Source organism: Streptomyces sp. BJ20 (assembly GCF_022869105.1).
Classification (GTDB): domain Bacteria; phylum Actinomycetota; class Actinomycetes; order Streptomycetales; family Streptomycetaceae; genus Streptomyces; species Streptomyces griseoincarnatus.
This window is the reverse complement of the sequence record NZ_CP094918.1, coordinates 3,699,881-3,756,490: the sequence shown is the minus strand read 5'-3', so window position 1 is coordinate 3,756,490 and position 56,610 is coordinate 3,699,881. Positions and strand designations below refer to the sequence as shown.

General features: G+C 71.2%; 45 protein-coding genes and 9 pseudogenes (1 of these 54 running past the window's edge). 30 read left to right on the top strand and 24 right to left on the bottom strand.

Going from position 1 to position 56,610, the window contains the following annotated elements:
- The 6 genes from MTR79_RS16945 to MTR79_RS16920 form a co-directional block, all read left to right on the top strand.
- Window positions 1-500 carry the 3' end of a hypothetical protein gene (locus MTR79_RS16945; protein ID WP_244791033.1) on the top strand. It extends 556 nt beyond the left edge of the window, so only the last 500 of its 1,056 coding nucleotides appear in the window; its start codon lies beyond the left edge, outside the window; the stop codon is at window positions 498-500.
- A 167-nt stretch (window positions 501-667) separates the two neighbouring features.
- The gene (locus MTR79_RS16940) at window positions 668-1,732 is read left to right on the top strand and encodes an acetylserotonin O-methyltransferase (protein WP_244791031.1); all 1,065 of its coding nucleotides are present in this window, start codon (window positions 668-670) and stop codon (window positions 1,730-1,732) included.
- Window positions 1,733-1,898: 166 nt separating this feature from the next.
- Window positions 1,899-2,945 carry a methyltransferase gene (locus tag MTR79_RS16935; protein ID WP_244791029.1) on the top strand — a complete coding sequence of 349 codons (1,047 nt, stop codon included), beginning with the start codon at window positions 1,899-1,901 and terminating at the stop codon, window positions 2,943-2,945.
- A 145-nt stretch (window positions 2,946-3,090) separates the two neighbouring features.
- Window positions 3,091-4,680: an MFS transporter gene (locus MTR79_RS16930; RefSeq protein ID WP_244791026.1), complete on the top strand. Its 1,590-nt coding sequence runs from the start codon at window positions 3,091-3,093 to the stop codon at window positions 4,678-4,680.
- Between the two features lie 327 nt (window positions 4,681-5,007).
- Complete coding sequence (locus tag MTR79_RS16925; RefSeq protein ID WP_189366816.1) at window positions 5,008-6,630, top strand: BBE domain-containing protein; 1,623 nt, start codon at window positions 5,008-5,010, stop codon at window positions 6,628-6,630.
- A 344-nt stretch (window positions 6,631-6,974) separates the two neighbouring features.
- Entirely contained in the window at window positions 6,975-7,817 is an 843-nt protein-coding gene (locus tag MTR79_RS16920; protein WP_189366815.1) for a methyltransferase domain-containing protein, read from the top strand.
- A gap of 139 nt (window positions 7,818-7,956) precedes the next feature.
- Here the strand turns inward: MTR79_RS16920 and MTR79_RS16915 are convergent, their stop codons facing one another.
- From MTR79_RS16915 to MTR79_RS16905, 3 genes are all read right to left on the bottom strand, one after another.
- Window positions 7,957-8,892, bottom strand: a complete 936-nt coding sequence (locus tag MTR79_RS16915; RefSeq protein ID WP_048460785.1) for an SDR family oxidoreductase — start codon at window positions 8,890-8,892, stop codon at window positions 7,957-7,959.
- Window positions 8,893-9,699: 807 nt separating this feature from the next.
- Window positions 9,700-10,359: a 4'-phosphopantetheinyl transferase superfamily protein gene (locus MTR79_RS16910; protein ID WP_189366824.1), complete on the bottom strand. Its 660-nt coding sequence runs from the start codon at window positions 10,357-10,359 to the stop codon at window positions 9,700-9,702.
- A 349-nt stretch (window positions 10,360-10,708) separates the two neighbouring features.
- Window positions 10,709-11,374: a MerR family transcriptional regulator gene (locus MTR79_RS16905; protein ID WP_189366814.1), complete on the bottom strand. Its 666-nt coding sequence runs from the start codon at window positions 11,372-11,374 to the stop codon at window positions 10,709-10,711.
- 113 nt (window positions 11,375-11,487) lie between these two features.
- Here MTR79_RS16905 and MTR79_RS16900 point away from each other — a divergent pair, with 113 nt between their 5' ends.
- The 5 genes from MTR79_RS16900 (at window position 11,488) to MTR79_RS16880 (ending at window position 17,480) form a co-directional block, all read left to right on the top strand.
- Complete coding sequence (locus tag MTR79_RS16900) at window positions 11,488-11,901, top strand: DUF3291 domain-containing protein (RefSeq protein ID WP_244791024.1); 414 nt, start codon at window positions 11,488-11,490, stop codon at window positions 11,899-11,901.
- Between the two features lie 310 nt (window positions 11,902-12,211).
- Window positions 12,212-12,637 (top strand): nuclear transport factor 2 family protein, encoded by a 426-nt coding sequence (locus tag MTR79_RS16895; protein ID WP_122215734.1) that lies wholly within the window; start codon window positions 12,212-12,214, stop codon window positions 12,635-12,637.
- Between the two features lie 67 nt (window positions 12,638-12,704).
- The gene (locus MTR79_RS16890; RefSeq protein ID WP_244791022.1) at window positions 12,705-15,944 is read left to right on the top strand and encodes a DEAD/DEAH box helicase; all 3,240 of its coding nucleotides are present in this window, start codon (window positions 12,705-12,707) and stop codon (window positions 15,942-15,944) included.
- Window positions 15,941-17,251 (top strand): hypothetical protein, encoded by a 1,311-nt coding sequence (locus tag MTR79_RS16885; RefSeq protein WP_244791020.1) that lies wholly within the window; start codon window positions 15,941-15,943, stop codon window positions 17,249-17,251. Before MTR79_RS16890 ends, MTR79_RS16885 begins: the two co-directional genes overlap by 4 nt.
- A gap of 4 nt (window positions 17,252-17,255) precedes the next feature.
- Window positions 17,256-17,480, top strand: a complete 225-nt coding sequence (locus MTR79_RS16880; RefSeq protein ID WP_244791018.1) for a hypothetical protein — start codon at window positions 17,256-17,258, stop codon at window positions 17,478-17,480.
- A 38-nt stretch (window positions 17,481-17,518) separates the two neighbouring features.
- Here MTR79_RS16880 and MTR79_RS16875 read toward each other — a convergent pair whose 3' ends face one another.
- Window positions 17,519-19,183: a TlrC/CarA/OleB/SrmB family ABC-F type ribosomal protection protein gene (locus MTR79_RS16875; RefSeq protein ID WP_244791016.1), complete on the bottom strand. Its 1,665-nt coding sequence runs from the start codon at window positions 19,181-19,183 to the stop codon at window positions 17,519-17,521.
- A 278-nt stretch (window positions 19,184-19,461) separates the two neighbouring features.
- On the opposite strand from MTR79_RS16875, the gene MTR79_RS16870 reads away from it, so the two are divergent.
- The 3 genes from MTR79_RS16870 (at window position 19,462) to MTR79_RS16860 (ending at window position 21,590) form a co-directional block, all read left to right on the top strand.
- Window positions 19,462-19,707: a hypothetical protein gene (locus MTR79_RS16870; RefSeq protein WP_048460605.1), complete on the top strand. Its 246-nt coding sequence runs from the start codon at window positions 19,462-19,464 to the stop codon at window positions 19,705-19,707.
- On the top strand, window positions 19,707-20,084 hold the full coding sequence (locus tag MTR79_RS16865) for a fic family toxin-antitoxin system, toxin component (protein WP_244791014.1): 378 nt from the start codon (window positions 19,707-19,709) through the stop codon (window positions 20,082-20,084). The genes MTR79_RS16870 and MTR79_RS16865 overlap by 1 nt, the downstream gene beginning before the upstream one ends.
- A gap of 252 nt (window positions 20,085-20,336) precedes the next feature.
- Window positions 20,337-21,590 (top strand): serine hydrolase domain-containing protein, encoded by a 1,254-nt coding sequence (locus tag MTR79_RS16860; RefSeq protein WP_244791012.1) that lies wholly within the window; start codon window positions 20,337-20,339, stop codon window positions 21,588-21,590.
- Window positions 21,591-21,596: 6 nt separating this feature from the next.
- Here MTR79_RS16860 and MTR79_RS16855 read toward each other — a convergent pair.
- Window positions 21,597-21,746, bottom strand: a pseudogene (locus MTR79_RS16855) (IS1380 family transposase); the annotation flags it as partial.
- A 223-nt stretch (window positions 21,747-21,969) separates the two neighbouring features.
- On the opposite strand from MTR79_RS16855, the pseudogene MTR79_RS16850 reads away from it, so the two are divergent.
- Both MTR79_RS16850 and MTR79_RS16845 read left to right on the top strand, forming a co-directional pair.
- A pseudogene (locus tag MTR79_RS16850) lies at window positions 21,970-22,173 on the top strand (IS1380 family transposase); the annotation flags it as partial.
- A gap of 120 nt (window positions 22,174-22,293) precedes the next feature.
- On the top strand, window positions 22,294-23,976 hold the full coding sequence (locus MTR79_RS16845) for a lantibiotic dehydratase family protein (protein ID WP_244791010.1): 1,683 nt from the start codon (window positions 22,294-22,296) through the stop codon (window positions 23,974-23,976).
- Here MTR79_RS16845 and MTR79_RS16840 read toward each other — a convergent pair.
- From MTR79_RS16840 to MTR79_RS16820, 5 genes are all read right to left on the bottom strand, one after another.
- Window positions 23,965-24,690 (bottom strand): dienelactone hydrolase family protein, encoded by a 726-nt coding sequence (locus MTR79_RS16840; protein ID WP_244791008.1) that lies wholly within the window; start codon window positions 24,688-24,690, stop codon window positions 23,965-23,967. The two genes, MTR79_RS16845 and MTR79_RS16840, sit on opposite strands and share 12 nt — an antisense overlap.
- 131 nt (window positions 24,691-24,821) lie before the next feature.
- Window positions 24,822-25,457, bottom strand: a complete 636-nt coding sequence (locus MTR79_RS33615) for a zinc-binding dehydrogenase (RefSeq protein ID WP_280518392.1) — start codon at window positions 25,455-25,457, stop codon at window positions 24,822-24,824.
- Between the two features lie 88 nt (window positions 25,458-25,545).
- A complete protein-coding gene (locus MTR79_RS16830) occupies window positions 25,546-25,920 on the bottom strand; it encodes a hypothetical protein (protein WP_244791004.1) in 375 nt (124 codons plus the stop codon).
- A 78-nt stretch (window positions 25,921-25,998) separates the two neighbouring features.
- On the bottom strand, window positions 25,999-26,745 hold the full coding sequence (locus MTR79_RS16825; protein ID WP_244791002.1) for a VWA domain-containing protein: 747 nt from the start codon (window positions 26,743-26,745) through the stop codon (window positions 25,999-26,001).
- Window positions 26,746-26,910: 165 nt separating this feature from the next.
- Window positions 26,911-28,950: a TerD family protein gene (locus tag MTR79_RS16820; protein WP_244793201.1), complete on the bottom strand. Its 2,040-nt coding sequence runs from the start codon at window positions 28,948-28,950 to the stop codon at window positions 26,911-26,913.
- A gap of 216 nt (window positions 28,951-29,166) precedes the next feature.
- Between MTR79_RS16820 and MTR79_RS16815 the strand changes: the two genes are divergently transcribed.
- On the top strand, window positions 29,167-29,799 hold the full coding sequence (locus tag MTR79_RS16815; protein ID WP_244791000.1) for a DUF6368 family protein: 633 nt from the start codon (window positions 29,167-29,169) through the stop codon (window positions 29,797-29,799).
- Window positions 29,800-29,886: 87 nt separating this feature from the next.
- Here the strand turns inward: MTR79_RS16815 and MTR79_RS16810 are convergent.
- Window positions 29,887-30,082 (bottom strand): annotated as a pseudogene (locus tag MTR79_RS16810) (IS630 family transposase); the annotation flags it as partial.
- A 1-nt stretch (window position 30,083) separates the two neighbouring features.
- Here MTR79_RS16810 and MTR79_RS16805 point away from each other — a divergent pair.
- Window positions 30,084-30,290: pseudogene (locus MTR79_RS16805) on the top strand (transposase); the annotation flags it as partial.
- 10 nt (window positions 30,291-30,300) lie between these two features.
- A pseudogene (locus MTR79_RS16800) lies at window positions 30,301-30,393 on the top strand (DUF4291 domain-containing protein); the annotation flags it as partial.
- 65 nt (window positions 30,394-30,458) lie between these two features.
- Here the strand turns inward: MTR79_RS16800 and MTR79_RS16795 are convergent.
- Both MTR79_RS16795 and MTR79_RS16790 read right to left on the bottom strand, forming a co-directional pair.
- A complete protein-coding gene (locus MTR79_RS16795) occupies window positions 30,459-31,052 on the bottom strand; it encodes a DUF4291 domain-containing protein (protein WP_244790998.1) in 594 nt (197 codons plus the stop codon).
- 195 nt (window positions 31,053-31,247) lie between these two features.
- A complete protein-coding gene (locus tag MTR79_RS16790; RefSeq protein ID WP_244790996.1) occupies window positions 31,248-31,673 on the bottom strand; it encodes a hypothetical protein in 426 nt (141 codons plus the stop codon).
- Window positions 31,674-32,455: 782 nt separating this feature from the next.
- Here MTR79_RS16790 and ectA point away from each other — a divergent pair.
- The 6 genes and pseudogenes from ectA to MTR79_RS16755 form a co-directional block, all read left to right on the top strand.
- On the top strand, window positions 32,456-32,932 hold the full coding sequence (gene ectA / locus MTR79_RS16785; protein WP_244793186.1) for a diaminobutyrate acetyltransferase: 477 nt from the start codon (window positions 32,456-32,458) through the stop codon (window positions 32,930-32,932).
- Window positions 32,933-32,995: 63 nt separating this feature from the next.
- The gene (gene ectB / locus MTR79_RS16780; protein ID WP_244790804.1) at window positions 32,996-34,291 is read left to right on the top strand and encodes a diaminobutyrate--2-oxoglutarate transaminase; all 1,296 of its coding nucleotides are present in this window, start codon (window positions 32,996-32,998) and stop codon (window positions 34,289-34,291) included.
- A gap of 90 nt (window positions 34,292-34,381) precedes the next feature.
- Window positions 34,382-34,780, top strand: coding sequence for an ectoine synthase (locus MTR79_RS16775; RefSeq protein WP_086698782.1), 399 nt, complete (start codon window positions 34,382-34,384; stop codon window positions 34,778-34,780).
- Window positions 34,781-34,837: 57 nt separating this feature from the next.
- Entirely contained in the window at window positions 34,838-35,707 is an 870-nt protein-coding gene (gene thpD / locus MTR79_RS16770; protein WP_244790995.1) for an ectoine hydroxylase, read from the top strand.
- Window positions 35,708-35,735: 28 nt separating this feature from the next.
- Entirely contained in the window at window positions 35,736-36,086 is a 351-nt protein-coding gene (locus tag MTR79_RS16765; RefSeq protein ID WP_244790808.1) for an SAV_915 family protein, read from the top strand.
- A gap of 1,712 nt (window positions 36,087-37,798) precedes the next feature.
- Window positions 37,799-39,613 (top strand): annotated as a pseudogene (locus MTR79_RS16755) (Helicase associated domain protein); the annotation flags it as partial.
- Window positions 39,614-39,695: 82 nt separating this feature from the next.
- On the opposite strand, the gene MTR79_RS16750 reads toward MTR79_RS16755, so the two are convergent.
- The gene (locus MTR79_RS16750; RefSeq protein WP_244790994.1) at window positions 39,696-40,472 is read right to left on the bottom strand and encodes an H-NS histone family protein; all 777 of its coding nucleotides are present in this window, start codon (window positions 40,470-40,472) and stop codon (window positions 39,696-39,698) included.
- Between the two features lie 175 nt (window positions 40,473-40,647).
- Between MTR79_RS16750 and MTR79_RS16745 the strand changes: the two genes are divergently transcribed.
- Entirely contained in the window at window positions 40,648-41,628 is a 981-nt protein-coding gene (locus MTR79_RS16745) for a hypothetical protein (RefSeq protein WP_244790992.1), read from the top strand.
- Window positions 41,629-41,927: 299 nt separating this feature from the next.
- Here MTR79_RS16745 and MTR79_RS16740 read toward each other — a convergent pair.
- Window positions 41,928-42,790, bottom strand: a protein-coding gene (locus MTR79_RS16740; RefSeq protein WP_244793199.1) for an IS5 family transposase whose coding sequence is annotated in 2 segments (ribosomal slippage) — window positions 41,928-42,431 and window positions 42,434-42,790 — 861 coding nt in all. Because the reading frame shifts where the segments join, the coding sequence is not laid out codon by codon here.
- A gap of 54 nt (window positions 42,791-42,844) precedes the next feature.
- Window positions 42,845-42,940 (bottom strand): annotated as a pseudogene (locus tag MTR79_RS16735) (TetR family transcriptional regulator); the annotation flags it as partial.
- A gap of 543 nt (window positions 42,941-43,483) precedes the next feature.
- Between MTR79_RS16735 and MTR79_RS16730 the strand changes: the two are divergent.
- The gene (locus tag MTR79_RS16730; protein WP_114872518.1) at window positions 43,484-44,080 is read left to right on the top strand and encodes a response regulator transcription factor; all 597 of its coding nucleotides are present in this window, start codon (window positions 43,484-43,486) and stop codon (window positions 44,078-44,080) included.
- A 37-nt stretch (window positions 44,081-44,117) separates the two neighbouring features.
- Here the strand turns inward: MTR79_RS16730 and MTR79_RS16725 are convergent, their stop codons facing one another.
- From MTR79_RS16725 to lanKC, 4 genes are all read right to left on the bottom strand, one after another.
- On the bottom strand, window positions 44,118-46,079 hold the full coding sequence (locus MTR79_RS16725; RefSeq protein WP_244790990.1) for an ATP-binding cassette domain-containing protein: 1,962 nt from the start codon (window positions 46,077-46,079) through the stop codon (window positions 44,118-44,120).
- On the bottom strand, window positions 46,076-47,866 hold the full coding sequence (locus MTR79_RS16720; RefSeq protein WP_244790988.1) for an ABC transporter ATP-binding protein: 1,791 nt from the start codon (window positions 47,864-47,866) through the stop codon (window positions 46,076-46,078). The genes MTR79_RS16725 and MTR79_RS16720 overlap by 4 nt, the downstream gene beginning before the upstream one ends.
- Window positions 47,867-48,029: 163 nt before the next feature.
- Window positions 48,030-48,158 carry a SapB/AmfS family lanthipeptide gene (locus MTR79_RS16715; RefSeq protein WP_003972313.1) on the bottom strand — a complete coding sequence of 43 codons (129 nt, stop codon included), beginning with the start codon at window positions 48,156-48,158 and terminating at the stop codon, window positions 48,030-48,032.
- Window positions 48,155-50,812: a class III lanthionine synthetase LanKC gene (lanKC, locus tag MTR79_RS16710; RefSeq protein WP_244790987.1), complete on the bottom strand. Its 2,658-nt coding sequence runs from the start codon at window positions 50,810-50,812 to the stop codon at window positions 48,155-48,157. Before lanKC ends, MTR79_RS16715 begins: the two co-directional genes overlap by 4 nt.
- Window positions 50,813-51,178: 366 nt before the next feature.
- Between lanKC and MTR79_RS16705 the strand changes: the two are divergent.
- Window positions 51,179-51,805: pseudogene (locus tag MTR79_RS16705) on the top strand (CHAT domain-containing protein); the annotation flags it as partial.
- Window positions 51,806-51,851: 46 nt separating this feature from the next.
- Here the strand turns inward: MTR79_RS16705 and MTR79_RS16700 are convergent.
- The 4 genes and pseudogenes from MTR79_RS16700 to MTR79_RS16685 form a co-directional block, all read right to left on the bottom strand.
- Window positions 51,852-52,405: pseudogene (locus MTR79_RS16700) on the bottom strand (transposase).
- A complete protein-coding gene (locus MTR79_RS16695) occupies window positions 52,402-52,941 on the bottom strand; it encodes a winged helix-turn-helix domain-containing protein (RefSeq protein ID WP_244790983.1) in 540 nt (179 codons plus the stop codon). The pseudogene MTR79_RS16700 and the gene MTR79_RS16695 overlap by 4 nt, the downstream one beginning before the upstream one ends.
- A gap of 79 nt (window positions 52,942-53,020) precedes the next feature.
- Entirely contained in the window at window positions 53,021-53,542 is a 522-nt protein-coding gene (locus MTR79_RS16690; RefSeq protein ID WP_244790981.1) for a hypothetical protein, read from the bottom strand.
- Between the two features lie 456 nt (window positions 53,543-53,998).
- Window positions 53,999-54,961 carry an AraC family transcriptional regulator gene (locus tag MTR79_RS16685; protein ID WP_244790979.1) on the bottom strand — a complete coding sequence of 321 codons (963 nt, stop codon included), beginning with the start codon at window positions 54,959-54,961 and terminating at the stop codon, window positions 53,999-54,001.
- Between the two features lie 90 nt (window positions 54,962-55,051).
- Between MTR79_RS16685 and MTR79_RS16680 the strand changes: the two genes are divergently transcribed.
- Together MTR79_RS16680 and MTR79_RS16675 are read left to right on the top strand one after the other, a co-directional pair.
- Complete coding sequence (locus MTR79_RS16680; protein WP_244790978.1) at window positions 55,052-55,888, top strand: NAD(P)H-binding protein; 837 nt, start codon at window positions 55,052-55,054, stop codon at window positions 55,886-55,888.
- A 112-nt stretch (window positions 55,889-56,000) separates the two neighbouring features.
- The gene (locus MTR79_RS16675; protein ID WP_244790976.1) at window positions 56,001-56,600 is read left to right on the top strand and encodes an NAD(P)H-dependent oxidoreductase; all 600 of its coding nucleotides are present in this window, start codon (window positions 56,001-56,003) and stop codon (window positions 56,598-56,600) included.
- Window positions 56,601-56,610 lie beyond the last annotated feature (10 nt).

Here is a 56,610-nt window from a genome sequence, read left to right as displayed (position 1 = left end):
CCCAAGGCGGCACCGTCGCCGTGAACAGTCTCACGGCGGCGGCCGAGGCCGGCGACGAGGAGGCCGCCGCCACGGCGGCCGAAGTGGCCTCCCGGGTCATGCGGGCCTGTCGGGCCGCCCTCCAGTTCGCCGGAGACGCCAACCCCGACCAGTACCGGTCGGAGATCAGGCCCACCCTCATGCCGCCGGTGGCGCCCCCGCAGATGAGCGGGTTGCGCTGGCGGGACCACGAGGCACTGGTGGCCGCGCTGACCGCGTCGGGCGAGGCCTGGTCCTGGCTGGCGGAGCGCCGCCCCGACGCCCTGACCGACTTCCGGACCGCACTCGACGCCACGTACGAGTCGCACAAGGGCGTGTGCGGGAACTTCGTCGGCAGCCAGTCACCGAGTCTTCTCGCGACCAGCAGGTCCCACCGGCCCGCGGTCGGCGTCATCGAGCAGTTCCGCCGGCTGCGGGTGGGCACCCTGCCCGCAGCCCCGCACCCCGACCACCACACGTGACCGTCCGGGCGCGGCCGTTCGGCGGCAAGCACGTCGCGCCCCGCAGCCGCTCCGGACGGACGATCGCGAGCACGTTCCGAACATCCCCTCCCCACGTAACACCGGGCCACCGGTCCACCCGCCGGCAACCGACGGGAACTCACTCACATGCGAGAGGCAGGGCACTCATGACCCAGACCGCATCCACCCAGCACGGCGGGCCCGCCGAGCTCGACATGGACGGCCTGTCCCGGATCCTCTTCGGGCATGCGGCCTTCCAGTACCTGAACGCGGCCTGCGAACTCGGCCTCCCGGATCTGGTGGCCGAGAAGCAGGAGCTCACCCGGGACGAGATCCGCGACGCGCTCTCCCTCCAGGACCGCGCCGTCGACATCCTCCTCCTCGGCTGCACCTCGCTCGGCATCCTCGTCAAGCAGGACGGACGGTACCGACTGGCCGGGGTCATCAAGGACCTCATGGACGAGGGCGACTGGCAGCGCTTCGTCGACACCGTGGCCTTCGAGCAGTACATCGTGTACGAGGGCCAGCTCGACTTCACCGACTCGCTCCGCGAGAACCGCAACGTCGGTCTGCGCCGGGTCCGCGGCTCCGGCCGTGACCTCTACCACCGGCTCGCCGAGAACCCGCACCTGGAGCAGGTCTTCTACCGCTACATGCGCTCCTGGTCCGAACTGGCCAACAAGCACCTGGTCCAGGAGCTCGACCTGTCCGGCCGACAGCACCTGCTGGACTGCGGCGGCGGCGACGCCGTCAACGCCATCGCCCTCGCCCAGGCCAACCCGGACCTCAAGGTCACCGTCTTCGAGATCCCGGCGTCCGGCAGCATCGCCGAGAAGAAGATCGCCCAGGCCGGCGTCGGCGACCAGGTCTCCGTCATCACCGGCGACATGTTCGCCGACCCGCTGCCCACCGGCTGCGACGTGGTGATGTTCGCCCACCAGCTGGTCATCTGGACGCCGGAGGAGAACACCGAACTGCTGCGCCGCGCCTACGACGTCCTTCCCGAAGGCGGTCAACTGGTCATCTTCAACTCCATGTCCAACGACGAGGGGGACGGCCCCGTCGTCGCCGCCCTCGACAGCGTCTACTTCGCCGCGCTGCCCGCCGAGGGCGGCATGATCTACTCCTGGGCGACACACGAGCGGTGCCTGCGCGAGGCCGGGTTCAGCACCGTCAAGCGCATCCCCTTCCCGGGCTGGACCCCGCACGGCGTCATCGTCGCCACCAAGTAGGCCCCGCCGGGGCCACACACGCGGGTGCCATCGGGCCGGCCGCCACGGCGGCCCGGCGGCACCCCGCCCGGCGAGCACCACCGACCGCCACGCGCCCACCACACCAGCGCCACGCGACGCACAAGAAGCCGCACACACAAGAGCAGACGCACCAGAAGGGGACCGCATGCTCCACCCACAACTCCGGGACGACGCGGCGCGGATGCGCATGCTGCTGTACGGCCAGCTTGTCTCCAAGGCGGTGTGCACAGCGGTGGAGCTCGGTCTGCCGGAGGCACTGGCGGGCGGGCGCCGCTCCGCCGAGGACCTCGCCGGCGACGTTGACGCCCACCCCCTCGCCCTGCGCCGGCTGCTCCGCGCACTCGTCCCCTTCGATGTGTTCACCGAGGAGCCCGACGGTACCTTCGCGCTGACCCGCCTCGGTGCCACCCTGCTGCCTGACACCCCCGGCACGGCACGCCCCAGCGCCCTGCTGCTCGCCGGTGAAGTCGGCCGCACCTGGCAGGAGTTCGGGTACTCCGTGCGGACCGGCGACTCGGCGTTCACCCTGCTTCACGAATGCGCCCTCTTCGAGCACCTGGAGCGGCGGCCGGAGCGGCGCGAAGTCTTCGACCGGTCCCAGGAGGCCGGACTGCGACTGGAGCTGGACGAGATCTTCGACGCGGTCTCCTTCGACCGGTACCCCACGATCGTGGACGTCGGGGGCGGCAACGGCCACCTGATGTGCGAACTGCTGCACCGCACCCCGGGCAGCACCGGCAGCGTCATCGATCTGCCCGGCACCGTGCAGCTCGCCGAGAAGCGCATCGTGGAAGGGGGTCTCACCGACCGTTGCACCGCCGTCGTCGGCGACTTCTTCGACAGCGTCACACCCGGCGCGGACCTCTACGTCCTCAGCCACATCCTGCACGACTGGGGTGACGACAGCGCTGTCTCCATCCTGCGTACCTGCGCCGCCGCCATGCCCGCGCACGGTCGTCTCATGGTGATCGACCTGCTCACCGATGCCGCCGCGGACGACCGGGGCGGACGCCACCGGCTCCCCGCCCTCATGGACCTCTACATGCTCTCCCTCTTCGGAGCGGCGGGCGGCCAGGAGCGCACCGGCGCGGAGTTCACCGCGCTGCTCACGGCCGCCGGACTGGAACCGGAGGAGACCAGGGTGCTGCCCAGCGGCATGGGCGTCATCACGGCCCGGCGGCGCAGCACCTGAGCGCCCTCGCACACCGTCCCACCCGGGCCTCGGACCGGTGTGCCGCGCCGCGTCGTCTCGTCGAGGCCGATAACCGCTGCCGGGGCAGCCCTGGGCCGTTCAGACGGGTCCCTCACCCACGTCGTCGCTGGATAGGCACTCCCTCATGACTCACGACCCGACCGCTTCCCCGCCCGCCCGTGCCGGGAAACGCGAATGGACAGCTCTGGGTGTCCTCGCCTTACCGGCGTTGCTCATCAGCCTCGACACCACGGTGCTGCACCTGGCGGTCCCGCATCTCAGCGGGAGCATCGACCCCAGCGGCCTGCAGCTGCTGTGGATCGTCGACATCTACAGCTTCCTGATCGCCGGTCTGCTCATCATCGCGGGCACGCTCGGTGACCGGTTCGGCCGGCGTCGGCTGCTGGTGGCCGGGGCGGCGGGCTTCGGGCTGGCCTCCGTACTCACGGCCTTCTCGACCAGCGCGGAGATGCTGATCGTCAGCCGGGCGCTGCTGGGCATCGCGGGAGCGACCCTGATGCCCTCCTCGATGTCCCTGATCCGCAACATGTTCCTGGACGCACGACAGCGCTCCGTCGCCTTCAGCGTGTGGATCGCCTGCTTCCTGGTGGGAGGAGCGCTCGGCCCCCTCGTCGGCGGAGCGATGCTGGAACACTTCTGGTGGGGATCGGTCTTCCTGCTGAGCGTGCCCGCGATGGTGCTGCTGCTGATCCTGGGGCCGGTACTGCTCCCCGAGTACCGCGACCCGAACCCCGGCAGGATCGACCCCGCGAGCGTGCTGCTGCTGGTGGCATCCCTGCTGACGACGGTGTACGGGCTCAAGGTGCTCACCGGTGAGGGCTTCGGCGTCCTGCCGGTGACGTTGCTCCTCGCCGGGCTCGCACTGGCCGTGGTCTTCGCCGTACGACAACGGCGCCTCACCCACCCCCTGCTGGACCCCGCCCTGTTCCGTGAGCGCACCTTCACCGTCTCCCTCGTCACCATGGGCGTCGCGCTCTTCGTCATGTCGGGATCACAGTTCTTCATCGCGCAGTACCTCCAGATGGTGGTGGGGCTGTCGCCCCTGGAGACGGGACTGGCGTCACTGCCCGGCAGCGTCGGCGGGGTGATGGGTGCCCTGCTGGCTCCGGTGGCACTGCGCTGGATGCGGTCCGCGTACGTGATGACAGCCGGGCTCACCATGGCCGTGATCGGTTTCGCCGTACTGACCCAGGTCGAGACGGAGGGGGGTCTCGTCCCGGTGATGATCGCGGTAGGGATGCTCAACTTCGGCGTCGCGCCGACCATCGCGCTCGGCACCGACATGATGATCGCGTCCGCGCCGCCCGAGAAGGCCGGAGCGGTCTCCGCCATCTCCGAGACCTGCCAGGAACTGGGGCTGGGCATGGGCGTCGCGATCCTCGGCAGCGTCGGGACCGCGGTGTACCGCGCCGAGGTCGCGGACACCCTGCCCGCCGGCGTGGCCTCCCGTGCCCAGGACACCATCGGTTCGGCCGTGGACGAGGCCGGGCGGCTGCCGGACGAGCTCGGCACGACGGTCCTCACCGCGGCCCGGGAGGCGTTCACCGACAGCCTCTTCCACGTCAGCGTCATCTGCACGGTGGTGACCCTGCTGATCGTGGTCACCATCGCCGTGCTGCGCCCGACTCCGGAGGGCGACGGTCACGCCCTGGACGACGCCGACGGGTTGAACGGTCCCGGCGGCACCGAGGTGCCGTCGCGCACGAGTTCCTGAAAGGGACCGTTCCACCGGGCCCGCGCCCACAGCGCCCTGAATCATCCCTTCTTACGGCGTATTTACCGGCGCTATGCCGGCCAATCGGTTCTCCGTGCCGCACCAATGCCCCTGGTTGCAACAGATCCACGCGCTCCGCTTGTGAAAGGAGACCCCGGCGAACAGTGGTCATCCATAAACTTCCTTGAAATGTGCGGCTTCGTCGGGCGGACACGTTTCGACACCCCTGTAAATGACGTAGGCTTCCGATCTGCCGATGTCGGGCCAGTCGGCGAAGGGACACGTTCGAGTTGTGCCCATCTCCCGTACGTAGCAAGGAGTACGTCAATGTCTGAACTGAACCGCCGGGGATTACTCACGCGCGCCGGACTGGTCGGGGCCGGCCTGGTCTCGGCGGACTTCTTAGCAGGCGGCGGCACCGCGGCCGCGGCCGGGAAGAACACCGCGAAGAGCGCGGGAAAGTGCGCCCCGGCGTTCGACACCGTCACCGTGCAGCCCGGGGACCCCCGCTACGACAGCTTCATCCGCGCGCACAACACCCGCTTCAGCAACCGGCCGGATCAGGTCACCATCGCGACCTCCTCGGACCAGGTCGCCGAGGCGCTCGGCCGCGCCGTCGCGGCCGGCCAGGAGGTCGCCGTCCGCTCCGGCGGCCACTGCCTCGAGAACTTCACGACGTACTCCGGCGTCAAGCACCTCATCGACCTCTCGCAGATGCAGGACGTCTACTACGACGAACGCCGGGGTGCGTTCGCCGTGGGTCCTGGCGCGATCGTGGCCCCCACGCAGAACACGCTCTTCAAGGGCTGGGGCGTGACGATACCCTCGGCGGGCTGCTCGGAAGTTGGCCTCGGCGGGCACATACTCGGCGGCGGCTACAACTTCTACTCCCGCATCCACGGCATAGCCGTCGACCACCTCGACGCCGTCGAGGTGGTCGTGGTCGGTGCCGACGGACAGCCCCGCACCATCGTGGCGACCCGTCGCCAGGACGACCCCAACCGCGACCTGTGGTGGGCACACACGGGCGGCGGCGGCGGCAACTTCGGGATCGTCACGCGGTACTGGCTGCGCACGCCCGGAGTGAACTCCAGCGACCCCGCCAAGCTGCTGCCCCGCGGCTCGAACCAAAGGGTCCGCAACGTGCAGTGGTCCTGGAACGACCTGTCGCCGCAGGCGTTCAGAACGCTCGTGCGCAACTTCTCCCGGTGGTACGAGCTCAACAGCGCCCCGGGGGCCAGGGAGGTCCAGGTGTGGGCCTCGTTCTCCGCCTCCCATCAGGCAGCCGGCGTGGTCGGTCTGATGGCCGGTGTCTCCAAGGACGTTCCGGGCGGCGAGGCCCTGCTCGACGGGCTCTTCGAGGCGACTGCCGCCGGAGCCGGCGTCTCTCCCGTGGCCGACTCGCGGTACGAACTGCCGTGGCTCGACCGCGACAACTGGTACTGGGGTCCCCCCGGACGCCAGAAGGACAAGACGGCGGACCTCAAGAAGAGCTACACCGACGAGCAGCTGGACACGATCTACGCCTACCTGACCGACGACCACGGCGATCCCGGCGCACAGGTGAACCTGGCCGCCCTCGGCGGCAGGATCAACTCGGTACGTTCCGACGCGACCGCCTACGTCCACCGGGACTCGATCCTGCGCGTCTACTTCACGCCCGGCGTGTGGCGCGCGGAGGCCCAGGACGCCAAGTACGTCGCGTGGGTGCGGAAGCTGTACCGCGACGTGTACCGCAACACCGGCGGTGTCCCGGCGCCCGACGCCGCCAACTCGGGGGCGTACATCAACTACCCGGACGTCGACCTCGCCGACCCGGAGTGGAACACCTCCGACACCCCCTGGCACGGCCTGTACTACGGAGCGAACTACGCGCGGCTCCAGCGGGTCAAGTCCGCCTACGACCCGCGTGACGTGTTCCACCACGCGCTGTCGATCCGGCCCGCCTGACCCGGCATCGGTGCGGTGTGCCCTGCCGGACGGCACGCGGCCGCCCGACGGGCACACCGCACCTCCCTCCGCCTCGTTCCGTTGGCCGAAAACATCCCGTACTCCGGAAGAGAATGGGCGACCTTTCTCATTTCCGCCGCCGGATCATGCGACGCGCCTTTCCGGTCGGCCGCGAGTTCACGCGGAACGAGTCGGTCCGGCCGCGCGTCCAAGCGTCACAGAAAGCTGACGAATATCCCCGGAAGCTCCCCGTGCCGTACTTCCGCCGAACCTTGCGGCCGCGGCGGCAATCCCGGCCCGAGTGCCCGGGGCCGAACCAGAGCAGAGACGACAGGAAGACAGATATGGCTGCCGAATTATCCGGCGTCGGCGACGTCGCGAGTTTCTACGAGGGTCTCGGCCAGGTTCTCAATATCGCCTGGGGCGAGAATCTGCACTACGGCTACTGGGAGGACGACGCCGACGACAGCACGGTCGAAGCCGCCACGGCCCGGCTCACGGACCTGCTGATCAGTCTGCTCGACCCCGCGCCCGGCGCCGGTGTCCTCGACATCGGCTGCGGTGTCGGCAAGCCCGCTCTCCAGCTCGTCGCGGCCAGGGAAGCGCGTGTCACCGGCATCTCGATCAGCGACGTCGAGGTGAAGCAGGCCACGCAGCGCGCCGCCGAGGCGGGCCGTTCGGACCTGACCGCCTTCCGCAACGCGGACGTACAGGACCTGCCTTTCGACGACGACTCGTTCGACGGAGCCTGGGCGGTGGAATCCCTGCTCCATGTGCCGGACCGGGGCCGCGCGCTCGCCGAGACGGCCAGGGTGCTGCGCCCCGGCGGACGGCTGGTGATCGCCGACACCGTCCAGCGCCCGCCGCTGGACGCCGAGGCCCGCGCCGTTCTCGACGAATTCCGAACCTCCTACCACGTGAGCGCCTACGCCACCGCCGACGAATACCGGGGACTGCTCACCGCGAACGGATTCGTCGACATCGACATCCGTGACATCAGCGACAAGGTGGTCCGGACCGGAATGATCATGGCTGACGCCGTCGAGGCCCGACGCGACGAACTGGCCCGGATCGACGGGCCGGAACCGGTCGACCAGTACATCGGCCTCATGCGCCGCGCGGCGGCCAGCCCGGGCATCGGATACCTGGTGATCGCAGCGACGCGGGACCCGGCATCCACCTCCTGAGCCCGCCCGGCGCGCGCCGGCTGCCCGGCACCCCTCCGTCACAAAGGGATGCCGGGCCATCGGGCTGCCGACCCCGCGCCCCGAGCTCCAGGCCCGAACGGACCGGCTGACCGCTAGTCAGCGCCCGCGAACAGCGCGGTCACCGATACCCGGACGGGTCGGCAGGCTTCCCCGCCTCCTGCACCTCCACCAGATAACGCCAGCAGTCGGGACGCGAGCCGTCGAGGTCGGTGAAGCCGTACTCCTGAGCGAGCTGCCCACTGGAAACCGACTGGCCGTTCCAGCGCCCGACATTCGCGTCACCCGCCAGCGCCGCGACCGCGCGCCCCACGTACGAAGGGCTTTCCGAGATGCAGAAGTGCGGCACCTCGGTCAGCGCGTCGCGCCAGTTCTCCTCCGTGACACCGAGCGTCTCGAGCATCATCTCCGAACGCATCCAGCCCGGAGTGAGCGTCACCGCCGTGCCGCCGTACGGCTCCAGCTCGTGGGCCAGCACGTACCCCATGCGCAGCACGCTGTTCTTGACCAGGTCGTAGAAGTACGAGTTGCGGTAGTGGCTGCCGTTGTACGCGGCCGTCCCATCGGTCATCTCCACCACGAGTCCGCCGGGCCGACGCACCAGCAGGGGCAGGAGGAAGTGGCTGGAGATCGCATGGGTGTCCACACCGAGCCGCATCAGCCGCAGCCCCGCGTCGAGGTCGTGCTCCCACACCTTCTTGTCGAACTCGAACAGCCGCTCACCTCCCCAGACGTCGTTGACCAGTACGTCGAGCCGCCCCTGCTCGGTGTCGACGCGGTCGGCGAGCGCGCGGACCTGCTCGGGCACCAAGTGGTCGGTCGGCACCGCGATCCCGGTTCCGCCCGCCTCCGTGACCAGCTCCGCGGTCTCCTCGATCGTCTCGGACCGGTTGTACTCCGAGCGACGTTCCCGCGTCGTACGGCCGGTGACGTAGACCGTCGCACCCGCCGCGCCCAGCTGGACGGCGATGGCTCGTCCGGCTCCCCGCGTGGCACCCGCGACCAACGCGATCTTCCCCCGAAGGTCCGGAGCCGGCGTGTCGGGCGTGCGTTCCATGAAGGTCCCTCATCTGTTCGTGCGTTCCTGACCCGCGTCCGTCCTCGGCACGGGCTCTTCCACTCCATGATCACGTCTTAACCCGACATCCTCCGTCCTGATTTCCGGCCGTTCTCCGACCGGGGCCCGAAGGGACGAGCAGCTCCCCACAGGAATCGCCGACCGAACACCGGCCCGTCGCGTCACCAGCCGGCACAACTGCTCGGCGTGGGTGAGCTCCTGACGCCGTACCGTCGTACGGAGGGCCGCCTCCAAGAGCAGGCGCGGTTCTGGCACGACGCCCCCGACGACCCGCCGGGGGCGGTGTGCAGTACTTCGTCCAGTCGGGTGCAGTCTCCGCCTGGCGCTGGAGGCGCGCGGGCGTGCGACGGCTTCGGCCGACGGGCGTAGGGGGCCAGGGGAGCGGCGCCGTCTCGCCTGCACCGGTCGCAAGTGTGAGGCAGGGGAGGAACGAGAGCGCGGCGAGGCCGCGCACGATGCTTTGGATCATGCTCAGGTGATGGCGACCCGGCGGGACCAACGTCCTGGAATCGGGCTGTGAGCCTCCGGTCCGGCGGAATGACTCCCATTGCCTGCGGCTACGGCCTCATCCGTGGCCGGCGCAGCCGCACCACGGTCCCGTAGCCGTCGGCACCCCGGCCGCCGGACCCGGTCGACCGCGACTTCACCGTAAGCCGGCCGGACCAACCAGGGGTGGGCCTCATCCATCACAGCGACCACGGGTCGCCATACGTGTCGAATCCGCAGGTCGCCGTTCGCGGAACTCCGCGAAACCTGCGTGCTCTGCGGGCCCGCACGGGATTTTCCTCAGGTGTGCGGGACCGCCACGGCCGTGGCGATCAGGCCCAGGTCCGTCGTCCATCGGCCGTCGAAGTGGTCGAGGCGGTGGCCGCCCACCCGGGGACCGGGGACGAGGAGCGTCGCGCGAAAGTGGCCGTCCTCGGAGAACTCGATGTCGGCCTCTGTGAAGTCAAGCCACTTTCGGGTGAGGGGGAACCACGTCTTGTAGATGGACTCCTTGGCGCTGAAGAGCAACCGGTCCCAGTGCACGTCGGGGCGCCGGTCGGAGAGCCGCCGCAGCCGGTCCGCCTCGGCCGGCAGGGACACCGCCGGCAGTACTCCGTCGGGCAGCGGCTGGTGCACCTCGGCGTCTATGCCGAGCGAGGCCAGATCCGCTGTGCGGACAAGCGCGGCGGCGCAGTAGTCGTCACAGTGGGTCATGCTGCCGACCAGCCCGGCCGGCCAGCGTGGAGCGCCATGCTCCCCCGGGAGGATCGGCTGCGGCGGCACACCGAGCTTCTCCATGGCGCGCCGGGCGCAGGAACGCACGACGGTGAACTCCCGCCGCCGTTTGGCGAGCGCCCGCGTCATGAACGCCGCTTCCTCGGGGAAGAGCGTGAGGCCCGCGTCGTTCTGGCCGTAGGCCTCCACCGATACGACGGCCGAAGGCAGCAGTTGCTCGATCACCTGGGGCAGGATACGCCGCAGGCTCATTGGCGGACGTGACCGCCGACAGGTTCAAAGGGAGCGTGGCCCGCCGTTCCGGCGAGGGCGCGCAGACGGTGGACTCCGCCTCGCCGGTGCGTGTGGGGGCCCTGACGAGGTCGCAAGGCCGACGTACGACACCGCACCGCAACACGTGTCCGCCCGCCCGCGCGGACATCGACAGGAGCCGGCACACGTATGTCGGTGACGTTCACTCAGGCGCGGCCGGGGGAGCGGCTGCTTTCCTGACGCCACGCCCCCGTTCCGCTCCCGCACCCCGCACCCGCGCCCGCACCCGCCGCCGGGGCGGACGGTGCCGGCGGCGCCCGCCTCAGCCGTTGCCGAAGCGCAGCGCCGAGTGGTGCTCCTGCGCGAGCCGCCGCAGGGCCAGCAGCGCGGGCTCCAGCAGCACGGTCAGCAGGACGGCCCGTTCGGCCTGCTGCAGCGGGTCGCCCGCGTCCCGCAGCTGGTCGAGGTCGAGCCTCGCCGCCCGGTCGGCGAGTTCGGCGTAGGGGACGAGGGAGCGCCAGTCGTAGTCCATCCCGAGCGCCCGCATCGTCTCCAGCGTCTCGGCGACCACCTGCGCGGCGGGCGGGTTCGGAGACGTCCTCCAGCCCATCTCGGCGGTCAGCGCGGCCACGTCCTCGGCCACGTCACCCGCGGCGGCCCCGGCGCCGTCCGGTTCCGCGGCGCCGTCCCGGCGCGGCGGTCTGCCGGACCGCTCCACGGGCAACGCGCCGAGCACCAGCCCGAGCAGCAGGTGCACGTCGCCCTGCTGTTCGTCCACCGCGGCCAGGACGTCCCTGGTGGCGCTCACGGAAAGCCCGCGGACCCCGATCAGGGAACGGATCAGCCGCAGCCGGCGCACGTGTTCCTCGTCGTACTCGGCCTGGTTGGCGGCGGTGGGGCGGCCCGCGGGCAGCAGTCCGTCCCGCAGGTAGTACTTGATCGTGGGGATGGAGACCCCGCTGCGGCGGCTCAGCTCGGAGATGCGCATCGGTCCGCTTCCTCGTCCTGTCTTCCGTTGTCCGTCGGATAACGGCTAGTGCCACTGTCTATAACGCACTACGATGGATAGTGCCACTCACCACTCCAGAAGGCGAGACCACGGTGCCCACACTTCCCTGGACCGTCCCGAACCCGCCCCCGCCGCACGGCACGGCGTTCGTCATGGCGTCCCGCTTCGAGGTGCGGACGCTCAAGGACGTGCCCCGCTTCTTCCTCCGCTCCCTGGCCGCCTGGAAGCAGGTCCGCTCGGCCCCCGGCGCCTACGGCGCCTCACTGATCGCACAACCCGCACGGCGCGTCTTCTACACGCTGTCCGCCTGGCAGGACCGCGACGCCCTCTACGCCTACGCCAGGGCCGAACCGCACCGCGGCATCATGACGTCGCTGCGCCCCACGATGCGCACCTCCACCTTCACCTTCTGGGAAGTCGACACCACCGGACTGCCCATCACCTGGGACGACGCCAGGCGTCGCCTGGCGGAACAGGCGCGCACCGACGCGGTGGGCGACGCCTGAGCCGTGGCAAGACCTCCGACCCGGGGGCATCCCCGTCCCCGGGTCGGACGGCTCCCTGCGTTCCTCGTCTGTCACCAGCCGGCGCAACTGCTCGGCGCGGGCGAACTCCTGATGTCCGTACCGCCGTACGCGCGACCGCCATGCCGTACAGCGCGGCCATGGACTCCGCCCCGGCGGGACACCGCCGTGCCGCGCGGGCCGCGGTGGCCTGCCTCACACTTCCGCCCGGCCCTTTGGCAGACCGCCGAGTTCCGTCTAGAGTAGCGTGTAGTCAAATTTGAACAGTCGGATCGCATCATCGGGAGCCTGCGTGACCCTGCCCCAGACCGGCTACACCCCCACCGCCGAGGACCGCGCGGGCCTCGACGCCTGGTTCGAGCAGTACGACGCGCTGTGCACCAAGCGCGACGTCGAACGCATGGCGGACCAGGCGGTGTTCCCGCTCAACCTGATCAGCGACGACTCGGCGGGCAACGGCAGGTCGGCCCAGTGGGACCGCCGCCAGTTCGTCGACACCATGGCCCACGTCATGGGCGACGGCAGCCAGGAGGTCACCTTCCGCAACACCCGCGCCCCGGTGTTCCTCTCCGCCTCCATGGCGGTGGTCTTCACCCACTCCGTCGTCACTGCGGGCGACCAGACCTACGAGACCGACTACGCCGACGTGCTCGTCCGTAAGGACGGCGCCTGGGCCTTCCAGACCATGATCCAGAGCGGCTGGGGCGACAACCTCTGACCGCCCGGCGCAGTCGCGCTCACGCCGGCCGGAATCAAGGGCATCGAGGGAGAGGGTGTCGGAACGCATGGAGTGGATGACACCGCGGCAGGCCGGGCAACTGGCCTGCTGCGCGGCCGTGTTCGAACCGGGGGACCCGGCCCGCACGGGCCGGATCGCCTTCTGGGACCCCGACGGCGGCACCCCGCCCCCGGCGCCGGGCGGCGAGCCCGGAGAGGCGGACCTCGTCGTCCCCGACGGCGACGGCTTCGCCGTCCGGACCGTGCCCGTCCTGCGCCTGACCCCGGCCGGCGCCCTGCCCGCCCTCCTCCACGCCCACCGCGCGACCGCCACCACGGCCACCGGCCCGACCACACCCGCCGAGCCGCCCGTGCCCGCCCTGCCGCCCGCGGCCACCATCCCGCCTGCCGGACGACCGCCCGCGCTCGCTGCGGCCGCCGGCCCGACCACGTGCGCCGAGCCGCTCGCGCACTCCACCGGCCCTGCCGAGCCGCCCGCGCCCGCCCTGCCGCCCGCGGCCACCATCGCGCCCGCCGGACCGCCCGCGCTCGCCGCGGCCGCCGGCCCGACCACGTCCGCCGAGCCGCCCGCGCACTCCACCGACCCTGCCGAGCCGCCCGTCGCGGCCACCACCGACCCCGCCGAGCCGCCCGCGCCCGCCCTGCCGCCCACGGCCACCATCGCGCCCGCCGGACCGCCCCCGCCCGCCGCGGCCGCCGACGCCCCCGCCGCCGACGGCCCCGCCCCCGCATCCACCCCCCACCCCGCCACCGCCTTCTGGGGAGCCGTCACCGCCCTCGCACTGCACCTGACCGCCCGCGAGCGCCTCCTGCCCGGCGTTTCCCCGGCCGGCTACGACACCTGGCGGGCCGGCCCGTTCGACGCCGACGACATCACCCGCATCCGCGCGCTCGCCGACGCCGCCCCCGGCGAGGCCGTCGCCGTCCCCGGCACCGACCCGGACATGCTCGTGCGCGCCTTCCTGGACGCGGTCGCCGACACCCTCCCGCGCACCCCCGCCGCCGAACTCGCCACCGGACGCGCGGCGTTCGCCGCGAGCGCACCCCAGCACGTGCCCCAACTGCGCGCCTGGGCCGAGGAGATCGCCGCCGGACTCGACTCCGGCGTCCGGATGTCCCTGCGCGTCGAACTCACCGACGTCACCGAGGCGGACCCCCGCCCGCCCCGCCCGCGCCTGGTCCCCCGCGCCCACAGCCTCGCCGACCCCACCCTGGCCCTGGACGCCGACGACCTGTTCGCCCGCGCCGACCACGCCCTCGGCCCACGCGCCCAGGCCGACACGGTCCTCGCCGTCCGCCGCGCCCAGGCCGTGTGGCCGCCGCTGGAGCGCCTGCTGCCCGTACCCACCGCCCTCGACCTGACCGACGGGGAACTGCGCGACCTGCTCGGCGGCGCGGCCGGCCGGCTGGCCGGGCACGGCATCGACGTCACCTGGCCCAAGACGTCCACCGGTGCGCTGACCGCCCGCGCGGTGGCCGGCGCCGACCGGACGCCGCCCGCCGACCTGCGCTCCTTCTTCGGCGGCGACGGCACCGTCGACCTGCGCTGGCGCCTCGAACTGGACGGCGACCCCCTCACCGACGACGAGGCGGCCACCGTCGCCGACGGCGGGGCCGTCGTCCGGCTGCGCGGCCGCTGGGTCCTCGTCGACGCCGGCATCGCCCGCAAGGCCCGCGACCGCCGGCTGCCGCCTCTCACCGCCATCGAGGCGCTCGCCGTCGCCCTCACCGGCCACACCGACATCGGCGGCGAACGCGTGCGGGTGGCGCCCAGCGCCTGGCTGGACGCCCTGCGCCGCGCCCTCGCCGACCCCGACGGCGGCGACGGAGCGGTGGACCAGCCCGCCCGCCTGACCGCCACCCTGCGCGACTACCAGCTGCGCGGACTGCGCTGGATGGACCGCATGACCTCCCTCGGCCTCGGCGGCTGCCTCGCCGACGACATGGGCCTGGGCAAGACCATCCAGCTGATCTCGCTGCACCTGCTGCGCCAGGAACGCCCCGAGGACCGTGGCCCCACCCTCGTGGTCTGCCCCGCCTCCCTGCTGGGCAACTGGGAACGCGAGGTGGGCCGCTTCGCGCCGGGCACCCCGGTACGCCGTCACCACGGCCCCGGCCGTACGCTGGACGGCGCCGACGAGGGCTTCGTCCTCACCACGTACGGCACCATGCGCCTGGACGCCGCCCGGCTCGGCGCGCACACCTGGGGCCTGGTCGTCGCCGACGAGGCCCAGCACGTGAAGAACCCCCACTCCTCCACCGCCAAGGCCCTGCGGCAGATCGGCGCCCGCGCCCGTATCGCCCTCACCGGCACCCCGGTGGAGAACAACCTCTCCGAACTCTGGGCGGTCCTCGACTGGACCACCCCCGGGCTCCTGGGCACCCACCGCCGGTTCCGCACCCGCTGGATCGCCCCCGTCGAGGCCGAACGCGTCCTCGCCGCGAACGGTGACGGCGAACAGCACACCGCCCGCCTCCTGTCGGAGCTGGTACGGCCGTTCCTGCTGCGCCGCCGCAAGACCGACCCGGGCATCGCACCCGAACTGCCGCCCAAGACCGAGACGGACCGGCCGGTCGCGCTCACCGCCGAACAGGACACCCTCTACCGCAAGCAGGTGGAGACGGTGATGGGCGAGATCCGCGCCGGCGTGGGCGGCATCGCCCGCAGCGGCCTGGTGCTGAAGCTGCTCACCGGCCTGAAGCAGATCTGCAACCACCCCGCCCAGTTCCTCAAGGAGGACCAGGCCCCGCTCACCGGCCGTTCCGGGAAACTGGAACTGCTCGACGAACTCCTCGCCACCATCACCGCCGAGGGCGGCGCCGCCCTGGTCTTCACCCAGTACGTCACCATGGCCCGCCTCCTCGAACGCCACCTGCGCGACCGCGGCACCCCCGCCGCCCTGCTGCACGGCGGCACCCCGGTGGCCAGGCGTGAGGAACTCGTACGGCGTTTCCAGGACGGCGAGTTCCCCGTCTTCCTGCTGTCGCTGAAGGCGGCCGGCACCGGGCTGAACCTCACCCGCGCCGACCACGTCGTGCACTACGACCGCTGGTGGAACCCGGCGGTCGAGGCGCAGGCCACCGACCGCGCCCACCGCATCGGCCAGACCCGGCCCGTCCAGGTGCACCGGCTGATCGCCGAGGGAACCGTCGAGGACCGCATCGCGGCCCTGCTGGAGGCGAAGAAGGAACTGGCCGACTCAGTCCTCGGCTCCGGCGAGCAGGCCCTGACCGAGCTGAGCAACGACGAGCTGGCCAACCTGGTGGAACTGAGGAGCATGGCATGAGCGAGGCACAGCGCAGCGGCGCACGGGGCTTCCCCGCCTTCGCGGCACGCCGGGGCGGCCGCGCCCGCGGCCTGTCCTTCTGGGCCGCGCAGTGGGCCGGGGCCGTGGAGGACGTCTGGCCGGAGGAGGGCCCCCTGAAGAAGGGCCGCTCCTTCGCCCGCACCGGCCGCATCGGCCCGATCACGGTCAGCTCCGGCCGCGTGGCCGCGGAGGTGTACGGGGGAGAGGAGACGTACACGACGCGGCTGACGCTGACCGTGCTGGACGACGACGCGTGGGACCTGCTCTGGGAGAAGACCGCCGACCGCCCGGCCGAGACCGAGGCGCTGCTGGCCGGCGACCTCCCCGAGGACCTGCTGGAGGCCGTCGAGGACGCCCGGGTGCGCATGCTGCCCGGCTACGGCGACCTCGACGCCGACTGCGACTGCGACGGCCTCGACCACCCCTGCCCGCACGCCACCGCCCTCGCCTACCAGCTGTCCTGGCTGCTGGACGCCGACCCCTGGCTGCTGCTCCTGATCCGCGGCCGCGCCGCCGGGGAGGCGGTGGAGGAACTCAAGTCGGCGCTGCTGCTGCGGGCGTTGGCCGGCGACGAGGAGGAGATAGACCGGGGGGAGACCGAGACAGAGACGGAGCCGGCCGCGACGGCCCCCACGCCGGATCCCGGCACGTATGCCGCCCAGCGCGCGGCCTACGCCCGCCCAGCCGCAACCCTGCCCGCCCTGCCGCCGCTGCCCGAACCGCCCGCCGCGCCCGAGGAGCCGCTGACCGGCATCGAGGCCGACCCGCTGGACCGCCTCGCCGCGGACGCGGCTCTGCGCGCCCGCGAACTCCTCGCCCACGCCCACGGGTTCAACACCGCGCTGCCGGAACCCCTCGACGTCTGGCAGGACACGGTCCGCCTGGCGGCCACCCACCCCGACCCGCGCGTGGCGCAGCGGCTCCGCATCGGCTGCGGCCGTCCCGGCGAGGACCTGGACCGCGCCGCCGCCGCATGGCGCACCGGCGGGCGGGCGGCGCTGGACGTCCTGGAACACCCCTGGACCCCGCCCGAGCAGCAGACCGCCCGCGCCCGCACCGCGCTGGCCGCGGCCTGGGAGGCGGACGAACTCCCCCCGGTCACCGTCGACGGCAACCACTGGACGCTGACCGGCCGGGACCTCCAGCTCCGCCTCGGCCGCGACGGCCGCTGGTACCCCTACCGCCGCCGCGACGACCTGTGGTGGCCCGCCGGCTCCCCGTCCACCGACCCGGCCGATGCCCTCGCCGACCTGACCGGCCTGGCGGGCGACGACGAACTGCTCTGAAACGGTGGGGACGCCGCCCTGCGCCCTCTCCACCTGGGCGGGACAGGACGGGGCGGCGGCCCCCGACGGCGACACGAGGTGGCCGTCCTGCACCTTCTACGGCCTGGCCCCGGCGGACGACGCCGGCTCCTTCCGGGCGGTGGGTTACTGCAGCACGCCCCTAAACCCGCGCGGCGACCAGTACGTACACGGTCTGGTCGAACGCTCGACGCCTCCGCCCGCCAGCTGACCCGGCCGGGCCCTGCCGCACCTGCAGGGGTCCGCTCGTCAGCCCACCCGGACCCGCGGAAACTCCGCCTCCCGCCGCGGCAGTTCCAGCCGTTCGCCCTCGAACCGCGCCCGGAGCGAACGGTCGTGGGTGACCAGCACGATCGCCCCCGGGTATCCGCTCAGCGCCTCCTCCAGTTGCTCGACCAGCGCCGGCGACAGGTGGTTCGTCGGCTCGTCGAGCAGCAGGAGATCGGAGGGTTCCGTGACCAGCCGGGCCAGTTCCACCCGCCGGCGCTGCCCGTAGGACAGTTCGTCCACGCGTGAGCGCAGGTCCGCGGGCCGGAAGAGGCCGAGGGCGAGCAGGGCGTCGGCGTGTTCGTCGGGAGAGCCCACGCGGCCCAGCCCGAACGCCTCGGCCACCGTCAGGCCGGGCGGCCACGGCGTCTCGTCCTGGCGCAGGTGCCCCGCCCGGCCGGGCACCCGCACCGTGCCGCCGTCCGGCCGCAGTTCACCGGCGAGCACCTTCAGCAGCGTGGTCTTCCCCGCCCCGTTGGGACCGGTGACGAGAAGCCTCCCGCCGCGACCGAGGGCGAGCGAACCCAGCCGCAGACGGTCACCCACCCGCACGTCCGACAGCAGCACGGCGGGCGAGTCCGCCGGAACGGCCCCGGCACCCCCCTCCGGGACGGCGCCCGCCGCCGCCATGCGGGGTGCGAAGGCCAGCGGCTCGGGCGGCGGCGCCACCGCCTCGGCGGTCAGCCGCTGGACCCGCTCACGGGCATTGCGGATGCGGGCCATCGCGCCGTGCGCCCGGCCGCGGGCCCGGAAGCCGCCGTGGCCGAAGTTGGCCAGCGGCGCCTTGCGCGGGATGACGCCGAGGCGGGCGGCGTGTCCGGCGGCCAGCCGCTCGTTGCGGGCCAGCTCGGAGCGCCACTGCTCGTACTCCTGGACCCGGCGTCGCCGTTCGGCCGCCTTCGCGGTGCGGTAACCGCCGTAGCCGTCGCCGTAGCGGGTGACCTTCCCCTCCTCGGCCTCCAGGACCGTGGTGGTCAGGCGTTCCAGGAAGACACGGTCGTGGGTGACCGCGAGCACCGTGCCGCGGTGCGCCCGCAGTTGTGCCTCCAGCCACTCGACCGCCCGGTCGTCGAGGTCGTTGGTCGGCTCGTCCAGGAGCAGCAGCTCCGGCCGGCCGGCCAGGACACCGGCGAGGGCGAGCCGGGAGCGCTCACCGCCGGAGAGGGTGCCGAGCGGGCGTGCGCGGCGCAGCCCCGGCAGGCCGAGGTGGTGCAGCGCGATGTCCACCCGATGGTCGGCGTCGTACCCCTCCCGGGCCTCGTAGCGGGCGAGGAGCGCCTCGTACGCGGCGAGCGCCGCCGGGTCGTCGCCGGCCTCGAGCGCCCGCCCGGCCCGGTGCAGCTCCGCCTCCAGGGCGCGCAGGTCCGCGAGGGCCAGGTCGACGGCGTCCTGGACGGTGGCGGCCGGCGGCAGGGGGATGGACTGGGGCAGATACCCGACACCGCCGGCGGCGGCCACGGTCACCTCCCCGCTGTCGGGGCGCTCCTGACCGGCGATCAGCCGCAGCAGCGTGGACTTGCCGGCGCCGTTGTCGCCGATCAGCCCGGCCTTCTCGCCAGGTTTGAGGGTGAAGGAGACGTCGTCCAGAACGGTACGGCCGGGGTAGCCCTTGGTGACGTGGGACAGGGTGAGTTGCGGTGTGTGCACGATGAGTTCCCTCCTGGCCGCACGGGTGGGACCCGGGCCGGATCGGGGCGGACGGCTGCGCGGCGAGGCGCGACGACGGCGGAGCACGGCTCTACGCGGTCGTCGCCGGCAATCTCACAGGGAACCCATGTGGGGGACACTACGCGAGCTCCGGCCCCTTTGCAAGACGATACGTCTCGTTTTACGGGGGAGGGGTGGTGCGGACCCGCGGGAAGTGAACGGACACACCCCTGATCGATCCGTCCCCAGCTCAAGGTAACAGCTGTTACCATCGCTCTATGGCGAAGACACAACTGGGTGCACGCGTGGACGAGGACGTCGCGGAACTCGCGAGGCGGCGCGCCGCCGACCTGGGGTTGAGCGTCGGGGACTACCTCGCCCGACTGGTGCAGGACGACGCCAGCGGCCTGCGCGCCCGAGCCGTGGACGCAGCCGCACGCTTCCTGGCGGAACACCAGGCGATCTTCGACGAAGCCGAAGACGGCCGGCGGCCGGAGGGCTCGCGGGGAACTCGCGCCGCCTGATGAACCTGCACATCGACGTCCCCTGGATCCTGCAGGTGGCCGAAGCCGCCGGCGCTGACGACCCGGCCCCCGACGACTACGGCGTTCCCGTGTCCGCGGTCGCCCGGCACCGGGCCGAACTGTTCGAGCAGCCCGTCTACGACGGCCCCTACGCCAAGGCCGCCGCCCTGGTCCACACTCTGGGCCGCTGCCGCTGGCTGGAGCGCTCCAACCTGGCGGTCGCCGCCGCCACCGGCGTCATGTACCTCGAGGCGGCCGGGATCACCGTCAAGCCGACCCGCGAGAACGCCATGGCCCTCAAGGACCTCCTCCTGGAACCGTCCTGCACCGCCGGAAAGATCGCCGCCCTGCTGCGGACCTGGCCCACCGCAACCTGAACCGGCCCGGTGGCCGCGCCCGCGCCCAGGCCTCGTGGGGACCGCTCGCCGAGGCGTCGGACGGCGGCGCCTCGACGTGCTCGGCGCCGCACCGGGAGGCGTACGCCCTCCGCGGCCTGCAGGCGGACCGGAGACGGCGGGACCGCGACGCTGGGGGCTCTGTAGTCGCCGGATGGCAGGGGGCCAGCACCACCCCCGTCCGGGCAGCCAGCTGGATGGTCCGCGGCGCCGGCCCTCCGTAGCGTTCCGGCCATGGAGATCACGAAGAGTGCGCAGTGGGGCCGGTCCGGGCGGTGGCGTGCAGGGCTGGCCGTGGCAGGGGTCGCCGCAATCGGGACCGCATCGCTTCTCGGGCCGGGCACGGCCGAGGCCGTGGGCGCCGGCGGCGGGGACGCGCGGTCGCGGCTGCAGCGGGACGCGGACGCGGTACGGGACACGGGAGCCACCGGGCTGACGGTGCTCGCCCGGGATGCGGCCGGGCGAGAGACGCAGGCCCGGTCCGGGACCGCGAGCCTGAAGGAGGGGGGCCGGGTGCCCTTCGACGCCTACTACCGCATCGGCAGCGACACCAAGACCTTCACGGCCGTGGCCGCGCTCCAGCTCGTTGGCGAGGGCACGCTGAGCCTGGACGACACCGTCGAGCAGTGGCTGCCCGGGCTGGTCGCCGGCAACGGCAACGACGGCAGCCGCATCACGCTGCGCAACCTGCTCCAGCACACCAGCGGCCTGGCCAATTACACAGACATCGCCTTCGAGGACCCGGCGGAGCTGACACCTGAGCGCTTCCACGCACAGCGGTTCCGCTCGCAGACCCCCGAGGAGCAGGTCGCCGTGGCGATGGAGCGCGCCCCCGGCTGGCTGCCGGACGCGGACGATCCGGGCGCCGAGACACAGTGGGCGTACTCCAACACCAACTACGTGCTGGTCGGGATGGTCATCGAGAAGGCCACTGGCAACTCCTGGGCGCAGGAGGTGCACGACCGGATCATCGAGCCGCTGGGGCTGCGCCGCACGCTGATACCCGACACCTCGCCGTACGTGCCGATGCCGACGGCCGCCGGGTACACGCAGTTCCCCGGCCGGGACGACCTCACCGACACCACGCTGGCCGTGGGCGGCGGCGCGGACGGCGGCATCATCAGCACCACCCGCGACATGAACACGTTCCTGCGAGCCTTGATGGGCGGCCGGCTGCTGCCGCCGGAGCAGCTGGAGCAGATGCGCACCACCGTCCCGGCGCCCGGCTACGCCACCGACGGCAGGACCCGCTACGGGCTCGGCCTCGCCTGGCGCCCGGCCGAGGGCTGCGGGGGCGGGATCTGGTACCACGGCGGCACGTCCTTCGGCACCGCCTCCGAGACCGCCGTCACGCCAGACGGCCGGGTGTCGGCCGCGGCCGCTGTCTTCACCACGCGCTTCGGTGACGAGAAACGCTTCCTCGATCAGGCGGAGGCCGCGGTCCGCCTGCTGGACCGGGCGGTGTGCGGCGACCGGAAGCGCGGATGAGGCATTGCGCCACGGTGCGAACGCCGCCGATGGCGTTTGGTGCAGGCCGGTCTTGCGGACCGTTTCCACCAGCGGCACGACCCCGGCCTGCGGGACCGCCCCACGACCGCCGCCCTCGACGCGGACACGCAGGTGGCACTCGATGCGCTTCCTCACCTGGGAACCGATGCGGCTGTGTAGGCAAGGTCCTGACTGCGGCCGCAGTCGCAGGCTGGTTGCAGCTGGTGACGATGCCGGCAGCACGGTTCACAACGCTCGGCGCCGGAGTCCGGGGTACGTGTACCCGTCAGATCAGCGGCGGGAGCCGCCCGAACTCGGGTTCTGGCTCGCTTTCCGTGAAGCGCGCACCCTCGAGTGACGGCTGACGCCCGACTCGGCCTTGAGCGAGTCTGTCTCGTCACACCCGCGTGTCCGTGTCCGGGGAGTCGGCCGGAAGTTGGTCTCGCAGACCGGTGCGGTCCTGCTGCTGGAGACGGTCCGCAGGGCTGGCCTCGACCGGGCGATATCCGCACCCCTGGAGCCCTGGCGGAAGCCACGAGCCGTTCACGGTCCCGGCAAGGTCACCCTGGACCTCGCGCGGGCAGGACGGTGACCGTCGATTTCGACGAGGTTCTGGTGGCGCGCACCCGGACACCCCCGCGCCGGCCTCCGACCTCCCGCTGCCGCCCGCCAGACCCGGCTCCGGCAACCCGGTCTGCGTCCGGTGCTGCGTCTCGCCCGCTGCGACGGCGTGCGTCCGGCCCGCGACATCGCCGCCGACCTCCCCGGCACCGACGTGGCCCGGACGCTGCAAGACCTGGTGGCCCGCCGCTGGGTGGCCTGGCGACTGGAGGTCCCGGCCGGCACCCACCCCGAACGCGCCCTGCGCGACTGGCTGTCGACCGTCGGCGACCCGGACCTCAGGCGACGCGGCCTGGACGCTTTCGACCTGCTGGAGCGGGGCAGGGCGAAGGTGGCGGCGGCCACCGACGAGAGCACACTCCTCACCGCACTCCAGGACCTCGAGCGCGACTTCACCGCACTCACCGACACGGCCGCGACCCGCGAGAAGTCGGCCTCCACCGCCCCCTGCCGCGCCCTCGTCTACAGCGACACCCGGCGCTCGGCCACGGCGCGCCTCGGTCCGGCCGTCGTGGAGGCACTGTCCCCGCTGCGCCTCCTGATGGACAGCGCGAGCTGGCTCACCGCCCGGCTGGCCGCCGTCGTGGAGACCGGGATCCGCACGGTGCACCACCGCCTCGCCGCCGGCGGCGACCCGGTCGACCTGGCCTCCTTCTGGTTCGCGTGCCTGCCCGTGCTGCACGGCACCGCCCGTACGGCGGCGAGCGAGTTGCAGCGGGAGTTCGCCGAGCGCTGGCAGCGGATCCTCGCGGTCCCGGACGACGCGCGCAGGGTCACTCGGCGGGCCGTGGACATCGAGGAGTCCGTGCGGCGGGAGTTCGAGGGCGGCGGGGGCTGGACGGCGGCCCGCTATCTCAGCCCGGACGTCATCATGGCCGCCGACGGCCCCGAGGCCGCCGCGCGCGGTGACCTCACCCTGGTCCTCGGCGAACTCCACCTGGCCGCCAACACCTTGGGCGCCTCGCTCTTCACCCACCAACACCCGGACGTCGACGAGCTGTTCACCCTGACCGACCAGGACCGTCCCGGCCCTCGACTGATGCCGCTGATCCCCAAGGAGCACCGGGCCCGGCTCTCCGCCCGCGTCCGGCACACGCTGGTACGCCCGGAGGACTACCAGGTCGCCCTCACCGACTTCACGGCCGACCCGGCCCGCCCCCGCGCCGTCCGAAGCGCCGACGCGCTGGTCGAGGAACGGGACGGAGCCCTCGTGGTCCGGCTGCCCGACGGTGCGGTCCTCCCCGCGATCGACCTCTTCTCCCACGTCCTGACCACGCTGTCGATGGACCTCTTCCAGCCGCTGCGGCCGGCCGCCCACACACACCGGGGCACGGTCGACCGCCTGGTCATCGCCCGCGAGGCCTGGCAACTGCCCGCCGCGGAGGCCACGTTCGCCGACGACAAGGACGAGGCCCGGCGCTTCGTGCGGGCCCGCCACTGGCGCACCCGCCTCGGCTTGCCCCGCTTCGTGTTCGTCGTCTCCCCGACGGAGTCCCGTCCGTTCTATGTCGACTTCGACAGCCCGGTCTACGTCACCATCCTGGCCAAGGCCCTGCGCCGACTCGCCCGCAAGGACCCGTCGGCCACGGCGACGTTCACGGAAATGCTCCCGACCCCGGAACAGACCTGGCTCACGGACGACGAGGGTCACCGCTACACATCGGAGTTGAGGTTCGTCGCGTTCGACACGCGGGGGAGTGAGGCGGAGGGGGCGGCCCTGGCTTGCGGTTCGGAAGCGTGGTGGGCGACGGGGTCACTCCGCTGAGGTCAGGCATTCGGTGAGGAGGTCGACGACGTCGTGCCAGGCTCGCTGCGCGTGTTGTGGGTGGTGGCCGACGCCAGGGAGCGCGGCGTGGTCCACCGGCGGGTGGTGGAAGGCGTGCAGGGCGCCGCCGTAGACCACGAGGCGCCAGTCGACGCCTGCGGCCTGCATCTCGGCGGTGAACGCCTCCCGTTGCGCGGGCGGCATGATCGGGTCCTCCGATCCGACCCCGGCCCACACAGGGCAGCGAATGCGCGCCGCCTCGCCCGGCCGGCCTGTGACAAGTCCGTTGACCGTCCCGATCGCGCGCAGGTCGACGCCGGCGCGGCCGAGTTCCAGCGCGATCGCGCCGCCGGTGCCGTAGCCGACGGCGGCGATCCGGTAGGGGTCGGTCCGTGGTTCGGCGCGCAGCGTGTCGAGCGCCGCGTGGCCGATGTCCCGCATCCGGTCGGGATCGGCGAGCAGCGGCAGGCAACGGGCCAGCATCTCCTCGGGGTCGTCCAGGTAGCGCCCGCCGTGAAGGTCGAAGGCCAGCGCCACGTATCCCAGCTCGGCGAGCGCGTCGGCCCGGCGGCGCTCGACGTCACTGAGCCCCATGCCCTCCGGCCCGAGCAGAACCGCGGGCCGGCGATCGGCACCGGCGGGGAGTGCGAGGTGCCCGATCATTGTAAGACCGTCGGCCAGGTACTCGACCGTGCGCGTGGTAATCGTCGTCATGAGACTGGACGGTAGTGATCGTCGGGTCCGGTCGGGCCGCTGTTCTGCCGCCGGCAGAACACCGCGGGTGCTCCTCTGGGGTGCGGCGATGGCTGACGGTCCGCGGGCGGGGCGAGCGGTGCGGGGCGGTGTCACGGCTCGGCGTCGACGACGACCTTGCCGTCGGCCGTACCGCTCTCCACGGACCTGTGGGCGTCCGCCACGTCGGCGAGGGTGTAGCGGGTCCCGTCCAGCAGGGGACGCAGCTTGCCCTCGTCCACCAGCGCAGCGGCTTCGCGCAGGATCTCGCCGTGGTGCTCGCGGCCCCGGCCGGTCAGCATCGGCAGCAGTGTGAAGATGCCCGAGTAGGTGGCTGCCCGGAACGACAGGGGTGCCAGCGCATGGGTGCCCCAGCCCAGCGCGCTCACCACATGACCGGTGCAGGTGCGCACCGCCTCGAAGGAGGCGTCCAGGACCGAGCCGCCCACGGTGTCGAAGACGATGTCGAATCCGGCACCGCCGGTGTGCTCGGCGACGTACCTCTCCACGGGCACCGAGGTGTAGTCGATCGGTACGCCCCCAGGCGCCGCACGAGCGGCGTCCTGGCTGCGGACGCGGTCGCGAACACCTCCGCACCCCTGGCCGCGGCGATCTGGACCGCGACGCTGCCCACGCCGCCGGCGCCCCCGTGCACCAGTACCTTCTGCCCGGCCCGTACGCCGGCCCGGTCCACCAGACCTTCCCACGCCGCTGATCACGGCCAGCGGCAGCGCTGCCGCCTCTCGCATCGACAGCGTGGCGGGCTTGCGGGCCAGCAGGCGGGCGTCGACCGCCGTGGACCAGGGCCGCGCCGACGCTGCGGAAGGGGGCGGACGGTCAGTCGTCGTCGAGCCGCTGAAGGACCTGCGTGAAGTCACCACCATCGAGCAGGCCGGTCAGCACGTGCGTGATGTTGTCGATGCCTGCGTCTCGGACGATGAGGCCGTCGGTGCACCAGAAGTTGCGGCCGTTCAGGGACTCGCCGGTTCGGCAGTCCTTTTCCATGAGGCGCTCGACCTCAGCAAGAGTGAACACGGTTGCGCTCCAGCGTGATGCGTCCGCTGTCAGCCGGACCTCGACATCGACGTTGCGGACGGCGTCCAAGGGCTCGCCCTCGCTGGGCAGGAATGACGCCTCGAACCGTTCTGTTCGGACGCGATACCAGGGACCGTCCCATCCCTGCTCAGCGGCTTCGGCCCCGTTACTGGTCATGCGGGGAGTATGGCGAGCTGTCCCCAAGGGCTCAACCGGTGTGACGTCCTGGCGCCGGTCGCGTGCCGGCATCGCGTTTCACCGCACGATGCCGGCGGTGCGGGCGGCGGCCAGCCAGTCGGGGAACTCCTGCAGCAACTGGTCGAAGAGGTGGTGGTCGGGGATGGCCTGCGGGGTGCGGCCTGCGTGGAAGAAGCCCGCGTTGTCGACGATGCGGCGGGCGGGGACGGCGAGCGTGTCCAGCTTGCGCAGGAAGGTGAATTCGTTGTCGTCGGGGTCGCCGAAGCCGATGAACTGCCAGAACAGAGGGAGGCGGGCGGCTTTGCACAGGTAGCGTTCGGCAGCCGGCCTGCTGGTGGGGCCGCCGTCGGTCTGGAAGATGACCAGGGCGGGGCAGTGGCTGCCGGATTCCAAGTAGTGGTCGATGACCTCGTCCATGGCCCAGTGGTAGTTGGTGCGTCCCATGTGGCCGAGGTTTTCGTGCAGCTTGTTGATGCGTCCGCGGTGTCTGCCGAGGATCAGATCGGTGGTTCCGTCGACGTCGGTGGAGAAGAACACCACCGGAACGGTGTCGTCGTCATCGAGGTGGGCCGACAGTGACAGGACCTGTTCGGCCAAGTGCTGCATGGTGCCGTTCTGGTAGTAGGGCCGCATTGACCCGGAGCGGTCCAGCACGAGGTACACCGCAGCCCGCACGTCCTCCAGTCCGTGACTGCGCACGCTGGCGCCCGCCGTTTTGTACAAGCTGACCAGGTCGGGCGCCTTTTCCTGCACCTTGGTCAGGCTGATGGCCGCAGCGTGCTCCATGCCGTTCGTCGGGATCACTCCTTCTTGGCTGTCCCCCGCTTCTCAGCAGGTGCCGGTGGCTGCCGCGTCGGCTGCGACCGGTGCGGTTCAGACTGTATGACCGGGCTGGGCCGGGTGCGGGCCCGTGCAGGGGGCCGTTGCGGGGCGGGCGCAGGCGGCGTTGCCGCCGCCTGCGCCCGGGTGTCATTCGGCTGCCGTGCGTTCCTTGGACGGTGTCCGGCGTGTTGTAGGGGTGTCCAGGTGAACGACGACGGTGGTGTAGAAGCGGTGCACGGCGTTGTCGACGCTGCGGATGAAGCCGGTCTCGGCGTTGCCGCGGCCGCTTCCCATGCTCTTGAGCAGGGAGAGGCGGAATCCGGTGATTTTGGCGTTGTCCTTGGGTAGCAGGTCCGCCGGTTCGGGGCGCAGACGCTCCAGGGTTCCGCGTGGGCCTGCAGCTTCGCTGTCGACGAGGGTCTCGACATGCAGGTCCGCCGGTGCCTCGGCCAGGCGACGGACAAGTCGCTTGGCCCAGCTCAGGGGGTAGCCCTGTTCAGGGGCCGGGATGTCGATGCCGGTGCGCAGCTTGCCGGTGCACAGGTCGGCGCTGACGGTCAGGACGCCGGGCGTGCCGTCGATACGCAGCTCCGCCTGGAGTCGCCCGTCGAGGCAGAGCTGGTCGGCCAGGCGGTCTCGGCGCTCCTTGGGGTCCGTTCCGCGCTTGGCGCGCTGCACGGGCAGGACCTTCTGCCCGAGTTCGCCGCCCAGCCTGAGGCAGACCTGGCGGATGAGCCGCTCCCAGTTCTCGACCACTTCCAGTGCCCGGGCGTCGCCCTGGCAGAGGGTTTCGTCGTCGATGCCGTTGCGCACGGGGACCCAGGCCGGCCCCATGTTCTGGAAGCCGTGGCAGCCGGAGTTCTCGTGCTGCAGGTAGTGCAGCAGTTCCTGCAAGAGCCAGGCGTGCGCGGCGTTGCCCACCCCCTCGTGCCTGATCAGCATCTGCGCCTGGTGGGCGACTTCCGCCCAGGACAGGTGCCAGAGGGCGACCTTGTGCTTGCGCCGCTTGTCGATCTTGACGTCGACGAGCGGACTGCCCTCCAGCGCCACGTCGTTCGTCAGCGTGATCACGGCCTCGTAACCGCGGCGTGCGGCGATGTCCATGTACGCCTGCACCTGGTCGGCCTTAAGTGCGTTGCCGTTGGTCTTCGTCTCGACCAGCGCGGTCCACAGCTTGCCTGCCCGCTCCACCCGGATCACCCCGTCCGGGCGCCGCGGACTGTCCCCGTGGGGCAGGGAGACCTCCGTGAACGTCTCCATACGGCCCGCCGGAGCCCCGAACCCCGCGGTGAGCCTCCTGCTGAACTCCGGTACCTGCGCCATCACCGACAACAGCACCGAGGTGGCACGCATCTCCCGGTCCCGGTCGCTCTTGAGCACCGAGACAGGGAAAAGCCTGGCCGACTTCCAGGAGTCGTTCTCCGCCAGGGTCTTCTTGACCGTCCTGGGAAGGGTGACCTTCTTCTTCGCGGTGCGAGGACGGGCGGCCGGCTTCCTCGGCCCACCAGCCTCGCCCTCAGGAGGGCGAGGAGCGGGGATGGCCCCCAGCGCCGTCTGCCGGACCGGCGTCCCGGCCGGCGCCGGAGCCGCTGCATCCGCCTGCTCGTCGGCTTCCGCGCCGTCGAGCGTCGCTTCGGTTTCCGTAGCCGCGTCGTCCTCGATGTCGACCCCGAAGTCCGTCGCCAGACCCGCAAGCCCGGTCTCGTAGCCCTGTCCGACGGCACGGAACTTCCACCCCTCGCCCCGCCGGTACAGCTCACCGAAGATGACCGCCGTCACCGAGTCGGCATCATCGACGGCGAACCGCAGGAGGCTCGCACCGGCTGCGTCGGCCAGCGTGATCCGCACATCCTCGAGCTCGCCGAAGCGGGCTTCGCCGTACCTGCTCGCAGCGACGACGATCCGGTCGATCCCGGACGGCACCGCGGTGAGATCGAAGCTGATCCGGTCCTCACTGCCGTCCGCCGTCGGTGTCTTGCCCAGAAGCTGCACACTTCCGTCAGCAGCCACCGGATGGTTGTAGAAGTAGAAGTCGCCGTCGCTGCGCACCTTGCCGTTCGCGTCCAGCAGCAGGACCGACACATCCGCGTCGCCCTCGCCGGTAGGGCTGACCCAGCCCAGACTGACGATGACCGAACCGACACTGTCGCTCAGATCCGCCAGGGCCACATTCGCACCCTTGATCATTTCCTGCACAAAGCCCCCCAGCGGCATACCATGGGCATGCGGAAGATTCCGCCCCATTCATCCTTTGCGCGACACAAGATGACGAGCCGCGCGCAGGAAACTGTAATACGCACCGAGCCCGATCGTGGAGGTTCCGTGAAGCACGGCAACCAGTGCTCTGACCGCATAGGTCCGCCGGGTTGGCGGAGCCGGAGCCGATCGAACTAGGCTCCCAGCGTGTCTGGTCCGACGTCGGTGATCGAGTTGGCGGAGGCGCTCTCTCCGGCTGCGCTGCGGGAGTTCCGCGCGTTGATGGTGGGGCTCTCTTCCCACTTCACCGAGAAGCGGCCCGGGTTCTTCGACGTCAACGTGCCCGCAGAGCGACTGGGCGTCGAGGACGGACGGGAAGAGGACTGGCGAAAACCGGTCCCGCTTCCGCTTCTCGGCAACACCTCCGCAGACGAGGAGCTCTCGGCCCTGGTGGGGTTCAGTCCGCAGCCCGAGGACTGGGGTCGGCCCTTCCTGGTCTACTTGATGGGGCCGGGTGTCGGCGATGAGAACCTCTTCGAGGCTGAGCACGCGGACGAGCCCGAGGCGGAGACCATCCTCAGCTTCAGGCCGACCCATGCCGTCAACGTCAGCGCCCGCGCCAATCGCGAGATCGACCACGTGGCCACGGTCCCGCTGACCGCCGCTGTCATGGACGTCATCGGGGGCGTGGCCAAAGCCGGACTGCTGGACGGACAGGCATCGTTCATCGCTGGCCTTCCAGGAGTGGTGGGGATCGCGGACGACGACTGGATGGCGCTGGGAACGGCGGAGTTCCTGCGGTCCTGGGTCGGGAACCCCGCCTTCCGGCTGGTCAGGTAGCCCTGACAGATTTGCGCCGGGAGGTGGCGCTGTGATCGGGGACGTTCCCATGGTTGCCTGATCACGCGGCGAGAGCGGGGCGTCCGCCCAGCGGATGCCCTTCTCACTTCGGATGTGGGCGCGTTTTCTGCGTTCGGCGGCCAGGACGTCACGGTAGCGGGCATGGGCGTTGCGCCGGCCCAGGTAGGCGTGCGGTGCCCGGGTCTGCACGGGGTGGTTAGGGTGCGGGAGTTGGCGATGGTGAACTGCCCAATGGTTCGAAGTACGCCTCGATCGGCAGCGCGGGATGCCGTCCGGTGATCGCCGAACGCGGCCAGCTCCAGGGCACCGGCCTGGGCACCTTCCGCTGGGTCGTCGAGCGGACGATCTCCTGGCTGTACGGCTTCCGACGCCTACGCATCCGGTGGGAACGACGCGACGACATCCACGAGGCCTTCCTCGGACTCGCCGTCTGCCTGATCACCCACCGGCACGTCCAGAGGCTTTGTTAGGGCCAGTTAGGCGTACGGGCCCGAGATCGGTCTTCCCGCGGCCCGGGACAGTTGTTTCCCGGCAGCCTGGCAGCGGGACCGGATGACATGGGTCATCAAGCCGCGTTCACAGACCTCTGCTGTCATCTGACCCGTGGGTGGCGCCGACGGTTGTGCCCGGACTGCCGGTCAGGGACACAGGCGAGCCAGGAACTCTGCACTGGCGGGGTATTCCTGCTCCTGGGGGAGCAGTCGGGCAGCTGAGTCCAGTTCGCCGTCCCTGACGAGTGCGTAAATCTCGGTGGCGAGCGGGGTCACGTCCTTGACGGACACAATCCACTCGTCCGCGTAACGTGCGGATGCCTCTCCCGAGAGCCCAAGTTGCAGCGAGCGGTGCGGCAGGGGACGCAGGTGCAGATCGCGTTCGGGATCCCACTGGACGCGAGCCGGTGCGTGCTTGAGATCACGCTGCCAGGTGGCGCGATCGGGGTGCAGTCCGCGCTCGTAGTGGGACAGGCAGGCGTGCTGCAGCGCCCACTCGAATCCCTCGCGTGTGATCTCTACGGCGAGAACAGTCTCCTGACCCTCCTTCATGCCCCAGCCGGAGCGGTACATCATCCACATGAAACTGGGCTTGATCCATGTCATGCGGTCAGGCTTCCATGCGGCTGGAAAGCGGCCGTCTCGGACGGCGGGCAGTCCGATCTCATGGGAGTACGCCTGGTAGACGGTGATCGTGGAGACCGTGTGGAGCGCACGGATTCTGCGGAGCGGTTCTTCCATGGCGCACAGCGTGGACTCGGCCGGCTCAGGTGACCACCGATTTTTTTGTCCTGGGTGGCAGTGCCCAGACGATCGGCGTCCACAGTGTCGATTGCATGGGGTGGAACCGTCTCGGAGGCGTGAGCACTACTCAACAACGTCGAGCAGCGTTCCCAGACTGCTGAGCGTCGGCCGGAGGCGGAGTCACTGCGGTTCTCAGAGGCCGGCTGGGTGGCTCGAAAGCCAGGCTGTGTGTCGGTCGCGCATACGGTCACGCTCTGCGGGGGTGGCAAGGATGACGTCTGCGCCGCCGTCGTAGGGATGGTGGATATGGCGTAGTTTCGTGTCGGTGATGAAGACTTCCGCGAGCGCTTCGTCCGCGACTGCTCGCAGCAGCCCGTCGGCACAGCCGTGACTCGACCGGCGCCGGTCGGCGTACAGGCGCGTGTGGGTGTGGAATTCCGGGTCAGGGTCATCCTGGTCCGACTCGGTCCACCAGCGGATGCTGCCCGGGTGCAGTGTCGGTCGTGGGGTCGAGTAGCCCGGGGGCCCGGTCGGTGTGTCTGACCAGTCCATCGTCACCGCGAACACATCGGTGTCCGTGAACAACTCGTCGAGGATCGTGTTGTACCGGTCCAGCACGATCGCGTACTCGTCTCCGGACTGCGGATAGCGCTTCGAGCCGGGGAGGCTGTGGAAGCGAACCCGGCGATCCGCGTACCTGGTGCGAAACGTGTGAGCGACCGGAGGGGCCGACGGATGCCGTTCTCTCCACAGAGCCGCCAGGAGATCAGGGTCGATGACGAGACTCCCCCGTGGCTGGAGCCACATCGATAGGACAGGAGACGCGGTCCTGTCGTGACCGTTGATGCTCCAGTCAGGATAATGCTGGTGGTAGCCCGCCCGCCGTGCAGAAGAGGGCAGGCGTTCACTCTGATCACGGCAGATAGGTCTGTGAACGCGGCTTGATCTGGGCCATCAAGCCGCGTTGACAGACTCTCATCCCTCGCCAACTACGAGAGTGGGACTGCAGCAGTCCCGGGTTGCGGCGCTGGATATTGCTTGGGATGACGTGCAGGGGTCGAGTCCGCGTTGCTGGATTGCCTGGCTGCGGGGGAACGTTGCCGGTTCGTTTCACCTTTCTTCTTTTTTAAACAGGGTTTTTCGTGTGGGCGTGTGTGGTGTGGGGGGCGTAGCATCGTAGCGATGTGTCACGGTGGTACGTCCGTGTGGACAACTGAACCCTGAAGCGGCAGACACCGTAGTCGGTGATCCGCTGGTTGAACGGTCGTCTTTCGGGGGCGCGGAGAATGGATCGGACGGGGTCCGTTCACATGCGGGTTGACGCATGCGCGTGGTGGTTGGCGCGTGCGCGCGGTGGTTCGCGCAGCGAGAGTGAGGTGTGTTCGGTGGACACACTGGTTATGGCGGTTCCCACGGTTAAGGACGGGGCTGCGGTGTGGCGTATCGCCCGCGATTCTGGGGTGCTGGATGTGAATTCTTCCTACAGTTATCTGCTGTGGTTCAGGGATTTCGCCCGTACTTCCGTGGTGGCCTCCCAGTCCGGTGATGTGCCGGTGGGGTTCGTCACGGGATTCCGCCGCCCCGAGCAGCCCGACACCCTCGTCGTCTGGCAGATAGCCGTGGACCGGGGGCAACGGGGACGGGGCACGGCCGGTGCGATGCTGGACCATCTCACCGCCCGGCTTGCGGCGGGCGGCACCCTGCGGCACCTGGAGACCACCATCAGCGCGGACAACGCCGCGTCGCACCGACTGTTCCGGTCTTTCGCCCGACGGCACGCGGCACCGCTCGAAAGGGACCTTCTGTTTCCGGCGGAGTTCTTCCCCGACGCGCACGATGCCGAGTTCCTGTACCGTATCGGGCCGCTGCTTCGATGAGACGGCGGCCGCGAAGACGCCTGACGTAGACGGTTTGTTGGTCTGCCGTGAGGAGCGAGCATCATGACGGTTCCCCATCCCGCCTCTCATGTGTTCGAGAGGCTCGAGTCCGAGGTCCGTTCCTATTGCCGGGGCTGGCCCACCGTGTTCGACCGTGCACTCGGCAGTCGCATGTACGGTGAGGACGGCCGCCCTTTCCTGGATTTCTTCTCCGGTGCCGGGGCGCTGAATTACGGGCACAACAACCCGGTGCTCAAGCGTGCGCTTGTCGACTACATCGAAGGTGACGGTGTCACGCATGCTCTGGACATGTCGACGGCCGCGAAGCGTACTTTTCTGGAGACTTTCCAGGAGGTTGTGCTTCAGCCGCGTGAACTGCCGTACAAGGTGATGTTCCCGGGGCCGGCCGGCACCAACGCCGTGGAGGCCGCCCTGAAACTGGCCCGTAAGGTGAAGGGCAGGGAAGCCGTCGTCTTCTTCACCAACGCCTTTCACGGCATGTCGCTGGGCTCGCTGGCTGTCACCGGCAACGCTTTCAAGCGTGCGGGCGCGGGTGTGCCCCTGGCGCACGCGATGCCCATGCCGTACGACGGGGGGCCGTGCGGCGGGGAGGGGGCGTTTTCCTGGTTGGAGCGGCTGCTGGCGGGTGAGGGGTCCGGGCTGGACACGCCGGCGGCCGTGATCGTGGAGACCGTGCAGGGTGAGGGCGGGATCAATGTGGCCCGCTCGGAGTGGTTGCGCGGCCTCGCCGAGCTGTGCCGGCGCCGGGACATGCTGCTGATCGTCGACGACATCCAGATGGGGTGCGGCCGCACGGGTGCGTTCTTCTCCTTCGAACAGGCCGGCATCGTCCCGGACATCGTGACGCTGTCGAAGTCCGTCAGCGGATACGGACTGCCGATGGCGCTCACCCTGTTGCGTCCCGAGCTGGACATCTGGCGGCCCGGCGAGCACAACGGCACTTTCCGTGGTTTCAACCCGGCTTTCGTCACCGCCACCGCCGCGCTGGAGGAGTACTGGCGCGACGGCCGGCTGCAGAAGCAGACCCTGGCCCGCGGGGAGCAGATGGAGCAGGGCTTGCGGGCTGTCGCCGCCGGCCGGCCCGGTCCCGCGCCCGAGGTGCGTGGCCGTGGGTTGGCATGGGGGATGGAGTTCGCCGATCCGTCGCGGGCTGCCGCCGTGTGTGCCCGTGCCTTCGAGCTGGGCCTGCTGCTGGAGACGTCCGGCCCGAGGGACGAAGTCGTCAAGCTGTTCCCGCCGTTGACCATCGAGGAGCAGGAACTGGAGGAAGGCCTCGCGCTGTTCGCGTCCGCGGTGCGGGGAACCGAACGGCCCACGCGGTCGGCCGGCCCCCGTTGAGCACACGAACACGCACACGCACACGAACACGAACACGGAGGCGGGCGCAGGCGTGGCCGCCCCGGGCGCACACAGAAGGTGGGATGAGCTGTGATCATCCGTTCCCTTGAGGAGATCGAGGACACCGTCCGGCATGTCAGGGCCGCGTCCGGCACCTGGGAGAGCAAACGGCTCGTGCTGGCCCGGGAGCAGGCGGGTTTCTCCTTGCACGTGACGACGCTCTACGCCGGTACGCAGACGACGATGCGGTACACCCACCACGTCGAGGCGGTGTTCTGCGTCGAGGGCGAGGCGGAGCTGACCGATGAGGAGAGTGGTGAGAAGCACTGGATCACGCCGGGGACGGTGTATCTGCTGGACGGCCACGAGCGGCACACCATGCGGCCCAAGACCGACGTGCGCTGCGTGTGTGTGTTCAACCCGCCCCTGACCGGCCGGGAGGATCACGACGCCGACGGCGCCTACCCGCCGCCCGGGCCGGGTGCCTGAAAGGGGACTGCGAACCGGGAAAAGGGATCCGAAAGTCGACCAGGCATGGGGACGACCATGACGACGATGCACCACCACCGTCCGACCACCGATGTGTACCCGACCCGCGGCACGGCCGAGGCGATGATGCCGCGCCGTGACCCCGTGGTGTGGTCCGCACCCGGCATGTCCGGCCCGCTGGGAGGGGCCGGACTGGCGGATGTCGACCGCGCCGGCTTCACGACCGTCGAGGCACTGCTGAGCCCCGGCGAGGTGGCCTTGTTCCGCGGCGAGCTGGACAGGCTGGTCCGTGACCCGGCAGTTGGCTGCGACGAGCGCGCCGTCGTCGAGCCCGCCTCCCGTGCCATCCGGTCGGTGTTCGAAGTGCACCGGATCAGCGAGGTGTTCGCCTCGCTCGTGCGTGACGAACGCGTGGTGGGAACGGCCCGCCAGATCCTCGGCTCGGACGTGTACGTCCACCAGTCCCGCATCAACGTCAAACCCGGCTTCGGGGCGAGCGGCTTCTACTGGCACTCCGACTTCGAGACCTGGCACGCCGAGGACGGCCTGCCCCGCATGCGCGCCGTGTCGGTGTCGATCGCGCTCACCGACAACCACGCCACCAACGGAAGCCTGATGATCATTCCGGGGTCGCACAGGACGTTCCTGGGCTGCGCGGGCGCCACCCCGAAGGACAACTACAAGAAGTCCCTGCAGATGCAGGACGCGGGGACGCCGTCGAACGAGGCCGTCACCGCGCTGTGCGAGGCGGGCGGCATCCGGCTGATCACCGGCAAGGCCGGTTCGGCGACCTGGTTCGACTGCAACTGCATGCACGGCTCCGGCGACAACATCACGCCCTACCCGCGCAGCAACGTGTTCATCGTGTTCAACACGGCCCGCCGGCCCGCGTTCGTCGCGGCGCGTGACTTCACCCCGGTGAGGTGACGGCCGCAAGCCGTGAGCGGAGACCACCATGGCTGATGCCCGGCGCGACGCGGACCCCACGCCCGGTGGACATCCGCCGGCCGACCTGCTGTACGTACCCGTCCGGCCGCACCGCCGCTGCTGTGTGACGTGCTTCTTCCGCACTCCCGGCGGCCGCCGTACCGCCGTCGCCTTCACCTCCTGCGCACGGCTGCTGGCGGCCCTGGGTCAGGACCACCCGTGGATCAGGCTCTCCGTCACCGCGCTCCGCGCCCTCACCGCCCCGCTGGGGTGCACCACGATCACCGTCGATCCGCAGGTGGCGGTCCGCCCGGGCGCCTCCCGCACATCCCGTGCGGGCCCCGGCAGGAGCCTGCTGCCGGGGGCCCGGGCGAACTGAGGCGGGCCCCCGGCCGGCGCCGGCGCCGGCCACGGGCCCGCGGACTGAAGGGAAGGTGCCCTTCAGGGCCATGGGTCTGCCCGATCCGGCGGAGCACACCCGGCGACGCCGCCGCGTGCTGCCGCGGCGGGCGGAAAGCGCACGTACGCGCCGGCCGCGGCAGATGCCGGGGCGAGCGGGTGGGACGCGGCGGCTTCACAACGGCCCCGGCAGGCGGCTGCACGAACACGCTGTCCTCCACCGCAGCGGGGCGGCACCCCCGGTGGCAGCGAATGTGGCCGGCTGTCCGCCGGCGGCCGCGCTTTCCCCTCTGGCGTGGTCGCAGCTCTCGCGCCGGCCCGCCGCAGGGGGGCGGGGAGAGCAGGGGGTGCGGACACGCGTGTGGTGTCGTCGGCGGGGCTGTGCGCCGCGCGGTTCGGCTCTCCGGCTGCGGCTCTTCGCCGCAGAGCGTCCCTGCGGGGTTTCCGCCCGAGCCCGGCCGTGGCGTGTGTCCAGTGTGTCGGCGTCTGCGTCGAGGTCTATCTGTTCGCGCGTCAGGGCCTGAGCGGGGTTTCCGTGCGAGCCCGGCCGTGGGGTGTCCAGCGTGTCGGCGTGTGTGTCGAGGTCCATTGATCCGTGCGTCAGGGCCTGGCCCGTGCCGCGGACACCGGCGGTCTTGACCGTCCGCTTGCGGCGGCGGGCACGCCGGGGCGGCCAGGCGCGCGTAGGCCCGGCCGCTCGGCACCCCCGCCCCCGTCCGCCCACACCGGACCGCCCCGAAGAACCGTCCAGCCGGTATATTCTGCCTCGTGCGGGCCGGCCCGCCTCGGTGTCGCCGTTCGAGCGAAGTGGGGAAAACATCGTGTCGAGTTGGCCGTCACCTGTTAGGGGCACCGTTCTGGTCGTCGGCGGCAGCGGCTTCATCGGAAGCGCGGTGGTGGGTGAGCTGGCCGCGCGCGCCGCCGCCCGCGGCGGGCCCGCGGTGCGGGTGCTGGCGCGCCGGGCGCCGTCGTCGCGTGATGGCGTGGTGGGTCATGTGCGTGCTGATCTGACCCGGCCCGGGTCGCTGCGGGGGGCGTTGGCGGGGGTGGAGGTAGTGGTGCATGCTGCCGCCTATGTGGGGCGTGATGCCGCCCGGTGCGAGGCGGTCAACCATGGCGGCACTCTTGCTCTGCTGGAGGAGGCCCGGCGCGCGGGTGTGGGGCACGTCGTTTATGTCAGCACGGCGTCCGTCTATGGTGTGGGGCCGCACCGGGGCGCGGACGAACACGCGCTGGTGCCGCGTCCTGCCTCTCCGGCGAGCATGTCACGGCTGCGGGCGGAGCGGGCGGTGCTGGACGCGGGCGGTACCGTGCTGCGCCCGCATCTGGTGTACGGCGTGGGCGACGAGTGGTTCATCCCGGCTCTGGCCCGGCTCCTCACCGAGGTGCCGGCGTGGCCGGCCGGCCGGGCCTCGCGCAGTTCCCTGATCGCGGTGGGTGATCTGGCGCGCGGTGTGGCGGGTCTGGCGTGCGCGCCGAGCGCCGCGGACCGTTCCGCGGTGTACCACGCGGCCCACCCCCGGCCGGTGGCGGCGGACCGGCTCCTGTCGGCGCTCGGGCGCCACCTCGGGTTTCCCGTGCCCCGCGGGGATGTGTCGCCCGGGGAGCACCGCGGCCTTCTCGCGCGTGCGGTGCCCGAGCTCTCCGACCACCAGTACGCCTTGCTCACCCAGGACCACTGGTACCGTGCCTCGGCGCGGCCGGCGCCTGGCGCTCCTGCAGACCGCGCTCCTGGAGCACGCCGCCGCCTACAACCTCCGTACGGTCATGACCTTCCACCAGAAGGTGGAGGAAGCCGCGGCGTTCGCGGAGAAGCTGCCGGAGACCGCTGCCGAGCTGTACGTCAACGATGCCTCCGATGAGGACCTGGCCGCCGCGGACAAGCTGCCGAAGTCCTCGATCGACGCGGAGTTCTACGAGCTGGAGGCCGGTCGCCACGTTCCGCCGGACCGGGTGTGGTCGGCGTGGCTGTGCGGGGACCACACCGTCGCCGAACGGCGCGAGAAGATCCGGCAGTTCGCCAACGGCATCGACGCGGCCGGGCGCCGGGTGCACCGTGCGTTCCTCGCGAGCGTTCGCGTTCTCGGTGAGGGCGTGGACATCACCGGCGAGCGGGGAGTCGAGGCCGTCTGCTTCGCGGACACCCGCGGTTCGCAGGTGGAGATCGTGCAGAACATCGGCCGCGCGTTGAGGTTGAACCGCGACGGCTCCACCAAGGTCGCCAGGATCATCGTGCCGGTGTTCCTGGAGCCGGGTGAGGACCCGACCGACATGGTGGCCAGCGCGAGCTTCAGGCCGCTCGTGGCCGTGCTCCAGGGCCTGCGTTCGCATGACGAACGTCTGGTCGAACAGCTTGCCTCTCGCGCGCTCACCAGCGGCAAGCGCAAGGTCCACGTCCGGCGTGACGAAGAGGGGCGGATCGTCGGGGCCGGCGGCGAGGGCGACGGCGAGGGCCAGGAGGACGACGACACGCAGGCCGCCGCCGAAGCGGCGCTGCTGCACTTCTCCAGCCCGCGCGACGCGGCGACGATCGCCGCTTTCCTGCGCACCCGGGTCTACCGGCCGGAGTCCCTGGTGTGGCTGCAGGGCTACCAGGCCCTGCTCCGCTGGCGGAAGGAGAACGAGATCACCGGCCTCTACGCCGTTCCCTACGACGTCGAGGTCGAAGTGGGGGCGACCAAGGCGTTTCCGCTTGGCCGATGGGTGCACCAGCAGCGCAAGGCCCTGCGGGCCGGGGAGCTGGAGGAGCGCCGCAAGACGCTGCTCGACGCACCGGAGGCCGGGATGGTCTGGGAGCCGGGCGAGGAGACGTGGGAGAACAAGCTCGCCGCACTGCGGTCCTACCGGCGGGCCATGGGGCACCTCGCGCCGCGTCAGGACGCCGTGTGGGGCGAGGGCGAGGCGATGGTCCCGGTCGGCCAGCACATGGCGAACCTGCGCCGCAAAGGCGGCCTGGGCAAGGACGCGGAGCGGGCGGCGGAGCGCGCGGCGCAGCTGGCCGCGGTCGATGAGGACTGGAACTGCCCGTGGCCCCTGGACTGGCAGCGGCACTACCGGGTCCTGGCGGACCTGGTCGACGCCGACGGCAGCCTGCCCGAGATCCAGCCCGGAGTGCTGTTCGAGGGCGATGACATCGGGCGGTGGCTTCAGCGGCAGAAGAACCCGGGCACCTGGGCGCAGCTGTCGACCGAGCAGCAGGAGCGGCTGTCGAAGCTGGGCGTGCAGCCCGCTGAGGCGCCGTCTCCTGCCCCGGTGGCCGCGCGCACGACGAAGGGCCCGAACAAGGCACAGGCCGCGTTCCAGCGAGGCCTCACGGCCCTCACGCAATGGGTGGAACGCGAGGGCGACCGGCCTGTGCCGAGGGGGCACAGCGAACAGATCACGGTCAACGGCGAGCCGGTGACCGTGAAGCTGGGCGTATGGATCTCCAACACCAAGGCCAGGCGGGACAAGCTCAGCGCGGAGCAGCTGGCCGCACTGCGGGAGCTGGGCCTGAAGTGGGCGTAGCTTGCGAGCCCCGGGCCTTCACGGTCCGGGGTGTTCGCCAACCGGTGACAGGGAAGTTTCCCCAGCCCGGATCCGTCGCCAGCTACTGGTGACACGTCCTTCTGATGTCGTAGAGCTGCTTGGCTCTTCCGGTCAGTATGGTCGCCATGTAGAGCATGTTGTGCAGTACCTCGGTGGAACTGGATAGGCGCACTTGGACCACGTTTCCCACCTGGCTGTGCACCGTGCGTTCCAGTAGTCCGAGCGTGGCCCACTCCCGACCGTGCGCAAAGCCGCTGCAGATCTGCCAGAGGTTTTGAGCGAGTGCGTCTTTGTCGTGCCTGACATCCTCGTCCACGTACTTCAGCTGACGCTGCGTGCTCCACCGGCCGCAGACATCGTTCGGGTCCAGCCCGTGCTCTGCCGCGAGATCCCTGATCTCTTGGACGCGTTCCGCGTGGCTCCTGCCAGACGGCTGGAGACCGGACAGGTCCATGAAGTCCTTGCCCTTGCTGACGTTCTCGTAGGCCCGCTTGAGGCACCGCCGTATCCGCTCCTGGCGGCCACTGGGCCCCAGAAGCCATATCGCCTCGCCAGCGGCTTCTACAGCGGCCCGGAGCAGGCTGTAGGGGGCGTATGAGTGCATGACCTTCGCCTCGAAGAGCAGGGCTTGTACAGCGTGCAGATGGTCGACGGCATGCACAAAGCACTGGTACGCGGCGCTGGACATCATGAGGGTGGGGATCTTGGCGTCGTCTCCGCTGAGACTGCTGCCCGCCTCCACCATAGGACTGGGCTTGCTTGTCGCCTTCTGCCACTCGTTGATCTGGCGCAGGGCACGATCAACGTGAGGCGGCACGGACGGTTGGTTCTTGGACATGCCTCATGATGCCGTCTCTGCGAGAACAGCCGTTCCCATTTTCGGCCTGCGCTGCGGGAGGAGCCGGGCTTGGAGTGAGCGGTGTAGCAAGGGCGGGGGTGTCATGGTCCTCCGGGGCCACTGGGTCTGGCAGGGACGCCAGGAGGCTGTCCTGGGCCTCAGCTACATTCTTCCGATGGATTCCACTGCACACGTTCTGGGCCTCATACGTCGCGCTTTGGACGAGTTCGATGACCACCCGCTGGAAGTCTCGGTGCGGCGGGCTGTGCGGATCGCCAGTTTGATCGGCGACTCGCATGCGGCCGTGCGCCTCGGGCTGGACCTTCAGGTCACAGGCGGCGATCCTGCCCAGCATCGGGGCGACCTTGAGCGGCTGATGGCTGACCCATCCCGTTGGGAATCACCTGATGAACCCAGTCCCGTCACAACGGCCATGCGTGACTACATCCGGGACCGCACAAAGAGCGATGATCCGGGAATGGTGATGCCACAGTCGCTCGAGGAAATCGAGTACCTCACCAGGCATCTGCCGAGCACCCAGACTTCTGCTGGCCTAGAAGCAGACTTCACACTGCGTCAGATCGCTCAAAGGGCGCGGCTGCGGACCTTCTCCTACTTGGTGGCATGGGAACGGCGTTTTGGCTATGTATCGGTGAATGAGTCCATCTTCGGTAGCTACAAGGCACAGGTCGACAAGATGCTGGCCGAAGGCGTCCCCGATCTGGTGGAGAAGTTCACCGCGGTCTACCGACGTATGAACGAGGCAGCCGCCAGTGACCCTGACGGCGCGGCTGGCGAGGAGCTTTCGCACGCCCTGACGACTTGCCGGCGCATCCTTGAGGCCGTGGCCGACCACGTACTCCCGCCGCGGTCCGAGCCAAGCGAGTCGGGTAACAAGCTGGACCGACCCGCCTACCGCAATCGGATCTTCCAGTTCGTAAAGGAGGCGAGCGCCAGTAGGACGACAGCAGAGGTGACCGTTGCACTGGGCAAAGGGCTATACGACAGGTACGTGGCTCTCGGCGAGCTGGCGAACAAGGGCGTCCACGCCTCCGTCGCTCTGCAGGCAGCGAACCTGTGCGCACTGAATACGTACATCCTGTGCGGCGAGATTCTTCTCCTCCAGCAGCAGACAGCTGCAGTGAACCTCCCGTGACGGGACTGGCTGTCGCTCCTGACCCCGGCCCGACTTGTCCGGCGGCTCAGCAGGCGTAGAGGACGCTGGAGGGATTATGGTTCGTCGATCAACCAGGATGAGATCCGTGACGAGCTTCCGCACAGCGATGGGCTCGGACAGCCCTCGATGCCTACTTCGACGAGCAGTGGATCAGGACTTCGCCGTCCATCACATGGCAGTGGCTGTCGAGCATCTGGCCAAGGCATGTCTGGCTTCCATCACGCTTCCGTTGCTGGCCGACGTCAGGCCTTCTGTAGAAGACCTGCTAGGGCCCGTCTTCAAATGGATCTTGCCCAGAGCAGGAGCGACGCGAGACTGACCGCTGCCTCGTATGAGGTGGCGGTCTTGTCGTATCTGGTCGCGATGCCGCGGAAGCCCTTGAGCCGGTTGAAGCAGCGCTCGACGAGGTTGCGCCGGCGGTAAGTCTCCCGGTCGAACCCTGGCGGTCGACCGCCGCGGCTCCCGCGCCGCAGTCGGTGCCGCCGCTGGTCGGCCTTCTCGGGAATGGTGTGCGCGATGCCGCGTCGCCGCAGGTAGGCGCGGAAACCGCAGGAGCTGTAGGCCTTGTCCGCGATGACCTGGTCGGGTCGGCAGCGTGGCCGGCCGAGGCTGCTGCGGGGAACGCGGATGCGTTCGAGCAGGATGCGTGCGCAGACACTGTCATGGCGCTGGCCCGGCGTGACGAGGAGGGCCAGAGGACGGCCCTTGCCGTCGCACGCGAGGTGGACCTTGGTGGTCAGTCCGCCCCGGGATCGGCCGAGAGCGTGATCGTCCGGTTCGTCCGGCCGCTGATTCCCCCTTTTCGGCCGGTGGCAGCGGCGTGCTGGTGGGCGCGGACGATGGTGGAGTCGATCTGGACCAGCCAGTCGATGTCCCCGGCGGCGTCGGCCCGGGCCTGGATCTGCTGCAGGGCCCGGGTGAACACCCCGTCGATCGCGTAGCGGCGGAAGCGGGTGTAGACCGTCTGCCAAGGCCCGTAGCGTTCGGGCAGGTCACGCCACGAGATCCCGGTGCGGATCTTGTAGACCATCCCGTTGATGACCTGCCGGTCCGACACCCGGGGCCGGCCCGTCGCGGCCCGCGGTATCAGCGGAGCGAGCAACTCCCACTCCTGGTCAGTGAGTTCATGACGACGTACCACTCCACCATGACCCACCACCTGAATGATCTTTGAAGACGGACCCTAGCGGTGAACCCGGATCTGGTGGAGCACGGCATCGAAGAACTCCCGCTCGCGCTCCGGGGTGATCCTGGAGCGGCGCGAGGTGCCGACCGGTCCGGGCCGGTCCACGTCCTGCGACGTCCTGGTGTGCGCTGCTCGTCCCTCGGGTGTGTCCCCCGTTCGCCGCCGCGCCACTTCACCGGTACGCGGGCGTATCGGCACACCAACGGGTACGGGTCCGTTTCGATGAGCGCCGGGGTCCGGGCGACCGTGCATTCGCGCCAGATTGCGCGCTGACTGTTTCCGGCCGAACCGCGAGCGGCGTGCCCGCGTGGCACCGGCCGCCCGGTTCCGTGGGGAACGCGGGACCCGGACGGCCGCACACCCCTGTGGCCAGCGTCCGTGGCCGCCGACGCGGGAGCGGGGAGCGGCGGACGCGTGCCGCGGGGACCGCCGGCATCCGGGCGAGGGCGTGCGAATCCATCGTTTTCGGCCGGGCGAGCACAGCCGTCGTGCCCTTCCTGGGGCCCGGGGGGCGGCGCATTGCGTCCGGTGCGGTTCGCTCGTGCGTACGTGTCGTGTTCCCGCCGGTCAGATCAGGGCACACAGCCCGTGGCTCGGGGGGCGAGTGCCGACTGCCCCGGGCGCGGCCGCTGACCAGAGGTGGGGGACATGGTTCGTACTGTCGTGGTGCACGACGAGGAACTGCTGCGATCGGCATTGGTGCAACTGCTGAGATCCGATGCCGCGCTGGAGGTCTCGTCCCGGGCACCCGGCGCCGGCCTGCCGGATCGTGACGAATTACCGACCGACGTGTGGGTCGTGGACGGCGACTGTCTGTGGGGTCCCGGGCAGACGCACGACACGTCCTTCCGGGCGCAGCGCGGGGGCCGGCTCGTCGTGCTGACGACCGCCAGGCGTCCGGGGATACTCCGCCGGGCGTTCGACGGCGGTGCTCTCGGGCTGGTCGACAAGAACGCTCCGGCACGACGGCTGATCACCGCGGTGCACACGGTCGCAAAGGGTGAACGCTTCCTCGACGAGACACTCAGCGTCGCCCTGCTGGAAGGCGCGGCGATGCCGCTGACCACCCGTGAACTGAGCGTGCTGTCCCTCGCCTCACAAGGGGCGCCCCTGGCCGAGGTAGCGGCCCGTCTGCACCTCTCCCGGGGCACCGTCCGCAACTACATGGCCGCCGCCATACGGAAGGTGGGCGCCCGCAACCGGGTCGACGCGATACGCATCCTCCAGAGCGGCGGCTGGACGTAGGCGCGCGGCGGTCCGGGCTCCGGACGGCTCGCGGCGGTCAGCGCCGGCGGGCCGGTCCGCCCTGCCAGTGGCCCGTCAGGTCCCGGTAGAGCGGCGAGCGGTCCAGCACCTCGTCGTGCGTGCCGCACACGGCGTCCGTTCCGTCCAGGACCAGCACCCGGTCGGCGCGTACGGCGGACGACAGGCGGTGCGCCACCACCAGGAGCGTTCCCGGGCGTCGTGCGAGGGCCTCTTCCGCGCGCGCCTCGGCGGCGGGGTCGAGATGGCAGGTGGCCTCGTCGAGCAGCAGCAGGGGGGCGGGTGACACCCAGGCGCGGGTCAGCGCGACGAGTTGCCGCTCGCCGTGGGAGAGTTCGGCGGGCCGCACCGGTGCGTCGAGGCCGCCCAGCCGCTCTACCAGGGGCCACAGGCCGAGGGCGTCGACGGCGGCGTCGAGGTCCGCGCGGCTCGCGCCCGGGCGAAGGTAGGTGAGGTTGTCGCTCAGGGTGCCGGAGAAGACGTACGCCTCCTGGGGCACCAGGACGCGCAGCGCGGAGAGTTCGGCGGGCGGCCGCCCGGTCACCTCCCGGCCGTCCACCCTGACCTCGCCGCCGCTGGGCACGAGCGTGCCCGCGACCAGGCGGGTGAGGGTCGACTTGCCGATGCCGCTGGGGCCGACGACGGCGAGGTGCTCGCCCGGGGCGACGCACAGGTCGAGCGAGTCGAGGACGGGTTCGGCGCGCACGCCGTAGGACAGCGTTACGGACCGCAGTTCCACGGCCGCGGTGCGGGCGCGGTCCGCCGGGCGTCCCCCGAGGTGCGGTGCGTCGTCGCCGGGGCGGGGGATCGCGGCCGTCGCCCGGGCGGTGACGGCCCCGCCGCCCGCGCCGGGGGCCGGACGGGGCGCTGCCGCGAGTGCGGGCTCCGTACGGGTTGCCGCCAGCGCCCGTACGCTCCCCAGCCCCCCGGCCCGCTCCGGCTCCGCCGCCCGGGTCCGCTCCGGCCGCGGCTCCGGCCGCTCCGGGCCGATGATGCGGTCGAGGACGACCAGCAGCCGGGACCCGGCCGCCCCGAGCGCGGTCATCAGCGTGTGCAGGGCGGGCAGCAGCGACTGGACGAGGTAGGTGAAGGCACCGAGCAGCGCGCCCGCCGTCACCCCCCGCCCGCGCAGCCACGGAACGGCCAGCAGCAACGCCAGGACCGGCAGGTGACCCGCGACCCCGAGCGCCGCCGTGCGCACCGCCGCCCAGCCGGCCAGGACACGGGCCGCCGCCGCGGCATCCTCGATCAGCTGCGCGCCGCGCCTCGCCACCGCAGGCCCGGTCCCGCAAGCGGTCAGGTCCCGCAACGCCGCCCGCGACCGGGCCGCGTGGTCGCCCAGCGCCTCATCGGCCGCCAGCGCGCGTCGCTGCGCCGCCGCCATCGGGCGTAGCGTCACCAGGAACAGCCCCAGACCGAGCGATAGCGGGGGAAGCCCCACCACGAGGAGGGAGGGATGCAGCGACAGCAGCCCCAGCAACGCTCCGGCGGCGGTGAAGACGAACGAACGGAGCGTCAGGACGAGACCGGCGAAGCTGTCCCGGGCGATCTCGACCTGATTCGTCAGCCGCGAGACGGCCGCCCGGTCCGTCCCGCCGGGACCGCCCGCCGCGGCGGGTCCCAGGGACCGGTCGACCGCGTGCCGCACCAGACCGTCGCGCAGCGGCTCCGTCAGACCGGCCAGCTCGGCGAACACGCCCCGGATCACCGGGGCCCCGAGCAGCACGGCCACCAGCGCGACCGTGAGCCAGAGCAGCCCTCGGCGCGTGTCACCGGCGAGGAACCCCTGGTCGACGGCCCGGGCGACACCGTGCCCTACGAGGAACGCCTGCCCGGTCTCGGCCAGCGACCAGAGGGCGAGCCGCACCAGGACCCCGGAGCGGCGGGCGAGGAACCGGCGGGCGTGCGGTGCCAGGCGCCGCACCGCCCCGGACCCGTCGTCCGTTTCGCGCGTGTCCGCGGACGGGGCGCGGCAGGTCACCGCCGTGCTCCCTCGGGTGCGGGTCGGTGTGTGGCTCCGTCGGGCGGCGCTTGCCCGGCCCCGGTCGGGTCGGCGGCGAAGACCGCTCGGTAGTCGGCCAGTTCCCACAGATCGCCATGCGGCGCGACGGCCCGCACTTGCCCCTCCTCCAGCCAGATCACCAGGTCCGCCCGGGCCGCCACCGACGGGCGGTGCGCGACGACCAGCCTGGTCCCGGGACACACCGACCGGCGCAGCGCCCGGTCCACCTCGTGCTCGGTGGCGGTGTCCAGGCCGGACGTCGCGTCGTCCAGGATCAGCAGCCGTCCGGCGTGCGCGAACGCCCGTGCCAGACCGAGGCGTTGGTGCTCGCCGCCCGAGAGCGGCGCCGCGGCAAGCGGGGTGTCGTACCCGTGTGGCAGCCGGCGCACGAACCCGTCGGCTCCCGCGGCACGGCAGGCTTCCCGCACCTGCTCGGGCGACACCCGCCGAGGTCCGGTGGCGACCATCTCGGCGACTGTGCCCCCGGCCGGGGCGGGGCGTTCGAAGGCGTAGCCGACCTCGGTGCGCAGGGCGTCCCGGGTCAGCCGGTCGAGACGGACGCCGTCCAGCAGCACCTGTCCCTCGTCGGGGTCGACCAGCCGCCCCGCCACGGCGGCCAGGACGGACTTGCCCGCTCCGCTGCGGCCGACCACCGCCGCCGTGGCGCCGCCCGGCACCCGCACGCCGTCGGCGCGCAGCACCTGCCTGCCGTCACGCACCACGCTTACCCCGCGCAGTTCGAGATCGCCCCGCCCGGCCGGCGGCAGCCGGCGTGTCCCGTGGACCAGCGCGGGGACACGGGCCAGGGCCAGGGTCCGGTTCCGTGCTTCGCGGCCGCGCACCACCGCGCCCAGCAGGGACGCCGCGCCACCGATGCCGGCCGTCAGCTGCGCGTAGCGGATCACGGCGAGGAGCTCGCCCACGCTCAGGGCGCCCGAGGCGAGCCGCAGGCCGCCGACGGCCGTGGCGGCCAGGGTGAGCAGGGGGACCAGGACCCCGCTGCGGGCCAGGGCGCGTCCATGGAGCACCCACATGTGCCTGCCCTGGGCGGCGAGTCGGTCCAACGGCGCCAGCACACGGGCCCGTTCACGGGCGAGGGTGCCCGCCGCGTTGATCGTCGCCGCGCCCTCCATGGCCTCCAGCAGCCGGGAGGCGATCTCCGCCTGGGTCTTCTGGTAGGCGCCGACCGAGGCGCTGGTGTCCCGGGCGAAGGCCCGCAGGACGAAGCCCAGGGCGGGCAGCCCGGCCAGCACGCAGGCGGCCACCCACAGGTCGACTACGGCCAGCGCCGCCAGTGCGCCCACGGGCGTGGCCGTCGAGGCCGCCAGCGCCGCCCGGGCCGCCGGGGCGGCTCCGGCATCGGCGGCGTTCAGGGTCAACCGGGTCCCGACGTCCCCAGGCGCGTACGGCCGTGCGCGGTCCGGTACGGCTCGCAGGAGGCCGTCGAGGGCACGGGAGCGGACGGACGCCGTCCAGGCTGCGTTGCAGTGTCCGGTGAACAGGGAGGTGAGGCTGTCGAGCAGCAGCTCACCCACGAGGAGCGCGGCGCTCAGCATCAGCCAGCGTCCCGCGGCACCGGCGGTGTCGCCGTCGCGCAGGAGCAGATCCAGCGTGCGGCCGAGGACGTAGGGCTGGGCCACGGTCACCGCGGCCGACGCGACCGAGCACAGCAGCACCAGCGCTTCGGGGGCGCGGCCCGGTGTCGCGCTGCTGGCTGCGCCGCCTTCCTTGCCCGCGCGCCGTGCCCGGGACCCGCTCGTCGGCACCAGTCGGCCTCCTTCCGTGCGTCTCACCGTGTCGGGACACCGGCCGCGCGACCGGCCGGCCGAGGTGTCCGTGCATGCGGGTACCGGCGCCCCGGGCGGGAACCCGGAGCGCCGGTACCGGGCGGCAGGGCTCACCGCGTCACCGCGGTGGCCGGCCCGTGTGTCAGTTGCAGGTCGTGATGCTCAGGCTGCTGTCGCCGCAGAGCAGCAGGCTCGCGCGGCTGCCGGTCTCCACGTCCCCCATGGCCTCTTCCTTGGGGGTCTCCATCGACTGCAGGTCGAACAGGTTCATGACGTCTTCCCTTCGTACGGCAACGGGTTGTCTTCTTTCATCACGACCCCGGGAGGGGCCGAGTCATGGGGCCGCCGGGTGGGCGGCGGGAGGAACGGCAGTCCGGCGGGCCGGGGGCCGTGGGCGGAGGCGACGGCGAGCAGGCATCCGGCCGTGCCCGTGGAGAGGTCCATCGACAGACGCATCATCTGCTCGCCGGGGAAGGCGAGCCGGCCGCGGTAGGACATCGCGTGCCAGGAAAGCGCGTCGAGCTGCCGCCGGATGGCCTCGGGACCGGTGCCGGGCATCTCGGCCGTCGTGCGGCCGAGATGCAGCACCATCCCGGCCACCCCCCGGTACAGGCCCGGCTGGGCGTAGAACATGGCCTGCGCCGCGGCCACGATCTCGCCTCTCGCCCGGGCGAAGTCCTCGTCCTGGCGGTGCGCCAGGTAGTCGTCGAGCACCATGCCGATGCCCACGCTGCCCGCGCCCAGGTAGGGCATGGTGCGCCAGCCCTCGTCGACCTGGAGCGCGCCGCCCGCGCCGCGGACGCACCGCGCGAGGTCCCGGCGCAGTTCGTCCCGTGCGAGGTCGAGCAGAGCGGGGTCCCGGTCGGCTTCGTACAGCCGCAGGAAGAGCAAGGCCCGCCCGGCGGCGCCGTGCAGCAGGCCCGCGCGGCCCCGGCCGACGCTCACGTCCCCGGCGGAGCCGCTCCGGGCGGTCAGCTCGGCGCAGCGCCGCGCGGCGGTGCGCAGGGCGCTCTCCCCCGTGGCCGCGGCCAGCGAGTCCAGGGCCAGGCCCAGTCCGGCGGTGCCGCTGTGCAGGTCCGGGGCCAGGTCGTCGAAGGGCTGGTCGAGGAGCAGTTCGGCGAGGTCGAGGGCGCGGTCGCGGTGACCGAGGTATTCCAGCGTCCAGGCGACACCGGCGAGGCCGTCGTGGAAACCGAGCGGCATGCCCGACGGCGGTTGCTCGGTCCGCTCCAGGAGCCACTGTTCCGCGTCCTCGTACCGGCCCGCGCCGCTCTCGGCCAGCGCGTACAGCACTCCCGCTGCGCCGTGGCCGAAGGCCAGTCCGCCGCCGGCCGTGCCGAACTGGGCGATGTCGCCGGGGAAGAGGCGGTCGGTCCGGGACGGTGTCGCCGAGGCGCGGATCGCCGCGGCCATCGAGTCCCTGCTGCGGGGCCAGTCGCCGGGGCGGACCGGGACCACCGGTCCGCCCTCCCGTACTGCCGCCGGGGTGCCGGCGGGCTCGGTGGCGCCGCGGGTGATCTCGTCGACCGCCGCGTCCAGGAACGCCCGGTCCACCGGGAACTGTCCGGCCACCACGTCGGCGAGGTGGGCCGCCTTGCGCCGGTCCAGGGCAAGCAGACTGGTCAGCGGGAGGAACAGCGCGAGCCGCAGGCAGGCCAGCGCATACCGGTCCACCTCGACGCCCCTGCGGTCGGGCGGTGCCACGAACCCCGGGTTGGCGACGGTCTGCCGACCGGCTTCGCCGACCTGGTGCGCGGCCTCGAAGTCCAGCAGGGCGACGCTGTCGTCCTCGCGGATCATGATGTTGAACAGGTGCAGGTCGTTGAAGACCACGCCGCGGGCGTGGACGTCCTCCACGGCGCGTTCCACCCGGGCGTGGACGTCGAGGGCCCAGGCCGTGTACTCGGCCAGCAGCTCCTCGCCGGGGTCGGCCTCGATGAGCGGGTGACGGCGGGCGAAGAAGGTGTTGAGTGGCTTGCCGTCGATGTGCTCCATCACCAGGAAGTGGTGTTCGCCGACGGTGAAGTGGTCGAGCACGTCGGGGGTGCAGTCGAGACCGGACAGGCTCTCCAGCGCGCGGCGTTCACGGTGCAGCCGGGTGACGGCGTCCGCGCCGTCGGCCGCCAGACCGGCGTGCGGACGGGCCTCCTTGAGGACGACCCGCTGGCCGGTGCGGGAGTCGCGGGCGAGGTAGACACCGCCGCCGTTGGAGAAGTGCAGTGCCGACTCGATGGCGTAGGGCAGTCCGGCCACGGTCAGCGCGTCGCGTGCCTCCAGGTGCGGACGTAGGAACGCGGGCGGTTCCACCCAGTCCGGTACGCGGAAGACGGGGCCGCGCAGATCGGGCACGAGCACCCCGTCGGGGCCGGTCACGGCCGGGCGCAACTCCCCGTCCGAGTCGTAGCAGTTGCGCCGGGTGAACCCGCCGTAGCGGACGTGCACGGGGCCGTCGCCGAGCCGCAGGTCGCTCAGGATGTGCGGTCCGGGTTCGCCGGCCAGCAGCCGCCCCAGCTCGTCCGCGAGCCGTTCGAACCGCTCGCCGTCCGCCGGGTAGACGGTGATGAACTTGCCGCTGCCAGAGCGGTCCGCGTACTTGGCGTTGCGCTGGTGCAGCAGGTAGCGGCTGGGGACGAACTTGAAGGCGGTGCCGCCGGCTACGCAGTGCCGCCACACCCGTTCCAGCACGGACTCGGCGTTGTCGAGGCACGCGGAGACGTGGATCTTCCAGCCCTGATCGGGCAGTTCGGCGTCGGTCGGACGCAGGGCGAGCCAGTCCCCGCTCTCGTTGCGCTGCCATCCCTCCGGGACGGGCCGCAAGGCCGCGGCGTACCGGGTGCGTCCCGCGCCGGCCGCGGAGACGGTGCGGTGCGGAGCGTCGTAGAAGTACGGGTCCGCGTCGCAGTACACGGCATAGCCCTTGTTCACGCCGTCTCCCTCCCGTCCGGTCGCTGACGGGGAAGACGCTGTCATCGTGCGTACCGTCCCGCACAGTCACCGCTGTCATCGCCTTGATGTGCGGAACGCACGAGTAACCACGGACGTCGCGCCGGGGTGAAGGCGCCTGGGGTGCCTGGTGGAAGGGCCGGCGGGCCGCGGGCGCCGCCCAGTCCAGGGGCGACGGCGTAACCAGCATGATGCCCACGTAGAACGAGCGGCCATCGAGTACACGCTGACCCACCGGGCCGTCGCCGACGACAGCGTGGGACTGATGATGCCCTCCGTTCCCCCAGCGCGTTCACGCTGCCGGCCGGCCTCGAAAAGCACTTCCGGGACTCTGCCAGCCGGGCGTCGATGCTCACGGTGTTCTCCGGCTTCCCTCTGGGCCCTGCCACCCTGCCGGGCGACACCGCGCCGCTGGCGGCGCGCCTGCCCCTGACGTACGAGCCGCTGCTGCCGCTGACCCGCACCGTGCAGAAGGCCGGTGCCGTCGCCGTCGGTGTCGAGTGGAAGAACCGCATCCGTGTCCTGGTGGCCGAGTGCATCCCCGCCAGCGACCCGGTGGGCCGAATCTCACGAGACGGTTGGCGGATCGCTCAGGACACCCTGAAAGGCGTCGAGGGGCTGAGTCTCCACGCGGTGCAGACGCTCTCCATGGATGACCTGCGCGAGGCCGTCAGCGAGCACTCACCTGACCTGCTGATCATCAGCGCGCACGGCACCCTCGTTGCCAACACGGCGGCCATCGTCATCGGCGACGAACCGCACGTCGAACTCGGCCTGCAGCACACTCCACCCGTCATTGTGCTCAGCGCATGTCACGTCGCTCCCCGGGGATCCAGCGCCGTCTCCATCGCCGATCTCCTGCTGCGCGAGGGCGCACTGGCCGTACTGGGCTCGCAAGTGCCCGTGGACGTGCGCCGCAACATGATGCTGACCGGCCGCCTGCTGACCAATCTCGCCGACCACCTCATCAACCAAGGGCGTCACGCCACACTGTTGGAGGTGTGGCATCACACTCAGACCACTACTGACTTTGAGTGCGTGATGTCGTCATGGCGGCTGGCGCCGGAGGCGGGTGCCGGTGAGGCAGCCGTCGAGGACGTCGGGGCGGTACTGGAGCTGGCGTAGGCCGCGCCGGACGGCGGTGATCAGATCGTCAGGGTCGGCGAAGGCACGATTGGCCGTGGTGGTGCGTCGTAGGACGGACCAGATGCCCTCGACCGGGTTGAGGTCGGGTGCGTAGGGCGGCAGTTGGAAGACGGTGAGCCAGTCGCGGTCGGCGATGTAACGGCGCATGCCGGCCGTCAGATGAGTGTTCAAGTTGTCCCAGACGAGCACGATCGGGCCGCCGAGCTGCTGGTGGGCGGTCTGGATCAGGTCGCGGTAGTCCTTCCAGGAGAAGCTCTTGCGCCCGTCGGGCCGGGCGTCCGGGCAGGGCCGGTAGATCAGCCGGGAGGGTTCGCCGGACTTGTAGCAGGCCAGGGCGGCCACCGATAAGCGGCGGCGGGAGCGGCCCCGGACGCGGATCACGGGGGTGTGGCCGCGGCGGGACCAGGTGCGGGTGGTCGGCGGCGTCATCGAGGATCCGGCTTCGTCCTCGAAGACGAGCCAGGCGTCGAGCGCCGCCACGGTTCTTCCACGCTCGGCCAGGTCTCCTTCACCCAGCCGGCCACCGCCGCCTCGTCCCGCTCGAGTGCCCGGCGGGCGGGGACCTGGCAGCTCCAGCCGTGCCGCTTGAGCAGGGCGGCCACCCCTTGCACGGTGTAGCTCTTGTGGAACCGGCGCCCGATCAGCGTCTTGATCCGCGACAGGGTCCACGTCTGGTCCGGCCAGCCGTGCGCCACCGGCCCCTTGGCCAGCTCCCGCTCGAGCACGGCGAACAGTTCGTCACTGAGCAGCGGCAGTGACGCCGGACCCTTGGAGGCCAGGGCCCGGGGCCCGTTCTGCGACCAGACTCTGCGCCAGCGTTGAACCGATCGGACGCTGACCCGCAGGTCGTGCGCGATGACCGAGTTCTCATCGCATGGGCGAACCGCTCGGCCGCCTCCCATCCTCAACTTCTCGCGAAAGGCCCGCCGTTCACCGGTCAGTCCGCCCCCTTGCGCATACCTCATGCAGTCGGCATACCGCAGGGATCACGAGGCGTCAGCCCCTACGACACCACGCTTTGAGGGTCAGTAGGTAGGAAACGCTTCAGTCTTCCACCGGTTCCGGTTCGCGCACGTACCAGAGGTCGAGCACGTAGCTCTCCACCGTCGGGCATGCTGCCCAAGCTTGGCCGATACGATCCGGCGTCCAGCGCTCTGCAGCTCCCTGCGCGGTGCATTGGTCGTAGTAGTCGGCCGTGGCTTGCCGTCCGGTCCACGAAGCGTGGCCTTCATACACCCCGGGATGCGGGAGTTGGGTGCCACCGGCAGGCCCCAGCGTGAACTGGTTGACGACGAGTTCGCCGGTTTCGGATTCGAGGGTCACCGGGACATGTCCCTCACATCCGGCGGGGTGTGGCTGCGGGTGGTCCCAGACCCGGATGGTGATCTGGACAGGGATGTCGGGTTGGAGGCTGCGGAGGTACAGGTGGTAGCCGTGGCCAGCTACCACCTGGCTCCGGGAAGCGGTCAGGGCGTCGTCGTCACCGAGGTAGGCGTCTGCGTCGTACACCTCGACGACGCGCCGGTCGGGGCGTGCTCGGACGGTGTACTCGGTGATGAGCGGCATGACCTGCTTCCTGTGAGTGCTACGAGGTGATTCTGACGTAGAAGGGGTCGCCGTCGAGCATGCGGTTGGCGATATACATGGAGTTGAGTCGCCCGCCGCGCGGCCTTCCCGTCGAGCAGGGAACGTCCCGCCTGGACCAGGTCGTCGGCGGGCCTCGTCGAGGAGGGGCCGCGCCGTGCCGTGTGCCTGGCGCGTTCCGAGGTTTCGCGGCCACCACGGGCCGGGCGGTCGGCACCGCCACGGGCCGGGCGGTTGCCGGCGCGGGCGCCCGCCGGCAGCGCGGCCATCAGCGCGTTCTTGCCACCTGGCTGATCAGCGGGTCGGTGCCGCTTGGTGCCGCGCACGTTGTCCGTCAGGGTGCGCTTCAGCACAGGAAGTCGCAGCCCGTTCGACGAGCCGACCGCACAGACGGGCTTCACCCAAACCCGGGGGTCGGAGCGGACGCCCGGGGACTCGTCACGGGAACGTGCCGGCCGGCTGCGGGGCTGGTGTCGTTGCGGTGCGCCGGTACGTGCTGGGGCTCATGCCGCGGATTCGTTTGAACGCCGCGCTGAACGCGAACGCGTCGGAGTAACCCACGGCCCTGGCGACCTCAGCGACGGTCATCGTCTCGCGTTCCGTCAGCAGGTCCGCCGCGAGCGTCATGCGCCAGCGGGTGAGGTAGGTCAGTGGCGGTTCGCCGACCAGGTCGGTGAACCGCTTGGCCAGCGTGGCCCGTGACACCCCGGTCCGGCCGGCGAGCGAGGCAACCGTCCACCGTGCCGCCGGTTCGCCGTGCAGCAGGCGCAGCGCGCCGCCCACCACCGGGTCGCGCCCGGCGGAGTACCAGCCCGGCGGAGTGCCGTCGGGCCGGTCGAAGTACTCGCGCAGCGCGCACACCAGCATCCAGTCCAGCAGTCGGTCGAGGACCACCTGCTGGCCCGGCGTGTCGGCGGCGACCTCGGCGGCGAGGTGGTCCCACACGGGATCGGGCCCGCCACCGGATCCCACGCGCAGTACGACGGGCAGCGCGTCCAGCAGCCTGCGGCTGATCTCGCCGTGCACCGGATAGGCGCCGACGACCAGGGTCGTCGTGTCCTCCCCGCCGGTACCGGCGTCGCGCCAGCCGAGCCGGTACCGGGTCCCGCCCTGCTCGGGCATGGAGCAGAACGCGCCGCACGCGACGGGTTCGGCCCGGGTGCTCACCTCGTCGACGAAGAGGAACGGCGCGGGGCCCCGCACGATCACCGTCTCGCCGACGTCGAGACGCTCGGGCGGGCGGCGCTCCGGCACGATCCAGCCGCCTCCCGAGAGGACGGTGCACAAGGTCAGCGGCGCGCCGTCCACGAAGTGCAGTGACCAGGGCGGGGTCAGGGTCGAGCTGCCGAACAACGAGCCCTGGGCCCGCAGTCCGCGCAGCAGGTCACCGAAAGCATCCATCCGCCAAGGCTAAACGGTTCAGACGATCACCCAGGTGAACTGGCTCATCACCCATGGAATCGTCCGGGTGGGTGCCGTTGAATCGCTGTCATGAGCAACGACGTCACTCTTGTCCTCGGCGCGACCGGCAACACCGGCCGGCGGGTGGCCGCCCGGTTGCGACTGCGCGGCACAGCCGTGCGCGCCGCCTCCCGCTCCGGTCGGACCCCGTTCGACTGGTTCCATCCCGCCGGCTGGGATCAGGTCCTGCGGGACGTCGCCGCCGCCTACGTGGTGCCCCCGCCCGTGCCCGGACCGGTGCACGACTTCGTGGCGCGGGCCGAGGCCGCCGGTGTGCGGCGCCTGGTCCTGCTCTCCGGTCACGGCGCCGACGATTGGGGCGACTCCCCGTTCGGGCTGGACATGCGCTCGGCCGAGGACGCCGTGCGCGGCTCGGCGCTGGAATGGACCGTCCTGCGTGCCTCGAACTTCGCCCAGAACTTCGACGGGCACCCCTTCCGCGTCCCGCTGGCCGCAGGCGAGCTGGCGCTTCCGGCCGGTGCGGTCCCCGAGCCGTTCATCGACGTCGAGGACGTCGCCGACGTGGCGGCCTCGGTACTGTCCGAACCCGGCCGGCACGCCGGTCGGGTCTATGAGCTGACGGGGCCGCGCGGGCTGACCTGGGCGGAGGCCGTCGAGCTGATCTCCCGGGCGTCCGGGCTGCCCATCGTCTACCGGCGCGTTTCCCCGGCCGAGTACACCGCGATGCTCGTCAAGGAGGGCTGGAGCGAGGACGAGGCCCAGCACCTCACCGAGATGTTCGTGCTGCTTGAGCGCGGGGCCACCGCCTGGACCACGGACGACGTCGCCACCGTGCTGGGACGCGCGCCGCGGACCTTCGAGGACTTCGTCCTGCGGGCCGCGGCAGCGGAAGCCTGGCGGTGCTGATTCCCGCGGCCTTCCGCCGGGCGTACCGCACTCCGGAAAGCCGGGCACCGCGCACCCTCTCGCACATCGACGCGACGTCTCAACGTCCGTTCCTCACCTGACTGGAGCCCTCATGCATACTCTGCTGGTCGCCGCCAACCCGGACCCCGGGTCTCTGACCCACCACGTGCTGGGAAGACTCGAGGCAGCGCTTCAACCCGGCTCGGTCGAGATCGCCGACCTGTCCGAGGAGCGGTTCGACCCCCGGTTCACTCCGGCAGATCGTCGGGCGTACCACGAGGGCGGCAACTACCCGGCTGACGTCATGGCCGAGCACCGTCGTCTTGAGCGTGCCACCGATCTCGTGTTGGTCTTCCCCGTGTACTGGTGGTCGATGCCTGCGCTGTTGAAGGGGTGGATCGACCGTGTCTTCGTCAACGGCTGGGCCTTCGAGCACTCCCCCGCTTCGGGCCTGCGGCCGAAACTGCAGCACCTCACCACCCATCTTCTGCCCATCGCCGGTGACGACTCCGGTGCGTACGAGCGCCACGGATACGAGAGCGCGCTGCGGACGCAGATCGAGCACGGCATCGTCGACTACTGCGGCAGCCGGCGCGGTCGCACGGCGTTCATCTACGAATCCGAACAGCTCTCCCCCGAGGCCACGGTGCGCGGTGTCGACCGTGCGGTGCGGAGCATCAGCGAAGCCATCCAGGTCCGCCTGGCGGGATGAGGGAGGTCGG

Excerpts from the sequence above, each read along its gene's own strand:
- ectA (WP_244793186.1), top strand. The coding sequence starts at position 32,456 with ATGGCGGTTCCCACGGTTAAGGACGGGGCTGCGGTGTGGCGTATCGCC.
- MTR79_RS16675 (WP_244790976.1), top strand. The coding sequence starts at position 56,001 with ATGCATACTCTGCTGGTCGCCGCCAACCCGGACCCCGGGTCTCTGACC.
- MTR79_RS16730 (WP_114872518.1), top strand. The coding sequence starts at position 43,484 with ATGGTTCGTACTGTCGTGGTGCACGACGAGGAACTGCTGCGATCGGCA.
- MTR79_RS16765 (WP_244790808.1), top strand. The coding sequence starts at position 35,736 with ATGGCTGATGCCCGGCGCGACGCGGACCCCACGCCCGGTGGACATCCG.
- thpD (WP_244790995.1), top strand. The coding sequence starts at position 34,838 with ATGACGACGATGCACCACCACCGTCCGACCACCGATGTGTACCCGACC.
- MTR79_RS16695 (WP_244790983.1), bottom strand. The coding sequence starts at position 52,941 with ATGAGGTATGCGCAAGGGGGCGGACTGACCGGTGAACGGCGGGCCTTT.
- MTR79_RS16690 (WP_244790981.1), bottom strand. The coding sequence starts at position 53,542 with ATGCCGCTCATCACCGAGTACACCGTCCGAGCACGCCCCGACCGGCGC.
- MTR79_RS16940 (WP_244791031.1), top strand. The coding sequence starts at position 668 with ATGACCCAGACCGCATCCACCCAGCACGGCGGGCCCGCCGAGCTCGAC.
- MTR79_RS16715 (WP_003972313.1), bottom strand. The coding sequence starts at position 48,158 with ATGAACCTGTTCGACCTGCAGTCGATGGAGACCCCCAAGGAAGAGGCC.
- MTR79_RS16925 (WP_189366816.1), top strand. The coding sequence starts at position 5,008 with ATGTCTGAACTGAACCGCCGGGGATTACTCACGCGCGCCGGACTGGTC.
- MTR79_RS16890 (WP_244791022.1), top strand. The coding sequence starts at position 12,705 with ATGGAGTGGATGACACCGCGGCAGGCCGGGCAACTGGCCTGCTGCGCG.
- MTR79_RS16745 (WP_244790992.1), top strand. The coding sequence starts at position 40,648 with ATGGATTCCACTGCACACGTTCTGGGCCTCATACGTCGCGCTTTGGAC.
- MTR79_RS16840 (WP_244791008.1), bottom strand. The coding sequence starts at position 24,690 with ATGACGACGATTACCACGCGCACGGTCGAGTACCTGGCCGACGGTCTT.
- MTR79_RS16885 (WP_244791020.1), top strand. The coding sequence starts at position 15,941 with ATGAGCGAGGCACAGCGCAGCGGCGCACGGGGCTTCCCCGCCTTCGCG.
- MTR79_RS16820 (WP_244793201.1), bottom strand. The coding sequence starts at position 28,950 with ATGATCAAGGGTGCGAATGTGGCCCTGGCGGATCTGAGCGACAGTGTC.
- MTR79_RS16935 (WP_244791029.1), top strand. The coding sequence starts at position 1,899 with ATGCTCCACCCACAACTCCGGGACGACGCGGCGCGGATGCGCATGCTG.
- ectB (WP_244790804.1), top strand. The coding sequence starts at position 32,996 with ATGACGGTTCCCCATCCCGCCTCTCATGTGTTCGAGAGGCTCGAGTCC.
- MTR79_RS16685 (WP_244790979.1), bottom strand. The coding sequence starts at position 54,961 with ATGGATGCTTTCGGTGACCTGCTGCGCGGACTGCGGGCCCAGGGCTCG.
- MTR79_RS16865 (WP_244791014.1), top strand. The coding sequence starts at position 19,707 with ATGAACCTGCACATCGACGTCCCCTGGATCCTGCAGGTGGCCGAAGCC.
- MTR79_RS16680 (WP_244790978.1), top strand. The coding sequence starts at position 55,052 with ATGAGCAACGACGTCACTCTTGTCCTCGGCGCGACCGGCAACACCGGC.
- MTR79_RS33615 (WP_280518392.1), bottom strand. The coding sequence starts at position 25,457 with ATGCGAGAGGCGGCAGCGCTGCCGCTGGCCGTGATCAGCGGCGTGGGA.
- MTR79_RS16915 (WP_048460785.1), bottom strand. The coding sequence starts at position 8,892 with ATGGAACGCACGCCCGACACGCCGGCTCCGGACCTTCGGGGGAAGATC.
- MTR79_RS16830 (WP_244791004.1), bottom strand. The coding sequence starts at position 25,920 with ATGACCAGTAACGGGGCCGAAGCCGCTGAGCAGGGATGGGACGGTCCC.
- MTR79_RS16905 (WP_189366814.1), bottom strand. The coding sequence starts at position 11,374 with ATGCGCATCTCCGAGCTGAGCCGCCGCAGCGGGGTCTCCATCCCCACG.
- MTR79_RS16870 (WP_048460605.1), top strand. The coding sequence starts at position 19,462 with ATGGCGAAGACACAACTGGGTGCACGCGTGGACGAGGACGTCGCGGAA.
- MTR79_RS16795 (WP_244790998.1), bottom strand. The coding sequence starts at position 31,052 with ATGGAAGAACCGCTCCGCAGAATCCGTGCGCTCCACACGGTCTCCACG.
- MTR79_RS16860 (WP_244791012.1), top strand. The coding sequence starts at position 20,337 with ATGGAGATCACGAAGAGTGCGCAGTGGGGCCGGTCCGGGCGGTGGCGT.
- MTR79_RS16750 (WP_244790994.1), bottom strand. The coding sequence starts at position 40,472 with ATGTCCAAGAACCAACCGTCCGTGCCGCCTCACGTTGATCGTGCCCTG.
- MTR79_RS16920 (WP_189366815.1), top strand. The coding sequence starts at position 6,975 with ATGGCTGCCGAATTATCCGGCGTCGGCGACGTCGCGAGTTTCTACGAG.
- MTR79_RS16930 (WP_244791026.1), top strand. The coding sequence starts at position 3,091 with ATGACTCACGACCCGACCGCTTCCCCGCCCGCCCGTGCCGGGAAACGC.